A 57671-nucleotide genomic window follows, 5' to 3' on the forward strand; every position below is an offset into this window, starting at 1 on the left:
CCTGAATGCCCTTACGACCCAGAGTGTCCTTCCATGAGTACTGCACCTAAACGCGTGGCCATCATCGGGCTTGATCAGTTCGGCAAGCAAATTGCCCGTACGCTGTCCGGACACGGCTTCGAAGTGGCCGGGCTGGACCCGCTTCGCAGCAATCTGCTCTCTCCCTGCGAGGGCGTTCGCCTGGTGCGCAACCTGGAGCAGGCCGTGGACAGCAGCGACGTGATCATCACCTGCTTCCCCGATCAACTGTTGATGAGCGCCCGCCTGTGCAGCCCGGAAACCACCTTCGGCCTGCACGGCAAGGCACTGATCAGCTTCAACACCTCGCAGACCCGCCCGGCGTCTTCGGCGCGCTCGATGGGCGAATGGGCCCGCAGTGAGCACATCGACTACCTGGAAATCAGCCTGACCGGGGAAGCGCACAGCATCGGCCAGATCGGCTGCGAATTGGTCTGCGCCGGGCCCCGGCGGGTGTACGATCGGCTCAAGCCACTGTGTCACTCCCTCGGCGCCTCTCTGACCTACCTGGGGACCGACTGCGGCGCCACTCTGGAATACTGCTGACGCCCACGCGTCCACGATCAAGCGATCCTGGACGCGCCCTGCCCGCGCTCGGCCATGCAACCCTTCCCGTCCGCCCTTCCTTCCAGTGTGTTTTCATCAGCAAATACAGGTCCGCCTCTTGACCTAGGTCACTCGACCGTATCTAATCGGTCACACGACCTAGTTATCGCCCTGCGACTTTCCAGGTCACGCGCATCAGCGCGATCCCTACCTGATAGACCAACAAAAACAGGCTCGCGCACGCCGCGGCCACAAGGTCAGGAGATAAAACATGAGGTCGAAGACCCGTTGTTCCGCCGTTGCCTGGCAACGTCGCACGCTCGATTTTTTCTTCGCTGCACCGCAGTACCCCGGCCTGCCCAAGCCATTGCGTCGCTCCCTTGAAGAGCAACGCGGATACCCCTGGTGATTGCGTATTTCTGCGCGATCAATAAGTGTGTTATCGCAGTGAGGGCGGCATGATGGGACTGATCGACACCACTCCAATTACGTTCGACGACAAGATTTTTTCCACCGCAGAAATCCTCGCGGCCGTCAGCATCAGCGCCTGTGGTGATGAGCAGATCGGTGCCTGCCTGGCCGCTGGCGGGCTGACGCCGAACGACCTGCAAAACCCTGCGTGCCGGATCTCGCTCAACCAGCATGGGCTGATTCAGGCCGCGTTCACTCAAGGCGCCGACGACCCCCTGCTGGGCCTGGAAGTCGGCAAGCGCCTGCACTTGACGTCCTATGGCATTGTCGGTTTCGCCCTGCTGAGCAGCCCCACCCTGCGTGACGCGCTGGCGGTGGCGGCGCAGTTCGGGCTATTGATGAATCTAAAGCTTGCCCTGCAGGTGAGCGACGATGGCGAGACGGCCCAGCTTGAGCTCAGCGACCAGTACGGGCTGAGCAACCACCAGGAAGGGCTGTGGTACTACCTGGAAATCTCCAAACTCATGACCTTGCTCAAGGACATTCTGGGCCTGGATTTCCAGTGCCAGGGCGTCGAGCTGAGCATGGGGGCCAGCGACGCCGAACAGCAGCGCGCGGCGCTGTGCCTGGGGTTGCCGGTGCGTTTCGATTGCGAGCGTACTGCCATCCGCTTCTCCGCCCACTGGCTCGACAGCCGGCTGGCCCAGGCCAACAGCATCACCCATGCCAGTTGCAAGACCACCTGCCAGACGCAAGTGCGCGACATCCTGCAGAAATATGACCTCAGCTATCAAGTGCAGAACCTGCTGCTCAGCTCTGGGCAGTGCATTGCCTCGCTGTCGGAGATTGCCGGGCGCCTGCACCTGTCGCCGCGCACCCTGCGCCGGCGCCTCGACGCCTTGGGCACCTCCTACAACGCCTTGCTGGTGGAAGTGCGCAAGAAATTGGCAATCCGCTACTTGCTCAACACGCCGATGACCACTGAAGCCATCTCCGAACAATTGAACTACAGCGATGCCGCGAACTTTCGCCACGCCTTCAAGCGCTGGACCGGCCGCTCTCCACGCGAGTATCGCGTGCTCAACAACGGTGGCCAGCACGCATCGCGTTTTGGCCACGGCAACAGCAGCAGCTCAGGCGCCTATGGCTCGGCCGCCTGGGCCGACCCTGGCATGGCGGCGATCGGTTGACGATCAAGGCCCCGCACCGTCGCACGGACCTCCACGACCCGGTTCGTTGCGACGGCCTTTTTCGTAACATCACCCTCTGCAATGAAACCCCTGATGGACATGAATCTGGCGGGAAAGGTGGTTGTGATTACCGGGGCCAGCACTGGCCTTGGCCGCGGCATCGCGGTGAAACTGGCGCAGGAAGGCGCGCGCCTGGTGATCGGCGATATCAGCGAAGCCAGACACCCCAGAGGTTTTGACGAACACCCAAACTGACCACCGTACAACTGATCGAGCAGCGGGGTGGCCAGGCGCTTTTCAGCCCCTGCCGGCGCCCTGGTGCGCATCGACGGCGGCGAAACCCTCTCGCGCTATTCGGTGTAGATCCCACTCATGCCAGCCACCCCACGTTCCTGGCTTTAAGCAGCGCTTGATCGCGATCGTTTACGTCCAGCTTGCGAAAGATATTGTTGATGTGGGTCTTGACCGTGCTCAGGCTGACGAACAGCGACTCGGCGATCTGCGCATTGGCCTGCCCCCGGGCCATGCGCTGCAGCACTTCGCGTTCGCGCCGGGTGATCGGCTCGACCAGGCGGATGGCCGGCACCAATGCTTTGAGCGTCGGCCACAGGGCATAGAGGCGCTGGCTATCCGGCAACTCTCGCTGCAGGCCATATTGCCGCCGCGCCGGCGCTGACAACAGGGTTTGCAGCAGATCCCCGAGGGCGGCACCTTCGCCATGGAGCAACTGCCCCAGCGAGTGTTCACAGGCCAGCGCCAGCCCCTCGTCCAGGTAGTGCAGCGCCATCTGGAGTTCACCGCGGTCCAGGGCCAGGGTGCTTTGCAAGATCGACAGATCAAGCTGCAAGCGCCGGTGCCGTTGCTCCAGCGCCAGCTCCCCCAGCGTGCGTACACACACGAGCACCGGCTCGAGGTGCCCCAAGTGACGCTGAACCCAGGCGTAGGCCATGACTTCGTCGGGCTGGACATCATCCCCATAGTGCGCCTGGCACCACTGCCATTGTTCCAGCCATGCCAGCACGAACGCTCGATCACCCTGGCGCACCGCATGCCTAACGCGCCAGGCACCCGCCAGCCGATAGATCCGCCACTGGCCAAAGCCCCGCGCCAGGCGTCGTGACTCGTCCCATTGCGCCACCGCCCGGGGCGAATCGCCCAAGGCCTCGAACAGGCAGCCCTGGTGCAGAAAGATCAGCGCCAGGCCGGCGCTGTGGGGAAAATCCAGGGCAATTTTCTCGGCCCTGGCGAAGCTGGCGCGGGCGCTGTCCAACTGGTTTCGCTGCATCAGCACCAAGGCCCGGCCCAGGTGCAGGAAGGCGTCATAGAAACTGGTGGTCCTGCGCGACTGGGGCGGTTGCAGGTCGGCCTCGAAGAAACGCTCCCAGGCCTGATCCGTGTTGCCTTCGGCCAGCTCGATCTGCGCCGCCTGCAAATGCAGGCGGTAGGCGTAGCCGCGAAAGCCCAGTTGCGTCAGCTGCAACAAGGCCTCGTCATTCTGCCGCCGGGCATCGCGGAGCCGGCCGAGAGCCGCCAGGCAGCTGGCGCTGTCGGCCAGCAGGATCGCGGCCGCCCCCGTGCGCGCCGGGTGGCGCTCGCGCAAGGTGCGGACGATATCGATGCCATGGCGCAGGTTGCCGCCCTGCCAGGCCAGGTGACTGCGCAGGTAGCCGATGGTCTGCATCACCCGGTCGGTGTGCTCGCGGGCATCGCAGGTGGCCAGCCGCCTGAGCCGACGCATGCAGTCGCGGATGCGCTCGACGTCGTTGGTGACAATCAGCGCCGAGGCCTCGGTCAGCGCCAGGTTCAAGTGTTCCGAACCGTTGTCACGCAGGGCATGACCGAGGAAGTCGACGATGGCATTGATCTCGCCCTCGCGCAGCAGGTCGAAGGCATGCTGCTCGACCGTTGCCAGGAGCGCCGAGGCGTTCTTGGCCCGGCCGTACTGATACACCGCCTGGGCATAGAATTGCTCGGCCAGCAGCCAGTCCGCCGCCTGTTGGTGCAGCTGCAACAGGGCCGTGGGATCACGGCGGCGCAGGCGCTGCTGAGCGCTCAGGCGCAACGCTGGGTGGTACTGCCAGGGCAACGGCTGGTCGGCCCGGTGCTCGATGAACAGGTCCATAGCCTGAAGCTGGCCGAGGTACCGCTGCGCCTCGGCGGTCTGGCCCAGCGCCGCCGCCAGGGGCAGATCGAACGCATTGACCACGCAGGTCCGTTCGATGAAGCGCACCAACGCTGCGGGCAGCTGGCGCAGCAGCTCTTCTTCGATGAACTGGGCAATACGCTGGTAGGACAGCTGCACAGCAGCCTCCACCCGCTCGTGGGCCACCTGGCCCTGGGAGTCGCGATAGGCAGAGCACCAGAACAGCACGCCGCTGATCCAGCCCTCGCTGCCAGCCTGCAGGCGGTAGGTAAATGCCGAGTCCAGGGACGGGTCGTGAGCCAGGAGCAGTTGCTGGGTCTGTTCGCCGTCCAGGGCCAGTTGCGCCGACGTCAGCTCCAGCAGGCGATTGTCACGGCGCAGATGACTGACTTTCAGGCGCGGCCGACCTTCACAGGCGGCAACGATACGCAGGTGCGGCAGCGGCTGGTGCAGCAAACTCTCCAGGTAGCCCAGGACCCTTGGCGAGTGCAGCCACTGCAGATCATCCAGGCACAGGGTGAAGGTCTGGGTCAGCCCGTCCAGGTGACTGCGGATCGCTGCCCAGGCCTGATCGGCCGGGACCTGCGCGGCCAGGGGGATCTTGAGCAACAACTGATGCCAGTGCGCGAGGAAGACCCCGGGGTCGTTGTCGCGGGCATCGACGCGGTAAAACCCCCTGGGGGTCTTCAGCGAGTCCAGCAGTTGCGCCATCAACACTGACTTGCCGTAGCCCAGAGGGGCACGCAGCACAGTCAGGAGCGGCGCGCCTTCGGCGCCGAGCTGGGCCAACAGCCGTGGCCGGGCAATACCCCCGCGCGGCAACAGCGCACTGCGAAACTTGCTGGTGTCTAGCGCTCTACTCACAACCACAACCCTGGACCATGATTCACGGCGTTCAAATCTGAGCGCGAATGGGCCGTTTGTCCAGTCTGCCGAGACCGGGTGGAGAGGCGTCTGCTTGCGGCCGGCACCCAGACCCATTTCTCCACCCGCCAGCGTCCTGAACTCCACCCTGAGGTTGACGCCAAGGCGTCCACCTTGGCTTTAAATACAGCCAACAACAACCGTGACCCGGCCGCTTTCAGTACCGGCGTCCACCAGAGGGCAACCCCGTGAGTATTTTCAAGGCATTCACCTTCGACACTGTGGCTTCGATCAACTGCGAGTGGGGCGCTGCGCGGCGCCTGGGCGAAATTCTCGGCGCCTGGACCGAGCGGCGCCGGCTGCTGATCGTCACCGACAAATTCCTCCATCAGGCCGGCCTGCTCGATGCGGCCAAAGCCTCGCTGTTGCAGGCAGGCTTCACCCTCAGTGTCTTCGATGACGTGGTCGCCGACCCCCCCGAGGCGGTGCTCCATCAGTGCGTTGCCCAGGCCCGCGAGGTCCAGGCCGACCTCGTCCTGGGACTCGGGGGCGGCTCGTCGATGGACATCGCCAAGCTCGCCGCCGTATTGATCCCCTCCAGCCAGCCCCTGTCCGAGCTCTACGGCATCGGCAAAGTCAAGGGTAGCCGCCTGCCACTGGTGCAGATCCCGACCACGGCAGGTACCGGTTCGGAGGTGACCAATATCACCATCCTCACCACCGGCGAAACCACCAAGATGGGCGTGGTCGCCTCGCAACTCTATGCCGACAAGGTCATCCTCGACGCCGAGCTGACCACCGGCCTCCCGGCGCTGATCACCGCCGCCACCGGTATCGACGCCATGGTTCACGCCATCGAGGCCTACACCAGCCTTCATCGCAAGAATCCGCTGTCCGACGCTCTGGCCCGGGAGGCCCTGCGCTTGCTCTCCGGCCACTTGATCAGCGCCTGTGAAAACGGCCAAAACCGTATCGCCCGCGAAGCCATGCTGTTGGGTGCCACCCTCGCCGGCCAGGCCTTCGCCAATGCTCCGGTGGCGGCAGTGCATGCGCTGGCCTACCCGCTGGGCGGCCACTATCACATTCCCCACGGCCTCTCCAACGCCTTGATGCTGGGCCCGGTGCTGCGCTTTAACCTGACTGCCGCCGCACCGCTGTACGCCGAGCTTGGCGACGTGCTGCTGGGGCCCAGCGACACGACCGTGACTACCCGTGCGAGCCGCTTCGTGGCGTTCATGGATGACCTGATGGACCGCTCCGGCGCGCCGCGCCGCCTGCGCGATGTCAAGGTCCGCGAAGACAGCCTGCCCCTGCTGGCCAGCGACGCCATGAAACAGGGGCGTCTGCTGCAGAACAACCCGGTCGAGCTGCGCGAGGCCGATGCCTTGGCGCTGTATCGCCAGGCGTACTGAGCCCTTTCATCGTCTGCTATCAAAAACAATAAGGAACCGACCATGACATCCTCTCCACAGACCTACGACATCGTCATCCTCGGCGCCGGCTTCGGCGGCCTGGGCATGGCCGCGCAACTGAAAATGCAAGGCATCGACAACTTCGTCATCCTTGAGCGCGGCCAAGGCATTGGCGGCGTCTGGCGTGACAACGCCTACCCGGGCGCGGCCTGCGACACCGAGTCCCACCTGTACTGCTACAGCTTCTACCCGCACCTGCGGGTCAGCCGCCTGTATGCCGACCGCCAGGAACTGCTGGCTTACATGGTCCATCTGGCAGAGCATTACGCGCTGATGCCGCACGTCCAACTGAACAGCGAAGTCAGCCAGGCGCGCTGGGAGGAATCCACGCAACAGTGGGCCATCGAGCTGGCCGACGGGCGCCGCGTGCAGGGGCGTTTCTTCGTCCCGGCCTGGGGCCAGCTGAACACGCCGGCGATTCCTGCCTTCAAGGGCCTGGAGCAGTTTGCCGGCCAGCACTTTCACTCGGCCCGATGGCCTGCCGACGCACAGCTGGCGGGCAAGCGTGTGGCCAGCATCGGCGCGGCCGCCAGTGCCGTGCAGTACGTGCCCGAGGTGGCCAGGCAAGCGGCACACTTGACCGTGTTCCAGCGCAGCGCCAACTGGATCATGCCGCGCAACCAGGTGGTGTTCAGCACCGAGCAGTTGGACGCCTACAGCGCGCAGCCCGAGCTGTTCGAGCAGAGCCGTCGCGACCTGCACGCCTTTCGTGAAAACGGCTTTGCCCGCACCCGCCACGGCACCGAGGCCCAGCAGGAAGGTATCAAGATGGCCAGCGGACACCTGGCAGCGCAGGTGGCCGACCCGGTGCTGCGGGCCAAGCTCACCCCCGACTACGAGTTCGCCTGCAAGCGCATCCTGCGCTCGGACGAGTACTATCCAGCCCTGACCCGCGCCAACGTCAGCCTGGAGACGGCGGCCGTCGATCACTTCGTGGCCACCGGGGTTGTAGACCGCGACGGCACCCTGCACGAGTTTGATGTGGTGATCTTCGGCACCGGCTTCGAAAGCCAGGCGTTCCAGGGCGACCTGCAAGTCATCGGCCTGAGCGGCCAGACCCTGCACCAACGCTGGCAAGAAGGCGCCGAAGCTTACCTGGGCATGACAGTGCCGGGCTTCCCCAACCTGTTCATGATCTACGGCCCCAACACCAACCTGAACCATAACTCGATCATCAGCATGCTGGAGATCCAGCAGCGCTACATCATTCAGGCGGTGCAAGGGCTCAGGGATCACCCCCACGCCGCCATCGACATCAAGCCCGAACCCTTCAACGCCTACAACGACGCCCTGCAGACCAACATGCAGTCCTCGGCTTTTTCCTCGGACTGTTCAAGCTGGTACAAGAACGCTGCCGGCAAGGTCATCAACAACTGGTCAGGCACCGTGGATGAATACCGCCACCTGGCGGCGGACTGGAAGGTCACCGATTACCACTTGCTACTGGCCCGGGGAGCGGCACGCTCATGAACGAGGCCATCGCGCTCGATGACATCGCCACGGATGCCGTCGCCCTGGTGCAAGCGTTTCGGGCCAATGGCGAGGTGTCCTTTCAGGATGTGCCGCTGACCGAGGCCCGTGCCAACTACGTCAAGGCCTGCGCCGTCAACGGCCTGCCGCCTGAGGAAGTGGCCGGCGTCGACACCCGCGACTATCCGGTGGCCGGTGGTCATGCCCGACTGCGCCGCTATCGCCCCCTGGGCGTCCCGGCTCAGGCGGTCACCCCGGTGCTGCTGTTCATCCATGGCGGTGGCTGGGTGGTCGGCGATCTGGACAGCCACGACGGCATCTGCCGGACGCTGGCCAACCAGACGGCCGCCACGGTGATTGCCGTGGACTATCGCCGGGCACCGGAGCACCCGTTTCCGGTGCCGCTGGACGACTGCCAGGCCGCCTTGCAGTTCATCGGCACAGAGGCAACGGCGCTGCTGGTCGATCCTGATCGCCTGCTGGTGGTGGGGGATAGCGCCGGGGCCAACATGGCCACGCTGCTGGCCAACCTCGATGGCTCGACCGTCAAGGGCCAGGTGCTGTTCTATCCGGTGACCGATCTGGGCGCCCGCCACCCGTCCTACCAGCGGATCACCCGTGGATTCCCGCTGACCGCGCGGACCATGCACTGGTTTCGCGACCAGTACACGCCGGGGCGCCAGGACTGGGACGACCCGCGCCTCTCGCCGCTGTTACATGCCAAGGGGCGTCGTCAGCCACCCCTGTTCATCCTCACCGCAGGCCTGGACCCGCTGGCCGATGAAGGCATCGCCTACGCCAGTGCGGCGGCGCAAGCCGGCACAGCGGTGCTGCATCGCCACCTGCCCCGGCATGCCCATGGCGTGCTGACCAGTGCAGGCAAGGTCGATACCGGCCGCCAGGTGCTGGCCGAGGCAGCGCGGTTCATTGTCGAGGTGCTGATCAGCGCCGGTTTAAAGCCCTCCTCCGACACTGTCCCTTTCGCACCTGTTTGTGCCCACCCCAGCTTTCTAAACTCGGGTGCGCAACCACCCGCAAGGGATGGGAAATACCCCTGATTGCGACATGACCTGCCGAGGGAAACGATCAATGCGATTCAACAACAAAATAGCCATTGTCACCGGTTCAAGTTCCGGCAACGGCCGCGCCATCGCGCTGGCCCTCGCCGCTGGAGGCGCCCGCCTCGTCTGCTCGGACCTCACCTCCCGCGCGCGCCCGGAAGGCTTCGAGACCGACCTGCACATCGATACCGATCAACTGATCCGCGACAACGGTGGCGAAGCGATTTTCGTGCGCGCCGACGTGTCCCGCCATGGCGACATGCAAGCCTTGGTCGAGGCCGCCGTCGAGCGCTTCGGGCGCCTGGACATCATGATCAACAATGCCGGCGTGGCGGTCGAGTTGAAAACCATCGTCGAGGAGACCGAAGCCGACTACGACCTGACCATGAACGTCAATACCAAGGGCACCTGGCTGGGCTGCAAGTTCGCCATTACCCAGATGATGAAACAACCGGTCAGCGACAGCGGCACACGCGGCAAGATCGTCAACATCTCTTCCATCGGCGGCTTGGTGGGGCTGGCTCAGGAAGCGTCCTACTGCGCCTCCAAAGGCGCGGTCAATAACCTCACCCGGCAGTTGGCGGTTGATTTTGCGGCGCATAAGATCAACGTCAACGCGGTCTGCCCCGGCTTCCTCGCCACGGCCATGGTGCGCCAGGAACTGGACAACCCCGAGATCAAGACCCTATTGGAAGACCTGACGCCCTGGCCGCGCATTGGCAACGTCGATGACGTGGCCAAGGCAGTCGCATTTCTGGCCTCTGAAGAGGCGCAGTGGATGACCGGGTCGTTGTTGACGGTGGATGGCGCATATACCGCGCAGTGATTCAGGCGCTTTCATGTGGCGCGGTGGCACTGATGCACCGCGCCGCTTGCATCGCGGGCAACCGCTACGGCGGCCGACCCTGCTCCCATGGATCGAACCTCAAGGCCGAGGCCAATCCTGTCTGCCCCAAAATCATCTGCCTAATAGGGCTCAGGCCGGCTGGGCGGCTTCTTTCACCGCTGCGCGGGCCGCGCGCTCGGTGGCGGCGATGAAGCCGTCGACATCGGCCTGCGTCATTACGGTAGACAGGAACGCTTTGCCAGTCTTGGCGATGTGATAACCCTCCAGCACCAGATTGCGCTGCAGGCGGGTGACCCACTTGGCCTCTTCCTTGCTGGCATAGCCACTGCGGTAATCACGGATCTCGCGCTGGTGGCCGAAGACCATGAACATCGACGAGAAGCCGGTGACCTGGCCCGGGAAACCGGCCTTGGCGAAGGCCTCGGTGACGCCAGCGCGCAAACGGTCGCCCAGCACGTCAAGGCGATCGGACGCTTCCTGGGTGTAAAGGTCCAGGGCGATCTTGCCGGCCGTCATGGTGATCGGGTTAGCGGTGAAGGTGCCGCTCCACGGCAGCAGCGGCTTGCCCTCGCGGTGGTCGAACACCTGCATGAACTTGCGCAGCCCGGCCACGGCGCCCACCGGGAAACCACCGCCGATGATCTTCGCCAGCACGGTCAGGTCAGGCTGGATGTTGAACCGCGTCTGCGCGCCGCCGCGGTGAACGCGAAAGGTGATGACTTCGTCGAGAATGAACACGGCACCGATTTCGGTACAGACACGGCGGATCATCTGGATGAATGGCGGCGTGACCGGGACGAAACCAAAGTAGCTGGGGGCCGGGTCAATGAGGATGGCGGCGATGGCGTCACGGTTGGCGAGGATGATGCGTTCGGCTGCGTCCACGTCGTTGAACGGGATCACCACCACGTCATTCTTGACGCCTTCCGGTACGCCCTTGGAGTAGCCGATGGATTTCGGGTCATCGCCCCAGTTGTCGGGCGACGAATCAAGGCTGACTTCGGCGTAGTCGTAGGAGCCGTGGTACACGCCTTCGCATTTGACGATCTTCGAGCGGCCGGTAATGGCCCGGGCAGCCTTGATCGCGCACATCACCGCTTCGGACCCCGAGTTGGAGAAACGAATCCATTCAAATCCCTCGGCCCGCGCGCAGACCGTTTCGGCCAGTGCCACTTCCGGTTCGGTGGGCAAGGTGAACGCGGTGCCCTTGGTCACCTGCTCCTGGATCGCCGCGACGATGGCCGGGTGCGCATGGCCGTGGATCAGCGAGGCGAAGTTGTTCAGCAGGTCCAGGCGCCGGGTGCCGTCGACGTCGGTGACGTAGGCGCCGGAACCGCTGCCGGCATACACCGGAAACGGCTCCTGCCACGGCAGGATACGGGTGATACCGCCGGGCATGACTTGAGTCGCGCGGTCATACAAAGCTTTGGATTGACTATGGGCGTCAGGCCATTTGGCGTCAGACATCAAAGGTTCCTCGAGGGTGGGCAGGCCGGGGTGGCGTTGAAAAAATCAGAGATGGCGTTTGAACCATTCGACGGCCGCACTGCTGGAGGCCTGGAACTGGCTCAGGTACGGGTCGAAGTGGCCACAGTCGAGCAGCACCAGGTGCTTGGGTTGCAGTGCCTGCTCGTAGGCTTTGAGGGCGGCGTCGGGCACGGTGACCGTGTCCTTGAGCGCCACGATCATCTGCAACGGCGTGGGGCTGATGCGGTCGATGGCATAGCCAGGCTCGTATTCGTTAAGCAATTCGATGCTCTTGAGCGTGACCTCGTTACGCCAGGCCGGTGCCACGCGGGCATGGCTCTGGGTGAAAAAGTCAAAGCAGTCCTGGCCTGGCAGAGCGCAATCCGCCTTGGGGTCTTCGGCCACCACCTCCATCAGCAGCGCCGGCTCGCCGGCATAGCGGGCGGTCCGGTCGGCCTCGAAGGCTTCGATCAGGCCCGGCATCAGGTCGGGACGCACGGCCATGCGCACGTCCGCCGAACCACTGATGGCCGGCACTTGGGACGACACGCACTTGACCCGGCGATCGAAGGCGGCCACTTGCAGCACATGACCGCCGCTGTAGCTCGAACCCCAGACTCCAATGCGGGCCCCATCAATGCCGTCCAGGCCGCAGACATAGGTGATCGCATCGCGGTAGTCGCGCACCTGCAGCGCCGGGTCCGCTTCCTGGCGCGGCTGGCCTTCGCTGGCGCCGAAGTTGCGGTTGTCATACACCAGCACGGCGAAACCGTTCTCGGCGAACACCTCGGCGTAGCGGTCCAGGTACTGCTCCTTGACCGCCGTGAAACCGTGGGCCATGACGATGGCCGGGAGCGCTGCCGTGGCGTCGGCCGGACGGTAGAGCCAACCGGCGAGGGTCAGGCCATCGGTGGTCTTGAAGCGGATATCGCTGCGCATGGGCATCTCCAGGCATGGGCTAGCCGGTCATCACGCCGGCCCTCTGGCGACCGATAGTGCGACCCGCCGCCCGCCCTGCACAGGTGCGCGCAGGCCAAAGTCCTGTGAACGGCAGCCAGCGCCACGACTGGCCACAAAGCGCAGATATTTGGCCTGCATCCACCTGTTTGCCGCTCTGTGTCGGCCCTAACATCGGTCCATGCCTCGCCTCGACCGCAGGCCGCACAACCTCGACCGCCTGGAGAACCTCATGCCCGCCACTCAACTGCAAACCCACAACGAACCCATGCTCAAGCTGCGTGAAGTGCCTGCCGGCACTGCGCCGCACATCGTCAAGCAGATCATCGACGAGGACGGCGGGGTCATCATCAAAGGGCTGTTCGCCGCCCAGGTCGAGCGCTTCAACGCCGAGATGGACCCGATCGTCGCCGACTGGGCCTCGGGCAACAGCACGTGCCCGGAGTGGATGCAGGAGTTCACCGGCAAGAAAACCAAGCGCGTGACCCAGTTGATCCGCCGCAGCACTACCTTTCGCGAAGAGATGCTCGACCACGACATCCTGCTGTCGTACATCGACACCATGATGCTGGAAACCAGCGACGCATACTGGATGAACGCGGCGCAGATCATCGAGATCCAGCCCGGCGAAAAGCTGCAATACCTGCACCGCGACCTGGAAAACTACCCGGTGTTTCGCAGCCTCGGCCCGAAAGGCCCGGAAGTGATGTGCAACTGCCTGGTGGCACTGTCCGACTACACCGAAGAGATGGGCGCCACGCGCATCATTCCCGGCAGCCAGAGCTGGGCTGACTTCGACGACCGTGCACGCATCGAGAACACCCCGACCATCCCGGTGGTCATGGAAAAAGGCGATGCTTTCCTGTACTCCGGCAAAGTGGTCCACGGTGGCGGCGCCAACGTCTCCAACCGCCCGCGTCGCGCCCTGGCCCTGGCCTTCTGCCCAGGCTGGCTGGTGCCGGAAGAAGCCTACCCGTTCACCGTTACCCTGGACATGGCCCGTACCCTGAGCAAGCGCGCCCAGCAAATGATCGGCTTCCGCTCGCAGCATAACGAAAAGCTCGGCGGTGGCAGCCTGTGGAGCCTGGACTATGTTGAACTGGGCCGCGTTTTGGGCCTGGATAACTGAACCACGCCTCTCTGACGCAGGAGCACGCGCAGCCCGCGATGGATTCACCCACGTTTTGCGGGTGAGGCCATCGCGGGCTGCGCGCGCTCCTGCGGGCGCTGCCTGTACGACGCCAACAGCGTGTTGATCCGAGTGTCAATGGCAAGATCACCCACGATCACCTGCGCTCGATCGCCATCACCTGCCGCCCACGACTCAAGTACTGGGCCGCCGTGCCGACAGGGTATGAGCAAGGATTCAGCGATCTGGACATGGGCAAGGTCGACTGACAAGCCGCATGGAGCGGCCAACAAGGCCGTAGAACAATAAAACCATTCCACCGGCGAACACCTTCGCCATTGACGCGGACGAGGTGTTTGACCTCGTCAGGAGTTTCACATGATCAATCGCAGACGTTTCCTGGCCAGTTCCAGCGTTTTGCTGGCCGGTGCCTCGATTGGCGCGGGGAGCAATTGGGCGCAAGCCGCTGACCGGCGCATGCTCTTCGGCTATCCCCCGGGAGCCATGGGCACGGATCTGGGCAAGGGCGCCCTGCAGGTCCTTGCCGGCGTGGGCGGGCCCGGCTACCGGTTCGACAATATCGAAGGCCGCAATACCCGCCTGGCCTGCGAAACGTTCAAGGCCTCCCCAGCCGACGGCCTGACCTTGCTGCAGGCACAGTCCACCACCCTCTGCCTGCTGCCCAACGTTTTCAAAACCAAGACCTACGACGCCAGCGCCGACTTCATGCCCCTGGCCTGCATCGGCGAAATGTCCCTGTCCCTGACCGTGGGCCCGGCGGTACCGAACTCGGTGACCACGCTGGATCACTACGTCAGCTGGCTGGCCGACAACCCCGACTACCGCAACGTGGGGTTCTCGATCTACGGCTCCGACGGGCACCTGGCGACCCTGATACTGGCGCGCGCCACCGGCACGACCATCAAGCCACAGCCCTACAAGGGCTCGCTGATGATGATCAACGACCTGCTCGACAAAAATCTCTCGGCGGGCATCACGGCATCGGGCAACGGCGGGCTCGATCTGTGGACCAGCGGCAAGCTGCGCTCCCTCGGCGTGACCACCGCCCAGCGCCTGTCGTATTGGCCGAACGTCCCGACCCTGGCCGAACAAGGCGTCAAGGCCATGGACCTGACCACCTGGTTCGGCTGGTTTGCACAGGGCCAGACTCCGTCCTCCATCACCGCGCCGCTGCTGGAGAAAATCGCCGCTATGCAGGCCTCGCCGGCCTATGCCGAGCTGCACAAGCGCCTGCTGCTGAACCAGCCCATGCTTTCACCTCAACAGGTGACCGAGCGCATTCGCAAAGACAGCGCCCGCTATGCGGACCTGGTGGCGACCTACGGGCCAGCGAAAATCGATTAGGGGTGCGCTGACCTGTTGTGGGCGTTTGTTTGGCCACGTTTGACTGGTGAGCTCATGCGATTGCGGGGGGACCGCCGTTCTGCGCGGGACTGAGGTCTGCAATCACTACGAGGTCCCGTTGATCCATACTGCTGCCGAGGGCCCTATAGCTCGGTGGCTTCCACTGATCGATCCAGTACGCGCTGAAGATCATCCTCGGTAAAGGGCTTCTGAATCACGAACAGGCCGTCGAGTCCCAACACTTCAGTGTCGGCATAGCCGGTCATGAAGATGACGGGTATGGATAACCCTCGAGCGTTCAGACGTTCGGCAAGGGCTTTGCCGTTCATTTCCGGCATGGCAAAGTCCGTCAGAACCACATTGACCTCAGCCGTAACCACTTCCAGGGCGCGTGCACCGCTGTTTGCCTGTATAACTCGGTGGCCAAGCGACTCCAGCATGTTGGCTGCTACTTCTCGAACGGCGTCCTCGTCGTCGACCAACAGTACCAGGTCAGTCCGCCTGACCTGCCCATCGAGCGTCTCGGCGTTCAGGATCAGAGTGTCCAGCGGTCGCTCTTCTGTTTGCGGAAGGTAAACGGACACCGTTGTCCCTTTGCGAGGTGCGGTCTTTATGTGTACCCCGCCGCCCGACTGCTTCGCAAATCCGAACGCCTGAGCCAGCCCCAGCCCTGAGCCTTTACCCACATCCTTGGTGGTGAAAAAAGGCTCGAAGGCTCGCTTCAGAATTTCCGGTTCCATGCCGGTACCAGAGTCGGCGATCTGGATGACGACATAGTCACCAGGCTCGGGGTCAGCCTGTGTCGGTGATCGCATTTCAACGGTGCTGTTAAGCGTACGCACATGCAACCGCCCGCCTTCCGGCATCGCATCCCGGGCGTTGATGGCCAGGTTCAAAATGACCATTTCCGTTTGCGTTGGGTCTGCTGATGCCATCCAGAGGTGATCGGCCAGCGACAGCTCAAGATCGATGTTCGCGCCGATTGCTTTGCGCAGCAGGCCGTCCATGCCAGCAATCATTGCATTCAAATCGATGGGTTGAGGGTCGAGTCGCTGCCGGCGCGAAAATGACAGCAGCTGTCCGGTCAATTTTGCACCCCTTTCCCCTGACGCCTTGATATGGCCAAGACGCATGAGAATCCTGTCCATCTTCCCACGCTCGAACTCTTTGATCGCAAAAGTGGAGCTGGTCAGGATAACGGTGAGCAGGTTGTTGAAATCATGGGCCACCCCGGCAGTCAGTTGTCCCACCACCTCCAGCCTTTGCATCTGCTGCAAAGTAGCCTCGGCACCTTCTCGCCTTTTCACTTGCTCCAGCAGCTTCTGGTTCGTTGTAGCCAATTCCTCCAGAACCGCGCGTTCCTCGGTGATGTCCCGAACCGCGGCGTACATCAGCTCGCCGTCCGGTACGATCGTCCAGGACAGCCATCGGTAACTGCCGTCCGCGTGACGCATCCGGTTCACAAACCGCTTTGAAACATTGCCCTTGGCCAGGCTCTGCGCTTCCTTGATCGTGGCTTCCATGTCATCAGGATGCATCAACTCCCAGAGCCTTAACCCTGTCAGATGCTCGCGCGTCCAGCCCAAGGCGTCCTCCCAGGCCGGGTTGAAACTCACTGCGGATAGATTGAAATGCAGAACCCCCAGCATTTCATGGGACATTTCCCAGGTGCGATCACGCTCACGCGTTCGCTGTTCGACTTCCTCGCCCAAGGTCTCAGTCAATTGCACGAGCGCCTGAGTGGCTCGTTTGCGCTCAGTGATGTCCTGAACGACACCGGTGAAGCGCACACACACGCCGCCCTCAAAAAAGGATCGGCCATCGGAGGCCATCCAACGGACTCTGCCATCTGGCAAGATGATTCGGTAGTCAGCATGGAACATGCTCTCCTGGCGCATTGATCGGGTGACCTCGTCGCGCAGGCCAGCGATGTCCTCAGGGTGAGATTGAGCCAAGGCGCTCTCAAGGGTAATGGGTACATCGGCGGCCAGGCCGTAAAGGGCTTTGCAGCGCTCGTCCCAGATCATCACATTGGTAACAGGGTCAAGCTCCCAAACCCCCATCTCGGCAGCCTTGATGGCAATGCGAGCCCGCGCCTCGACCTCGACAAGCGCTTGCTCAACCTCTTTGCGTTTTTTTCGCTCTTGAACTTCTTCCACCGCCCGGGAGACGGCTCGGGGGATGTAATCGAGGTTCTGTTTCAGGACGTAGTCCACAGCACCCAGCCGAATCGTGGCCACGGCCTGTTGCTCACCCAGAACCCCAGATAAAAAAATGAAGGGGGTTTTGGGGGCGGCTATTCTCGCTGACTCGAGAACTTCGGTACCGGGCGCGCCGGGCAGTGCATAGTCGCAGACGACGACGTCGAAGGTGTCCCGCTCAAGGGCAAGCTGTGCACCTTCATGGTCATAAACCACGGTCGGTATGATCTCAAGGCCCGCTTTTTCCAGCATCACGAGCGTCAGCTCGATGTCTTCATTGCTGTCCTCGACCAATAAAAGCTTTATTGGGCCGAGGGTTTTTGAAACCTGGGGATCATTGCGCATGTCTGAAAATCAGGCCTTAGGTCGTCGAACCATTCGAGTAGAGCCAGGTGGAGGCTCGTTGAGTACGGCCCAGAAAACCCCAAGGTCGGAGATAGCCGATACAAATTCCTTGAAATTGACCGGTTTGACCACGTAAGCGTTCACGCCTAATTGATATGCTCGATCCAGATCAGGTTCTTCCCTCGAAGACGTCAGCATGACCACCGGAATACTGCGCAATGGTTCTGCCTGGCGGACTTGCTCCAGAACCTCGAGTCCATCGACTTTTGGCAACTTCAGGTCCAGCAACAGCAAGGCGGGATTCCCTTCGTCTCGATCAGCATACCGGTGACGACGAAACAGGAAATCCAGCGCCTCTGCACCGTCGCGCACGACGATGACTTCGTTGGCCAGGTTGCTGCGCTCCAATGCCATCAACGACAGCTCGAGGTCGTTGGGATTGTCTTCGACTAAAAGGATCGGCTTCAACATGTGTGGTCCTAGGTCGCGCTCTGACGACCGGTGTCTGATTGCTTGGGTAATGTGAACGTCACGGTGGCGCCTTTATCGAGCTCGCCATGCGCCCGAATGGTGCCCCCGTGGCGTTCGATGATCCGCTTCACGTTGGCCAGGCCGATACCGGTTCCTTCAAATTCGTCTTGGCGGTGCAGCCGCTGAAATACGCCGAACAGCTTGTCGGCATATTTCATGTCGAAGCCGACGCCGTTGTCAGAAACGCTGACAACAAATTCTTTATCGTGCTCCTCGGCCGAAATCTTGATGACGGCTATCTCCCGATCACGGGAGTATTTGATGGCATTGGAAATGAGATTGCGCAGCGCCAGGTGGAGAAAGGCTGGATCGCCCTGCACTTTGGGCGTTGCATCGATGTGCCAGTCGATCTCTCGGCCCTCGTAGTCAGGGCGCATCTCATGGCGTATCGAGTCGATCACGGCTGCGAGGTTGACCTCGGATGGCCTCATGGTCGAACGACCCATTTGCGAAAAGCTGAGCAGATTGTCGACCAGGGTTCCGGCGAACTTTGCGGATTGGGCGATCGTTCCTAAAAAACGATGGCCACGCTCGGTCATATTTCCGCTTTCAAGATCTTCCAGCAGGTCTACGTACCCGGCAATATGCCGCAGCGGTGCTCTGAGGTCATGCGAGACGCTGTAGGAGAACGACTCCAGCTCCTTGTTGGATCGCTTCAACTCCTCGGCCAGCTGCGCCAGCTCTTCAGCTTTGCGCAAAACAATGCCCAGCACTGCCAGGCGCAGTTCACTGACGCCTTCTATTTCGCTTGCTGTCCAGGGTGTAGAAAAGCCTTCCACGATTTCCTGCCAATGCTCGAAGCTCTGGCGAGGATTCAGTGATCCGGTCGTGTTGATGGATTTCTCTGGACGACCGGCCCAATGAACCACATGCGTCTGCTCCGGCCTGAACCAGAGGAGGTAATTGGAGTGGATTTCCGAGATAGCCACCGCCAGGACACCGCTCACCGAATTGCCTAGCGCTGGCAATTGCGCAATGTCACGACCCACATTGTCGGTGTGGAAGACCTCCATGCCACCTTTGTCACTGAGCCAGTCGGCCAAGGCAATCACCTCGGCTTGCGAGGGAGCATTCCCGTACACGGTGCACCCCGCGCCGCTCACCACGGCAGCGCCGCTTGCCCCCACAAAATCCACGAAGACATCCGATAATGCGCGCAGCCCTTCCAGAACGCTGTCGTGATCGGCCATCGCAGAAAGCATTTGGACGATCCGCTGACGCAGCTCGAGCATTCGAGCGCTCTGGATGTGTGCTTCTTTCGTTTCCACCTGCAGTGACAACACGCGGCCCAACAGTTCACAGGCCGTCCGGGTCTGAAAGCTCACAGGAAAGGCACGGTCATGGTGGCAAGAGATCAGCCCCCAGAGCTTGCCCTCGACGACAATCGAGATCGACATGGACGCTCGGGTAGCCATATTGCGCATGTACTGCAAATGGACGGGTGAAACACTGCGCAACGTTGCATAACTCATGTCCAGCGACGCCCCTGTCAGGGGGTTGAGTGCCGGGATCAGTGCTGAGGGTATGTAGTCGACGTCCTCGATGATCCGAATTCGGTTGGCGCAGTACAACTCGCGTGCCTGCTGCGGAATGTCAGAGGCAGGGAAGCACAGTCCCAGGTAGCTTGGGTAGCCGGCATCGGCAAGCTCTGCATTGACGAGCCCGTTGCCTTCTTCATCGAAGCGATAGGATTTGACGCGACCGAACCCAGTCAGCCGCTTGATCACCCGTACGGCACGTGCGCAGATATCATCGACGCTTTCGATATCCTTGGATTGGCTGATAAACGCTCGAACCAGTGGGTACAGCCGACTGTGTGCTGTGGGGGTATCACCGGGCCGTTCGAACTCAGCAATCAGGACGCCCCCATGACGATGGAGCATCATCGCGATCGGCACTGCCTGGTGGGCGCCCAGCGCAAAGTGGATATCGGCCACGTGGTAAGGCTGCGCCTCATCTTCATCCAGCTCACCCAGATGGCTCACCAAGGACGAGCCGCCTACAACAAGCCCGTCCAGGTGCAGACCCAGTAGCTCACTCGCGCTCACCCCAAGCCATTGAGCCAGGTTCTCGCTCACCTGGATGACAGTCATTGCCGGCTCTTGAACCACGACAAGAAAGCCCTGCGGCTGAATACTGCCAGGCGTACGAATGGCCTCCCGGGCACAATTGGCCAAAGCTGTCTGGAATGCGTCGTCTGCGGGTGAAGTCATCAAATCCAGCCTATGGGTGAGCGCCGTTGCCGGTTCACTGGCAAGCTGCCAGTAAACTCCGCGATACATTACCAAAATACCGAGATTGGAGCCGTGAAAAATCCCTGAACGGCGCGTTTACGGGCCTCCGAGTCTGATTGGGTAGCGCAGCCGCAAAACTGGCGGGGCGTCATGTGAACTTCGAGTCAGAGCGCGAAGTCGGAAATACTGACGATACAGTGATCCCCGTTATTTCCAGGCCCTCTAAATTTCCAGGCCCTCTAAAATTTTTCTGAAGTGAAGCGGTCGATAATCATTGATGACCCGTACGTGTATGCCGCGACGGTCGCTTACTTTTCGAGGGTGGTTTGCAGCTGATGCGGGCTCGAACCTCCCGCCCAGATTTTCCTTTTTTGTCAGGCAGGTCCGATGTTGAAACAGCTCAAGCGCTTTGAAACCGGCATCGCCGGCCTGGATGTCCTTTTGAAGGGCGGACTCATTGCAGGCGCTTCTTACATTGTTCAAGGTCGACCGGGGTCCGGCAAGACGATCCTGGCCAACCATTTAGCGTTCAATCACATCAAGGCGGGCGGCCGCGCGTTGGTGGCCAGTCTATTGGCAGAGTCGCACGAGCGGCTGTTTCAGTACCTGTCGACGATGAGCTTCTTTGACAAGCAGAAGGTCGGTAACGAGATCCAGTTTGTCAGTGCCTTTGACACGTTGGAAAGCGAAGGGCTGGACGAAGTTGTCAAACTGTTGCGGCGCGAGATTGTGCGGCAGAAAGCCACGGTCCTGATCGTCGATGGCTTACTGAACGCCCGCTCACAGGCAGGTTCAGCAATCGATACGAAAAAATTCATCGCCGAGCTCCAGGGCCATGCTGCTTTCTCGGGCTGTACCGTGCTGTTTCTCACCAGCTCCCGGCTTGATGATGGTAGTCCTGAACACACGATGGTCGATGGGGTCATCGAATTGGGTGAGGCGTTGTTCGGCACTCGCTCGGTACGCCGCATTCAACTGCGCAAGACGCGCGGAAGTGGCGCATTGTCTGGCCTGCATGAATGTCTGATAGGTGATCACGGGGTGGAAGTGTACCCACGGCTGGAATCTATTTTCAGCGCTCCTTCGCGGATCGAATTGACTGACATGGCTCCACTCACCACCGGCATCAAATCCTTGGACACCCTGATGGGTGGCGGGCTTCCCAGGGCTTCTGTGACATTGGCCCTGGGTCCCTCAGGGGTAGGCAAGACCTCGCTGGGCATCAATTTTCTTGGCGCCTGTACGCCCGCCGAACCGGGCCTGCACTTCGGTTTCTATGAAACACCTGACCGGTTGAAGCACAAGGCCAAGGCATTGGGTTACGATTTCCAGGCTAAAGAAGATCAAGGCGCCTTGCATATCGCCTGGCAGCCCACCACTGAGGGGCTGCTTGACGGCCTGGGCGCCCGGCTGCTCGGTCTGGTAGACCAGCACCAAATCAAGCGTGTCGTCATCGACAGCTTCGGTGGTATGGCCATTACCGGCAACAACCCACCTCGGTTGACCTCGTTCTTCAGTGCGCTGATGGGGGAAATGCGAGCACGGGGCGTACTCGTCTTTGCGAGCTGGGAAATTCGCGGCCTTTTTGGGCCAGAAATCGATGCGCCGACGCCTGATCTTTCCAACATCGTGGACAACATTCTACTGCTGCGATTTGTCGAGCATGAAGCTGAACTCAAAAGGCTGCTGACCGTTCTGAAAATGAGAGACAGTGTCTACGATACCTCGCTGATGGAGGTCGTCATCAATGCGCAGGGCGTAGACCTGAAGAAAGCATTCAAACAGGTTGAATCGGTTTTGTCGGGTAGTGCCGCCTCGACCTTGCGACCGTGATGCACCGGAGTCACTTTAAGATGGGCACAGTTCTAATCGTTGACGATGAGTACGTGGTGGCGGATATCTTGGGGTTTGCGCTTGAAGATGAGGGCTACACGGTTTTGAAGGCGAGCAATGCGCGTAAGGGGTTGGATATCCTGGAGCGAGACCGACCCTCGCTGGTGATCACTGATTTCATGATGCCAGGCATGAACGGGGCCGAGTTCGCTCGCGCGATCCGAGCTAAATCGGCATTTGCACATATCCCGATCATCTTGATGACCGGTGCTCAAGGTCGCGAAGGCCGTTCGGCTCCGGAATTGTTTACGCGCGTCTATGACAAGCCTTTTGACATGGATATCATGATTGCCGCTGTTGCTGATCTGATTCCCCATGGGGATGAGACCCCATAACAACAGGTGTATCCACTCTGCCTTGTGCGGGTCTCTGGTAAAAATGCGCTCTCCAACGCAGGGCGAAGCTTTGATTGGCGTTGGATACACTGGCCTTGCCCCACGCCTGCGATCCGTATTCAGGAACCACCCGATGTCCGTCAAGATCCGAAACAACGTAACCCTCGCAGGGGATGGTCCTGCGACGGTGGTATTTGCGCATGGCTTCGGTTGTGACCAGAACATGTGGCGATATGTAGAGCCTGCCTTCCGGACCCGGTATCGCACCGTCCTGTTTGACCTGGTGGGCTGTGGGCGATCGGACCTGTCCGCCTATGACGTCCAAAAGTACTCGTCCCTGGACGGCTACGCGCACGATATCATTGAAATAATCGAGCGTTTTGGCGAGGGCCCAGTCCTCTTTGTAGGTCATTCTGTCAGCAGCATGGCCGGGGTCCTCGCATCCAATAGGCGGTCGGGTTTGATCGACGCACACATAATGATCGGACCTTCCCCCTGCTATATCAACGATGACTCGTACTGCGGCGGGTTCAGCGCGCAAGACATCGACTCACTCTTGGAGACGTTGGAAAGCAACTATCTGGGATGGTCGAGCGCGATGGCTCCCGTGATCATGGGGGCGCCCGAGCACCCTGAATATGCCGCTGAGCTCACCAACAGTTTCTGCAAGACCGACCCTGACATTGCCAAACGTTTTGCCAGAGTGACCTTCCTGTCTGATCTGCGCAAGGACGTGGCCAGGCTGCGCGAGCCCACGCTGGTGGTGCAGTCTTCTGAGGATTTCATCGCGCCGATGGAAGTGGGTCAGTACCTGGTACAGGTCATTCCAGAGGCCCACCTGGCAGTCGTGGAAAATGTCGGCCACTGTCCCCACCTGAGTGCCCCTGAGGCTTGTATCGAGGCCATGAGCGGCTTTCTGGCCGGTCTGGGCAGGCCATTCGATGTCCAGTAAGAACATCAGCATACCAGACGCCGAAACGCTCTATCGCAACGCCTCGTGTGCGCTGCTGCTGACCGACAAGGCCGGCCTGATTCTCAAGGTCAATGAAACCTTCTGCCAATGGACGGGCTGCGCTGCCGGTGACCTGGTCGAGCAGCGGCGAATCCAGGAACTGCTGACCGTTGGAAGCCGGATGTTTTACCAAACACACTGGATTCCGCTGCTGGAGATGCAACGATCGGTGGCCGAGGTGCAGTTCGAGTTTCGGTCAACCGATGGTCGTACCGTTCCCATGGTGGTTAACGCGACTCGCCGGGAGCACGAGGGGTTTCTATATGATGAGATCTCTGCGGTGGTCATCGCCCAAAGGGCGCTCTTCGAACAGGAACTCAAGAACTCAAAGCGAATGGCAGAGGCTGCCTTGCGCGAGCATCTCGAGATGCAGCACGCGCTATCCGTCACCGATACCCGGCTGCGTATTGCACTGGAGTCCGCGCAGCTTTACGTATGGGACGTCGACCTTCGGACCAACGAGCGTCGTTACGACCCTCAAGTCGCGCTCCTGTTGGGGTTCAGCAATCCCTTGGCCGTCTCCGCCAGCGCCTATGACAGTTTCATCGACCCTGCAGATGCCACGATTGAAGCCAGGCTGTTCCAGAGCGCTATGGACTCTCCTGCCCAACCTTACCGCTGCGTGTACAGGCTCAATGGGGTAGACGGTGTTCAGCGCACGGTTGTGGCGACAGGTCGAGGCATTACAGACAGCGATAACCGGTTTTTGCATTTTGTCGGGGTGTTGCATGACATCACGCAGGTCAGCCGTCAGCAGGCCTTGGCGGAGGACCGTGCGCTTTTTGCTGAGCAAATGATCGGGATCGTGAGTCACGACTTGCGCAATCCCCTGCAGATCATCTCGATGGCCACCCACCGAATCGCCCTCAGTACTCGACCTGCCGAACAGGTCGCCATGCTTGGCCACTTGCGGACCGCTACCCATCGGGCCCAGAAGCTGATCAACGAACTTCTCGACTTCACCCAGGCCCGTATAGGGCAAGGGCTGGCGGTCAGCCCTGTGATGATTGATCTCAGAGACACCCTGAACACTGCAGTGGAGGCCATGCGTTTCGGCAATCCTGGCTGGCAGATCGATCTGGAGCTCGATGGACTGGAGCACTACCACGTGGACGCGGACAGGCTTGTGCAGCTGCTGGGCAACCTGGTTGCGAATGCGGTTGCCTACGGAGAGCCTACATCTCCGATCAGAGTCACTGCAGACGCGAAACGCTACGAACTGACCGTTGCAGTTCACAATCTAGGCGTGCCAATTCCCGCCGAGTCATTGCACAACCTGTTCGAACCCATGACCCGTGGTGCCGGCGAAGATCGAAGCCTGCGAAGCGTAGGATTGGGGTTGTATATCGTGAGTGAGATTGCGAAAGCTCACGGGGGCACGGTGCATGTCGATTCTTCAGAGACGGCGGGTACCACGTTCACTGTCAAGTTTCCGGCCTGGGGATCGGACCTAAGCGGTGTCGCTGGCCTGAGGGACTGAACCGGTAATTGCTTGAGGACTCCCGGTGACGCTTGCTGATACCCAGTGTTGTGAGAGCGACCGCAGATAATCCCCAAAGCCGTCTGACCGGCAGCGACCAGTGGTGGGTGAACCATTTGCCGCTCGTGTTCCTGCTAACTCCCGTGCTCGGGACGTCAGGCTTTGCTTGCGCGACCACAAGCCCTGTAGCAGAGACGCAATAGGTGGCAGCCGACTGCCTTTGCCTTTTGACCCTCGTGCTGTTTCACATTACCCGTACCTTACGTCAGAAGAGGACTATCTTAATTGTCCTGCGCAGCGATAGCGCAGTCCCGGCTCACATGGCCGGGACCTTGGAGACGTCGATGCTTTGCGCTCTGGAAATGCAGCGTGTAATAGAAACAGCCTTCCTTCCCGCCACGTGCCGATGCGTCATCGGTCCCAACGGCAACATCACTATCCATGTAGGCAGGCAGGCGCCGACGGTTCTGGACGCCCACCTGATCGGTAACGCCTTTGCGCCGCCAACTGGCGAAGCACTTGGCATGCTCGTTAAAGATTTGAACGGGCACTACCGTCTGCAGAGAATCGAGCACCGACGACGTTTCTTTACCGAGGTGTAGCTGACGAGGGCTACGGTGTCGATATCTTGCTCAACAATGCCGGCGTGGCGGAAGGCGGGTCGATGGTGGGTATACCTGCCAGCCACCGGCGTCATCAATGTGAGGTGAACGTTATCGGTTCGGTGCCGCTGACTACGCTCGGGTAAACCCATCCAGTCAGATCGCAATGGATATAGCCCCATCCCGAACCTGTCAGACCCGGCCGAGATCGTGCAACACGATGCCCAACGCAAATGCCGCCTTCAACGCCTCCCGGCAGGCGTGAGGTTGGCCGCCAGGTAGGCGACCAACGCGCTCACCTTGGGTAGCGCCTCGCGGCTTTTGAGCCACATCAGGTTCATCGGCAGCCCTTCGGTTGCGAGATCAGGCAGCACCTCGACCAGCCTGGCGCTGTTCAAATGCACCTGGGCCAACCACGTCGGCAGCTGGGCGATGCCAAGCCCCGCCAGCACGGCCATTACCTCGCCCTCCCCGTCCCCCACGGCAATGTGCGGATGCATGATCCTGCGCTCCATGTCACCCGGTTGGCGGCCCTTGAAATACCACGGGATCGCCATGCCGTCGTTCTGCCCGTAGCCAATGCACTGGTGGCTTTCAAGGTCCGCCACCACACGGGGCTCGCCGTGTCGCTCCACGTAGTCAGGCGCGGCGCAGAAGATAAGTTTCTGCGTCCCAAAAAACTGATGCCCTACCGATGCAGGCCAGGCGTCCGATCCACCGATCCTGACCACAATGTCGATGCCCTCATGCACCGGGTCGACATAGCGATCAGAAAATGACACGTGAGGCTGCAGCCGCGGGTGCTGTTTCATGAACTCCAGAATCAGCGGCAGGACATGCAACCGCCCATAGGAAGCAGGTAGATCGATGCGCACTTTGCCTTGGGGTTCGGTCTGGGTGGACGTCAAGGCAAGCTCGACCTCCTCCAGGTCCGAAAGCACCGTGGTACAGGTCCGATAGAAGGTTTCCCCGGCCTCGGTGAGTGACAACCGGCGCGTGGTTCGGTGGAACAGGCGAGTGTTCAACCGCCCTTCCAGGCGAGCGATGCTCTTGCTGATCGCCGAATTGGTCAGGTTCAGGCGTTCAGCGGCGGCCGTGAAGCTGCCCAGGTCGGCAACGATGACGAACACATCAATGCCTTTGAGGCGCTCTGAAGAAAACATGACAGCTCCAATTGATGAATTCCATTCCACACACTAGGTAAAAAGCGGCCAAGATCAAACACCATTTCTTCAATAGACTATGCCAAAATCTGTCGAGAGTTTACGTATCATGCAGTCCTCACCTACGGCCGGCGCCTCCATGGCCCCGGCCGACACCTCACGTTCAGGGCTTTCAGTCCTGATCATGGCGATCGCGGCCTTTATCATCGTCACCACCGAGTTCTTGATCGTCGGCCTGTTGCCGGCACTGTCGCGCGAGCTGCACATCTCGATCGCATTGGCCGGCCAGGTCGTCACCCTGTTCGCGTTCACCGTCATGCTGTTCGGGCCGGTGCTCACTGCCAGGCTGGCGCACGTGGAACGCAAGAAGCTGTTTACCCTGATCCTCATGGTGTTCGCCGCGTCCAACGTGCTGGCTGCGGTCTCCACCAATATCTGGGTGCTGGCGCTGGCGCGCTTTATCCCGGCCCTGGCCCTGCCGGTATTCTGGGGCACAGCCAGCGAGACCGCCGGGCAACTGGCTGCCCCAGGGCAATCAGGCAAGGCCGTGGGCCGCGTTTACCTGGGCATCACCGCTGCGCTGGTATTCGGCGTGCCGCTGGGCACCCTGGCGGCAGATTCGGTGGGCTGGCGTGGAAGCTTCTGGATTCTGGCCGGCATTTCCCTGTTCATCGGCGTACTGATGCACCGGGTGATGCCGAAGCTGCCAGTGTCAGCCAGTGCGCACCCCGATCAGAAGCAGACCGCGATCCTTCGCCAACCGCGCTTTCTCGCCCATCTGCTGCTGTCGGTCCTGACCTTCACTTCGCTGTTCACCGCCTACACCTACCTGGCCGATATGCTCGAACGCTTGGCGGACATCCCTGCCAGCCAGGTGGGCTGGTGGCTGATGGGCTTCGGTGCGATGGGCATGATCGGCAACCACCTGGGCGGCAGCATGGTCGACCGCAAACCCCTGCTGGCCATGGTGGTGTTCCTGTTGTTGGCCGGTGCCGGCATGCTCGCCGCGGTGCCGTTGGCGCCTCATCACGTCGCGTTGACTGTTGCACTGATGGCCTGGGGTATCGGTTACACCGCACTGTTCGTCGTCTGTCAGGTACGGGTCATGCAGGCCGGTGCACAGGCTCAGGCGCTGGCTGCGACCCTGAACATTTCCGCGGCCAATGCGGGCATCGGCCTGGGCGCCATCATCGGCGGCGTCGGCATCGGCCACTTCGGCATCACCTCGATCGGCATCATCGCCACCCTCATTGCGGCGTCAGCCGTGATCGTCGCGCTGCTGCTGATGCGTCGCCGGTAACCATTGCGCAGTGGCGCCCTCAACGGCCGCTGTCGTCTTTTTTATTAACCTGCAGCGGCGCAAGCGCAGCCCTGCGCAAAATACTCAGGGGCCACGAGGTCTATCGCGGGAGCAAGGCGGCAATGGATTTGGCAGCCCACCGTTTACGCTGAGGCTGGCGGATTGAAATACACCGCATCGGGCAACGACAACGTCGATTTGATGTACCGGGTTTTCTCATCGACCAGCACTTCGAGTTCGCCCGCCTCCACGCCTGCGTACACGGTACGTGCCACATCGAGAGGGTCCGATTTCTGCACATCAAAACCGCGTACCAGATCGGTGTCTATAAAGCCCACATGCACGCCAACGACCTGAGTATTGCTGCCCTTCACGCCCAGGCGCAAGGCATTGGTCACGCTCCATGCTGCCGACTTGGAAGCCGCATAGGCGGCCAGCATCGGCACGCTCAGCCAGGCGACGTCCGACAGGACGTTGACGATCGCCCCTCCTCCATTCGCAGCCAGGATTGGCGCAAAAGCCTGGCTGGCGCGAACGATGCCATAGCAGTTGGTTTCCATCATTCGCCGCGTGAGATCAATCATTCCTTTATCCAACGCGCCCTCATGTACCTCTCCAATGCCGGCATTGTTGACCAGCAGTGTGGTGTCTGCACATTTCGACGCGGCGCTCGCCACCGAAACATCATCGGTCACGTCGATGTGCACGGGGATCAATCCCGGGACGTCGAAGCCTGCGGGATTACGCATCCCCGCGTACACCTTGGAAGCACCCAGCGCCAAAGCGACCTTGGCGAAGGCCAGCCCCAGACCGCGGCTCGCGCCGGTAACGAATACGACGGATCCTGAGATATTCATGAAGTTTTCCTGTTGGCGTTGAGAACGCCGAGGCCATTGCCCCGGCCCCATGCACTCTACGCCATTAGATTACGACCGACATACCTAAAAGCAAAAAATCTCGCTTATGAGTCAGGCAACCTCCTGGGCCGGTTTCAGGAACACCCTTTTGGTACGGATGGATCGCCCCATGAAAGCGGCCAGGCCCACGTTGCGATCAAGCAGGGGTTTTCACGCTAAGGCGCTCGGCAATCCTGCCCTGCTTTGCTGCCAATGCGACGCACTCTTCAGGCACGTCGATGCTCGCAAGACCGGCGAAGACCAGCCCGGCAAATACCGTAATGTCAGCCATGGAAAACTGCTCGCCGGCCACATAGGGCTGCTTCTGGAGAACCTGATCGAAGTACTTCATGCCCGCCACAGCCTTGGCCCTTTGACGGTTACCCCACTCCACCCGCCCTTCTCATTCGGGACAGGGGGCATTGGGCATCCGCTTCGGTTAATCGCATGCCCGTTTGGACACTGTCTCAGGCAAAAGTGTCTCCGTCTCGATGGCGCCCGTCATAGACGTCCGGAGACACTAAAAGCGACCTGCAGGCGCCGATCTAGCTAGAAGTCAGACTGGCGAATAAAGGTAGGCGGCACGAAGGCTCTGGCACTTGGATTGGCGCCGGCGTCGGGCCCGGCAGCACCCGCTGAATGCTTTCGCGCGGGGTCAAAATCTAAACACGACCTATGCTTGGAAAGAACAAGTAAACAGCGAGGCTGCACATTTCATCTAAACGGCACGTACCAGGGTTGAACCCCCTCCAGCGTGCACAGTCCATGCCCTACATCCCAAGGGGTAACATCGATGCATGATTTATCAAAAGCCTCAGGGCTGAGGCGTTTTACTGCCATCATTGCAGGCATCATTGCCTTGCTGATGTTGGCAGGCGGTATCTGGCTGGCCACGTTGGGCGGCTCTTTGTATTACCTGATTCTGGGCGTTGCGCTGCTGGTATTCGCCGTCCTGTTGTGGCGACGCTCCGCTGCATCGCTATGGCTGTACGGTGCGCTGATGTTGGTCACCGTAGTCTGGGGGTTGTGGGAAGCAGGCTCGGACTTCTGGGCCCTGGTGCCACGTCTGGACATCCTCGGGGTGCTGGGTCTGTGGTTGCTGATCCCCGCAGTTACCCGTGATATTCCGGAGCGCCTCAAGCCAGGCAAAACCTTCTTGTCCGCGACACTGGCGTTGGCGATTGTGGTGATGGTCTATTCCATCTTCAACGACCCGCAGGAAATCAACGGCTCCATCGCGACGGCACAACCTGCGCAGCACCAGCCGGTGGAGGGCATCGCCAACGGCGACTGGCCTGCTTATGGCCGCACGCAGTCGGGCACGCGCTATTCGCCGCTGACCCAGATCAACGAAGGCAATGTCAAAGACCTTCAGGTGGCCTGGACCTTCCACAGCGGGGAATCGAAAACCGCCAATGACTCGGGCGAAACCACCAACGAGCTGACCCCGATCAAGGTCGGCGACAACATGTACATCTGCACCACGCACCAGACCCTGGTAGCGCTCGACCCGGCCACCGGTAAAGAGAAGTGGAGATTCGATCCCAAGCTCAAATCCGACCCGTCGTATCAGCACTTGACCTGCCGCGGCGTCGCGTACTTCGATCAGGCCGATACCGCGCAGTTCGCGAAAAGCCTGGAAGGCACGCAGCCGGTCGCCACCAGCTGCCCGCGCAAGGTCTTCCTGCCGGTCAACGACGGTCGCCTGTTCGCCATCAACGCCGACAACGGCAAGCCTTGCGACGACTTCGCCAAAAACGGTGAGCTCGACCTGCTTCACTTGCAGCCTTACCCTTATCCGGGCGGTCTTGAACCCACCTCCCCGCCTATCGTGACCGGTACTACCGTGATCATCGGCGGTTCGGTGACCGACAACCAGTCGGTGCATGAACCTTCCGGCGCGATCCGTGGCTACGACGTCAACACCGGCGCTCTGAAGTGGATCTTCGACACCGGTGCGGAGAACCCGAACGCGGTCCCGAGCGATGGCCATACCTTGGTCAACAACTCGCCGAACGCCTGGGCGCCGCTCGCCTACGACGCCAAGACCGATGTGGTCTACGTACCAACGGGCGTTGAGACACCCGACATCTGGGGCGGCAACCGTACGCCGGTGATGGAGCGTTACGCCAGCTCGATCGTCGCGATGAACGCCTCTACCGGCAAGCTGGTGTGGAGCTTCCAGACCACTCACCACGACTTGTGGGACATGGACGTGCCTTCCCAGCCAACGCTGGCCGACGTGAAGACCGCTACCGGTGACTCAGTCCCTGCGGTCTATGTGCCGACCAAGGCCGGCAACCTGTTCGTGCTGGACCGTCGTGACGGCAAGCCGATCGTGCCCCTGCACGAGATACCGGTGCCGAGCGGTGATGCCGCGCCAGGCGATCATGTGAGCCCGACCCAGCCACGCTCGGACCTCAACCTGACGTCGATTCAAACGCTGTCGGACAAGGAAATGTGGGGCGCCACCATGTTCGACCAATTGGCCTGCCGGGTGATCTTCAAGCGCCTGTCGTACCGCGGCCAGTACACCCCGCCGTCCGAGCAAGGGACGCTGGTGTTCCCGGGTAATCTGGGGGTGTTTGAATGGGGCGGCATTTCGGTGAACGCCGACCGTCAAGTCGCAGTGATGAACCCGATGGCACTGCCGTTCGTGTCCAAGCTGATACCCCGGGGCCCGAACAACCCTATGTGGCCTAAAGAAGGCGCCGCGGCAGGGACCGGTACCGAAGCGGGCATTCAACCGCAGTACGGCGTGCCTTATGGCGTGGAGATCAACGCCTTCCTGTCGCCGCTGGGTCTGCCGTGCAAAGAGCCGGCGTGGGGCTATGTGGCGGGCGTCGACATGAAGACCCACAACGTGGTCTGGCGCAAACGCATCGGCACCGTGCGCGACAGCCTGAAAGGCATCCAGCTGCCGCCAATGAAAATCGGCGTGCCGATGCTGGGTGGGCCGATGTCCACCGCAGGTAACCTGATGTTCATCGCCGGTACCCAGGACGACTACCTGCGCGCCTACAACGTCACCAACGGTGACCTGCTCTGGGAAGCGCGCTTGCCAGCCGGCGGTCAGGCCACCCCGATGACCTATGAAAGCAACGGCAAGCAGTACGTTGTAATCATGGCGGGCGGGCATGGCTCGTTTGGCACGAAGATGGGCGACTCGCTGATCGCCTACGCCCTGCCGTCGAAGTAAAAAGCGGCTGAGCGGTGAAAAAAGAGCCCGAGCGATCGGGCTCTTTTTTTTTGGCCGTGGTGCCCGGCGTGGCGGCGAACGGTAATGTTCAACACAACGACCGGAAGCGCCGAAACAGTGGCGCCAATAAATAACTAAATTAATTTTAATTGAAAGGTAGTCACCGCAGGCTTTTTGTAAATAGAATGTATCCGGTTAGTTACCTGCGTGGCCCCGGCATGGAAGGCATGAACAATTTAAGGACAGCAGGACTTTATCTTTGCCTCGTGCCAGTTGCGTTCGCGCAGCCCACGGTGAGCACTTCGCCAGCACTTTCGGAACACCGCGCGCTTAACCGTGATGACGCCGGGGGATTGGTGGTGGGTCAAACCGTCACGATGAACGGCCGTGCTTTTTATGACGGTTTTGCCAGTGCCTGGAGCGAGAAAGATGAAGCCGGGCGTTTCACTGTATCGGTCACCGAGCGTCCTACCGCAAGGCTCGGCAGCCTGATCTATGTTGATTACGGCAATCGCCGGATGCTGCAAGTGTCTTTGCCGACCAACCGTAGCCAGATTCCCGCCCTGAGCGCGGCCGTCGCCGCGCAGGTCTTCGAAGGCATATTAAACTATCAAGTGGCGCAGTTCTTTGGCGACCCTGACCTGGCTCGAGATGAACTTTGAAAAGGACTTTTCATGACGCATCAACATTGGGCTACCCGCGTTCTGTCTGTCACGCTGTTACCGTTGTGGCTATCAGGAATATCAAGTCTGCACGCCAGCGAGTTGGCCTACGTTCCCGTCAACCCCTCGTTCGGCGGGAACCCACTGAATGGGCCGGTCCTGCTCAATCAGGCCACGGCGCAGAATCATTTTACCGAACATTCATCTTCCGCCTCCTCTTCCGCACAAAGCACGCTGACGCAATTCAACAGCATGTTGCAAAGTGCCATTCTAAGCCGGGTATCGTCCGCGGTGACCTCTAGTATTGTCGGTGCAGACGGCAAGTTATCACCGGGCACGGTGGAAACGACGGACTTCAGCATCGCCATTGTCAATCTGTCTCCCGGGTTGTTGCAAATCACCACCACCGACAAGACCACCGGACAACAAACTTCATTCCAGATAAACCAGTAGCGCGCCGCCCCCCCCCAGCGCGCATGGGCTGTGAGCCCGCCCTTGGTTTGACCCACTGTAGAGCGTCTTTGCACCCGTGCAGTTCTACCGGCGGATATGTTCGTCCGCAAAAACCCACTGAAACCCGAATGGAAAAGGAATGTGTCCATGAAAATGCGTAAATCACTGTTATCTGTTGCGGTGTTGCTGGCGCTGTCCGGCGCCGCCTTAGCCGACAGCAGCTCGGTCAAGACGGTTCAGAACGGGAGCTATAACCAGCTCACGGCGACGCAGACGGCTGCCACGGGCTCAACCTTGTCGATCGAGCAGCGCGGCGACCGTAACCGGGCGGGGCTGGCCAGCTTCGAGGTGCTGCAAACGGCGCAGGCGAGCCAACTGAGCATCCTTCAGAACGGTGACGACAACTACGTCCAGGCTCGCCAAAGTGGCCGCAACAACACCGCCGGCATCCAACAGACCGGCAATAACTTTAGTGGCTCCATTGAACAGCAAGGGTCATCCAACACGGCCAAAATCACTCAGGACACCAGCACCGGCTACCTGTCGGCCGATATTCTGCAATTTGGCATTGATGGTGACCCCAGCGTTGTACATGACAACGCCGCCCGTGTGACCCAAAGCCACTCCATGAACGCCTCGGCGTCCGCCGGGCAGTTCGGTAGCAACAGCACGGCCACTGTCCAGCAGCAGTACGCCGTGGGCTCAACCGCCCACGCCACGCAGAGCGGCAACCAGAACCTGGCCAGTGTCAGCCAGACCCACGTCGATGCCACTGACGCGAGCGTCTCGCAGACAGGCAATAACTTGACTGCAACGGGTGGTCAGACCTGGGTCCAAAGCAGCAGGCAGGCCATCAGCCAGACAGGGGATTTCGATACCGCTACCGCGCGTCAGCATGATGGCCACGACCTGAAAATCGACATCCGCCAGCAAGGCGTCAACAACGACGTCGCGGTGACCCAGACCGGTGCCTACAACGAAGAATCCCTGTTGCAGACCGGCGCGAACAACCGCGCGACCGTCAACCAGAGTGGCCAGGGCACCGGCTCCGGTACCGACCGCAATCAGGTCTACCTGACCCAGGCCGGCAACGGGCTGACTGCCAACATCACTCAGGCCGGCGGCGCGGGCAACTTCGCTACGGTCACTCAGCAATAACCTTCACGCAGTATCCCGCCGCCCAGGCGGCGGGTTTTCGGAGCCATACCATGGGTGCCCGTACCATCGCTCTTCTACTCACCATGCTGATGCTCGGTGGCTGTGCCACCTCGCAGCCAGCGGGTACTCAATCGGCGGCGACACTGTCACCGCCCACCCATTCGACGCGCGATCTGGTCAGCCTGCCACCGCCGGCCGGCGTCATATCCGTTGCGGTATACGGCATGCGCGACCAGACCGGTCAGTACAAACCTTCGCCAGACAGCTCGTTTTCAACCTCGGTGACCCAAGGTGCGGCCTCCTTGCTGGTCACCGCGCTACGCGATTCCCACTGGTTCAAACCCGTGGAGCGGGAAAACCTGCAGGACTTGTTGACCGAGCGCAAGATCATCCGCGCCCTGGAGCAGCCTCAGGATCAGGCGCAAGTACAACTGCCGCCACTGCGACCTGCCAACCTCATCATCGAGGGGGCGATCGTGGCCTATGAGAGCAACGTCCGTACCGGCGGCATCGGAGTGCGCTACCTCGGAGTCGGGCCGTCCGATCTGTACCGCCAGGATCAAGTCACCATCAACTTGCGGGCGGTGGACATTCGCAGTGGTGAGGTGATCCAGAGCGTGACAACGACCAAGACAGTGTTTTCGATCCAGCTGGATTTCGGCGTTTTCAAGTTCGTTTCCCTCAAGCACCTGCTGGAAATCGAGACCGGACTGTCGCGCAACGAACCGGTGCAGCAATGCGTTCGCGAGGCCATCGAAGCGGGATTGATTCATTTGATCGCCCAAGGTGCGCGCGATGGCAGTTGGCAGTTGAAAAACCCTCAGGACCTCAACAAGCCGCTGCTCCAGGGCTATCTACAGGCCTATGACGAACAGACTCAAAACCTGCCGATCAGCACCTCCGATCAGCGCACACTTTCTGGAGGCAACCATGCGGTCAACTAAGTCGTGGCTCGCTCGACAGCTATTGGCGGTAGCGAGTGTGCTGGTCGTCACCGCGACGCAGGCGGCGGACCTCGTGCCTGAAGCGCGCTACGCCAACCTGCAACCCTCGGGCAGCCGGGTCGAGTTGTCCCAGCTGGGCTCGAGCAACCAGGCCACGGTCGAGCAAAACGGCCTACGCCAGCAACTGATCCAGGCCCAGACTGGCGCGCGCAACCAAGCCCTGGTGCAACAGAGCGGCGCGTACAATGCGGCCGACGTTCAGCAACTGGGCTCGGGTAATAACATTGCACTGGAGCAGAGTGGACGCTACAACGCCGCAGCGATGAGTCAAGTGGGCAGCGCAAACCAGGCCAACGTGGTACAGAGTGGCGCCTACAACCAGGCTTACGTCGGACAGTACGGGCAAGGCAACCAGGCCAATGTGAACCAGAACGGCTTCGGCGGCACCGTGACGGTTCAGCAATACGGCAACAACATGAACGCCACCGTCAACCAGCGGTAGACAGGATGATCGACATCTCGCAACTGGTGATCAGCCTCGGCATGCAGCGTCATGGCGACATGGTGCTCATTCGCCCGCAACTGCAGAACCCGACGCCCATGTCGTTGCGCTATCGCCTGGCGGTCCGGCAGCAAAGTGCTGCGGGCACGTCCAGCATCGGCCAGCAAGGTGAGCTGCGAACAGGGCAAGACCCCGTTCTGGTGCGGTTGAGCGTGCCGGCAGGGGCTCGGTGCACGGTGCACCTCGAGGTCTTCGAGCAGGACCTGTTGATCAGGACGATTGATGAGGCGTGTGCGCCGGCGCCTGACTAATTACACAAGGGGCTCGCCGAGTAATGGATATCGTCGTGCACATCGGTGGGTTGTCCGGCACCCGCAGACGTTCACCTTCCACAATTCGCTGCTGGGCCGCCCGAGCCTCGGTGCCGGAGTCCGCTACACCGGCGTGCTCTATGGCGACAACGCCAATGCCTGCCCCATAAATTAGCAAGCTCACCAACTATTTGAATCCTGAGTTTATGTTTAAAAAATACTGGCGCGCGTGAAAAAGTCAGCTAGTTTGTTACTCACTCCTCTACCCCGCCCTCGCAGCCGAGCATTGGCAGGCGACCTCAACAGCCTTTCGTTGACCTGATGAGTTCACGCAGTGGTTGTCAGTCTTTCCGGATGCCCATCCCGTCTTTCCGGCGAACGTGCAGTAAAAATTTCCGCCGCGTTGAACGCCCGACAGGGCGCTCATTCAACCTGTCCGTTGGTGCTCGCGTGCGCACGCCGTATGGCGGCGACCTGCGCCTTTTGGGAGTGCCAATGAACAAACACCACCCCTACCACCCGATTATTTATATTCGCGGTTTTGCCGCCACCGCCGATGAAATCGAAGACACGGTGGCAGACCCTTACATGGGGTTCAATCTAGGCTCTTCAACATCCCGCCAACTGTGGAATGGAAAAATTCAAAAGTTCTTCTTTGAATCGCCCATGGTCCGTTTAAAGGATGAAATCGTCTGGCTGAATCAATGCGCGCAAAAGAGTGAGCGGCGCTACGATGACACGTACGTCAACGGCCGTGATCTCACGGACCCTGACCCTAAAGACCCCACCCAACCGTTGATGAAGACGTTGACCCTGCCGTATCAGTCAATGATCATCTTTCGTTATTACGACGAAGCGTCGGACACTTTTGGCAGCGGTAACACGCCGCCCATCGAGCATTTCGCGCAAGGCTTGAGCGACTTGATACTGCGCGTTCGTGCGCTGGTGTGCCAGGCCGGCGTCGATCCGATCACCGGCGACCCGCTGGATAACCAGGTGACCCCGCAAGACTTTCGCTGTTACCTGGTTGCCCATTCCATGGGCGGTCTGGTGGCCAGGGCGTTTCTGCAAAACCCTGCCTTGGGCGCCCCCGAGGCGAGAAGTGCAGTCGACAAACTGTTTACCTATGCCACGCCACACAACGGCATCGATTTGAGGGTCGTGCGCAATGTACCGGCCTGGGCCACTTTTGGCGACGCGGCCAATTTCAATCGACAACGCATGGCGGGGTATTTTGACCTCCCCCCTGCGCAAGGCCATGACGATGTCTCACTACTGACCCACTTCCCGGCGGCGCGGGTATTCAACCTTGTGGGCACTAACCCCAGTGATTACACCGTCATGAAAGGCATGAGCGCATGGGCAGTGGGCGATGCCAGTGATGGATTGGTCCGAATCGAGAACGCGACAACCTTTTCCCGGGTCGGCGACCAGGTCGTGCACTCGCCGGCGGCTTTTGCCCATCGCAGTCATTCCGGGCATTACGGGATCGTCAACTGTGAAGAGGGCTACCAAAACCTGACGCGCTTTCTGTTTGGAAGTTTGCGTATTGATGGAATTCTCGACATCGATGAACTGACACTGCCCGTTGACGTTCAGGCTGAAAAAGACGCGGGCCAGGAAGTCAGGGCCTCGTACCAATTTGAAATTGTTGCCAGCGTGCGCGGTAGCCAATGGCAAATCCACCGGCGTGCCGTGCGCGAGAACTCGGCCATTCATCGCACCTTCGCCGAGCTATTCCCGCTGTCCGGTGGCGTGCCGACACCGGACAGAAACAGCAGCCCCTCGCTGTTCTCTGTCTTCCTCGATCAACGTAAAAGCGTCAGCGAAGACAAGTCTGTGGCCTTTTCGTTTGACCTGGCCGTTTTGGTGCCCGATTACAACGTCAACGACAGGTTCTGGGACAAACAGCATTATGAAGGCAGTTACCTGTATCGGGAGTTGATTCTGGTGGAGGCCATCCCCGATCCCGCAGCGCCATCGGGATACCGGGTTTTCCACGGTTACCAAAGCCAGACCCCCAACAAGGCGTCCGTGGTGTCGACCACAACCGATTTGCCGGATGGGCAGGGCGTGAGTTTCAGTATTCCGGTAAAGACCCCTCCTGACACGCGGCCCGGGATCAATGCCACATTGCGCATCGAGATTCGCTTGTGGAACCAGGACACGGTGTAGCACCCCGACCTGAGCGCCGCAAATTGCCCGTTCGTGCAACCTCAGCCTGTGGCCTGAAAGGCTTGAGGCAAGGAGTGAGTCATGGAAAACAACAAGGAAAGCGGACCAGACTTATCCTTCTGGCTACCCGGTGGCGCCGTCCTGATCAGCCTGATGATCTCGACCTTCGTGCTGCACAAGGAACCCTTTATCAATGCGCGGCCGGCCAGCCCGCCATCAATGACTCAACCCCCTATCGATGCCCGGCTTTGGCAGGATCCTTTCGATGCCCTTGCCCGCTATCGCGACCTCCACAAGGAGAGTCGCCCCCCGGCTGTCGGGGAGAACGCCAACAGTGACCCCTGTGAATCCAGGCTCGATCGGACCGACGAGGCGGCACCTCAGGTCATGGTTGCATTGGTGCGCACCTCCGATTACGCCGACCAGGTCGAGATGAGGCGGCGTATTCGCTATGCAATCCTGGCAGGTCTTAAGACCAGCAGGCGGGTGCCGGTGGATGAAGGCCATATCCAGTGCGTGCGGCCGATGATCAACGGCAAACCGGTCGACGTGCCCTATGAAACGTTCGCAGCAGACCCCTTCGACCCTCCCCTTGATAACGACAGGATCACCGAACCGACGGCGCGGCTGCTGTTGTTGTGGGTAGACGAGGCCAGCCTGGGTAAATCACCGCTCAAGGTGTTGGACGGTCTGCGAATCAGCATCAATGATCAACTGAATATTTCGCAGTCCGCAGCCAACCTCAATCCAATGAAAGTCATCGGCCCGGCGAGCTCCAAGGTGCTGCGTGACCTGTATCACGAAGAGGCATTGCTGCGCGCCAGCAACGTGACGAACGAGCCATCACCACTCGTGGAGATTTACTCGCCCTTGGCCACCGCCGAGCGTTCACGGTTGATGGAAGGCACTACGCCCCCTGGCGCCCAAGCCTTGCGCGAACACCCCGGCGCCATGAAGCTGTTACGCACGGTCAGCGACGACGGCACGATGGCCGCCCTCTTGCTTGATGAGCTTGTCCTGCGGCATGTAAACCCGGCCCTTGGCATCCTCTGTGCCCGTCCCCCGGCGCAAAACGCCACACTCGATTGCCCCCAGGGTCGCTGGGAAAAAAGCAACCGCGTGGCCATCGTCGCGGAATGGGACAGTTTCTACAGCCGGGCCCTGATCGAAAGTTTTACCGACAAGGTCGCGGTCGCTGCGGGGCTGGTTCAACAGACCGGCAGTGGCCCTGAGACCTTGACATCGGCGTTGACCATCGCCCAACGCCAGGAACTCGACCCATGGGTCATGCAATTCGGCTACCTGCGCGGTATCGACGGTCGAATTCCCGACAAAAACCCGTCGACGGCCAAAATCATTCCCGGTGACAAGTCAGCCTCCGAGGCGCTCTCGCAGGAAACTGCGGACGGCAATGGCCAACTCGATTACATGCGACGCCTGGCCGATCACATCGCTGACCTGGACAAGGCACAGAGAGACTCGGGAGGTAACGGCATTGGAGCTATCGGCATCTTTGGTCAGGACACCTACGACAAACTGATGGTGCTGCAGGCTCTGAAAAGTCGTATGCCCACCAAGGTGTATTTCTCGACCGACCTGGATGCACGGATGCTACAGCCCGGCCAAGCGAAGATAACCCGCAATCTGGTGCTCGCTGCCCCCTATGGCCTGAGCCTCACGCGAGCGCTGCAACAGGATGTTCCGCCTTTTCGCGAAAGCCTGCAGAGTTCGGTCTACGTCGCGGTACTGGCGGCCCTCGCGCCCCAGCCATTCGACGCCAAACGCTGGAAGTTCGACTACGCCACATCGTCTCTGCACGCCCCCTCCATCTATGAGGTCGGGGCCAGCGGGTTCATCCCCTTGGCTAGCCAACTGACCGAGCGGCGTCCAGAGGACTGCTCGGCCGGCAGCCTGACCGACAACAGCAAACGGGTCCGCCCCCAAGACATCATGGCCCTGCAATGCCTGCAGGACCGCTCGCCCCCACCCTACGCACAAGTGTCGCCACGCATACAAGAATGGCTGGCCCAGGCGCAGTCATTCTTTTTTGCCGGCCCCCTGTGTGTGCTGCTGGTATTTCTGGCACTCGCCTTGGCCTGCTGGCGCAAGCGGCAAAGTCAGAAGCACGGGGGCGAGAAGCGGGCTGGATGGGCGCAACGGCTACCGCTGGTGCTGTATGCCAGTGCGATCTTCAGCACGTGGTTGGCCATGCGCTATTGGCAAGTGGAGTGGCTCTGGTGCGCTGGCGTACTGGTGGCGCTGGGGGCGCTGTGCGCCGGGCTGACCCGCCTCCAGCTTCACCGTCAGGCCGTAGACGACGGCGCTACCGACCTTCAGGCCGCCAAGGCCGCCGAAGTGCACGGCAGCAGCTGGCATGTCATCGTCCCTCTGTTGCTTTTCGCGATCGTGTTGCTGTGGGGTTATGCCCAGCGTGCTTCGCTGACCGCCGACGGCCTGGGTGAGCCCATGTTTCTGTTCGAAGGCATCAGTTCGTGGCCAACGGCGGCGTTGCGGTTATTGGCCTCTATTATCTCAGTGGCGGCATTGTCGTGGGCGTGGCGAAAGCTCGACCACAATCGCCGGGAAATCGAGTTCGAATACTGCCTGACGTTCCCCAAGTGGCCCACAAGATTCACGCTTTACCGCCAATGGCGCTTGCAGCGGGGTCAACGCCGCCGTGGGTGGCCGGGCGTCTGGACAACGTTCAGCAGCATGGCCTATCGAATTCTGCTGCCGCTGTCGCAATTGCCTCCCGAGTTCAAACTCGCTGCTCGCCGCTCCAGCGGCGCGCCGGGTGAACTCGAAATCCGCCGGCTCAGATTGGTGGCCAATTTCTGGCGCGAGCACCGAATCGCTGGCAGCCTCGGCGCACGCATGATCAGGGTACTGTTGAGCAGCTGGATGTTTTTAGTCGTCACCAGCGCGTTCTATGTGATCATGCCTGTCGAGGACATTCCGGTGCGGGGGAGTGCCAACGGTATCTGGTTATGGAGCTGGGTGCTGGCGACCGTGACCTTTCAAATCCTGGCCTTTTTCGTGGTGGATACCAATCTGCTTCTTACCCGGTTCATACGTCAGCTGAAAGACCATCAGCTGATCTGGCCCAAAAAGCTGCGCGCCCAGTGGATGACCAGGCCGGTGGGCCCCCTGCACCCCTGCTTCGACGATTACATGGGCATCAACCTGATTGCCAAACGGACTTCGGCGGTCAACCGACTGATCTATGCGCCCACGCTGGTGATGCTGGTGCTGATCGCTTCGCGCAGTGCGGTGTTCGACAACTGGCCGGCGCCGCTCAGTACAACCCTGATCCTGATACTGAACGTGGCGATCCTGTTGGGCTCTGCCCTGTATTTGCGTCGTTGCGCCGAAAACGCACGCCGCCAAGCCCTCGCAAACATCGACCTGCAGGTGCTCAAACTTACCGACATAAAAGCGCCTACCCGGTTGAGCGCGGACGGTTGGGAGATAGCGGTCGACCGCGCGGAGGTCGAAAAACAGCTGGGCATGCTCCGCCAGCGCATAAAGGATCTTCGAACCGGGGCTTTTTCCCCCTATTCCGAGGAGCCGCTGATTCGCGCTGTGATGGTTTCGTTGACCGGGCTTGGGGGCTCCGCGGTGCTTGAGGCCCTCAACGCCCTACCCTTGTGAACGCCATGTTGTTTGGTAACCCACTGGGCCCGGTTGGTCCAGTTGGCTTGGGCCAGCGCTGTTTGGGCCAGGCGACAATCTCTCTGAACTTTCAAAATCGCCCGGCCCTCCCATTTGCATGGCGTCAGATAAATCATCTGGCGTTGTTGCCATTTCCCTGGTTAACGAAGACGGAGTGACCCCCATGAGTCATCAACTCAGCGGCAAGAAAATATTGATCATTACCTCCAACACGGGGATCGAGCGGGACGAACTGGTCAAACCTCTGGAAGCCCTCAAGAGCCAGGGTGCGCACGTCACCTACGGCTCAAGCCAGGGCGGCACGACCCAGACGTTCGTCCAGGACACCGAGAAGGATCGTACGGTCGAATCTCAGGCTGCACTGGCTGGCATCAAAGCGTCGGATTTCGACGCGCTGGTGATTCCGGGCGGCACGGTGAATGCCGACACCCTGCGACAAGATGAAAACGCCCAGCGCCTGGTCAAGGAGTTCGCCGATGCGGGCAAAGTCATCGCGGCCATTTGTCATGGCCCGTGGCTGCTGATCAATGCGGGCGTTATCGCCGGCAAGACCCTCACGTCCTATTCGAGCGTCAAACTCGATCTTGAAAACGCCGGTGCGGCCGGTTGGGTCGATGCCGAGGTCAAGCAGTGCCCGGCCAATGGGTGGACCCTGATTACCTCGCGCACCCCCAAAGACCTTCCGGCCTTCAACGAGGCGATCGCAACGGCGCTTGCGGCGGCGTAAGACAGGCGCCGAAGGCCCGGCCGGTTTCAAAGGAAGCGCGCCCCTCATACATGTGCAAATCCTAGCCACAGATAGTGGACCGTGGTCACTCTGACCACGGTCCACTCGGTGTACCGACTGCGCCGTTCGTCCCTGCACATGAACATCGCTTCAGCGGGTGGGTTCCATTGATCAGCCTCGCCAGGAAGATAGAAATGCCCACCCTCCAGGAAAATCTGCTGAACTGCCTGCGCGACGCCCACGCCATGGAGTGCCACGCCGAAAAGATGCTCAAGGCGCTGGCGGACCAATTGAGTGATTGCACTGAGATCAAGGCTCGGCTTGATGAACACCTGTTGGAGACGATGGATCAGCAAGTTCTGCTGGAAACCGGCATGAAGCGCTACGCCGACTGTGCGCCGACTCAGGTCGTGCTCAAAGACCCACCCATGATATTTGCTCACGCAGTTGAAAGGATGAGCCTGGGCCACGAAGCCTTGAAACGCGCGATGACGGGTTATGTCCTGGAGACCATCGAAATTGCCCTGTACACCGTGCTCAATAACGCCGCCCAGGCTGCCGGGGATACTGAACTGCAAGCGGCATCCGAGCGAATCCTGCTTGAAGAAGTGGCGATGGCCCAGTGGTTCAAGGAGCACTTGCAGGAGATCACCCAGGCGTTCATTAAGACTGCCACGCCGCCGGATGCTTAGGCTCTTTCGCATTCCACGCACGAATCATGCGCAGGGCTCCTGTTAGTGCGCGACGGCCTGCAGAATCCGTGCAAAACCGACCGGATCTTCGGCACAGGAGGTATGACCCGTGTCCATGACATGCAGCGTGGCCCCGGCAATGCCGCTGACCATTTCATGGGCATGCGCGAGCGTGCGCGCAGGGTCGTGCTGCCCATGGACGATGGCGGTGGGCACGCGCGGCAGCGCCTGCAACATCGGGGCAAAATCCATCGTCTGCTGGCTGAGAATGGCCTCGATGACAGCGTACCGGTCCAACCGCTGCGGATAAGCGCGCAGTTCATCGAGCAACGGTCCTGCCGGCAAGGTTCTGAAACAACGGGCGATGAAGGCCTCCCAAAAAGCCTCGGACCAGTCATGGCGGATCCGCTCGACCAGCTTTGCGCTGTCACCATGCCCACGGGTATTGGCTCCGCTGTTCGCCAGCACCAGGCCTTGCACTCGCGTGGAGCCTGCGCGGGCTTCCTGCAGCGCCACCAGCATGGCAATGGGCGTGCCCAGCGAGTGCCCGACCAGGATGACCGAGGGCAGACCGACAATCGCGCTGCGAACGCGGGCCGCGATCGACTCAAGGTCGTGGCCCCCCTCGTCTTCCAGCCACCCAAGACCGATCGCTGCCAGTCCGCTGAGGTGTGCGGCACGCTCGAATACCTGTGGAGGGCACATCGCCCCCGGCAGGCAGACGAGCTCAGGGCCGCTACCGTCTCCTTCGCTTAACCGTGTAATGCGCATACTGCCTACTCTGAACCGTTGATTGTGGTGAAAAAAATCATGGGCACGCCGCTGCCCATCTACTGCCTGCACAGCCCGTGCATCGCCCCTCGCTATAGACCAGGCCCCGCGGTTGGCCCCTCTGCCAATCGTTTGCCAGCTTGGCAAATCATTGGAACCAAACCATCCCAAAGGCTCTCCACCGCCCTATACAGCGCTTTTTTCACGTCTATCGGAGGGTCCCACCCATGAACCTGAAACACCGCCCCGAGCAAGAAATCATCGCCGTCGACAAGCAAGGCCAGCAGGTGCTGTTCCTCGACCCCGCCAACCTCAACGTCCGCGCAGCCATCACCGGATTGCCCTCGCGCCCCCATGAGTTGCTGGTGATCGAGTCCTTGCGCAAGGCCTACGTGCCGATCTATGGCGACGGCGTCCATGGCGACAACCCCCACCCGAACCATCAGGTGGCGGTGATCGACCTCGACAGTCGTCGCCTGACCGGCTTCATCGATACCCTGCCCTATGTCTCTCCCCACACCGGACGGCTGGGCCGTGATGGGCGGGTATACCTGTGCTGTGAGAACAGCGCAACCCTGCTCATCATAGATCCTCGACTGGACAAGGTGGTCGGGCACATCGACGTGGCGTCGGACAACGTCCACCGGCTCATCCCATTGCCCCATGCCGACCAGCTGTGGGCCGAAAGCGAAGAGGATCGCCAACTGTATGCCATCGACCTGCAAGGTGACGGGGGCGAGGTCGTGGCCACGCTCCAGATGCCCGGCCCATTGAATGGCATCGATGCCTCGCCGCTGCAACCCTGGGTCCTGGCCACGGACGCCGATCGCCCGCTGCTCTATGTGGTCGACACGGATCAACGCAGCCTGTTGCGCACCCTCGAACTCCCCGGCCACCAGCACCCGGGGCAAGTGGTGCGCTTCAGCCCCGACGGGCGCCTGATCGCAGTGATCGGCGACTTCGAGCCGATCGTGAGTTTTTTCGACGAGAACCTGCAGTGGCTGTTCAACGCGCAACTGGGTGACAAGCCGCTGGACGGCTGCTTCAGTCCCGCGCAGGACTACCTGTTGGTGGCCAATGAAAACGACGCCACGGTCAGCGTGATCGACATCATCGCCCGCAAGACCCTCGGCCACGTGCCCGTCGGGAAGGGCTGCGAAATCCTGGCGTACTTTAACCGCTGAGCGCATGCCCTTCCCGACCCGCGGCCGCCAAAGTCGTGGCTTGGCGCCTCAATCCACGGTTTTGGCCCACACTGCCTGCGCATTGGTGAACTCGCGCAGGCCGAAGTGCGACAGCTCGCGCCCGTAGCCGCTTTTCTTCACGCCGCCCACCGGAATGCGGGCATTGGTGGCGGGATAGCCGTTGATAAAAACGCCACCGGTTTCCAGGCGCCGGGCGATGCGTTGTGCACGACTGCTGTCCTGGGTCCACAGGCTGCCGCCCAGGCCGTAGTCACTGCTGTTGGCCAGCAGGATGGCGTGCTCGACATTGTCCGCCACGGTGAGCGCCGCGACCGGCCCGAAGGTCTCTTCATCGAACGCGGCCATGCCAGGCTGGACATCCGCCAGCACCGTCGGCTCATAGAAATTACCCGGCCCCTCGATTTTCTTGCCACCCAGCAGCAGGGTCGCGCCAGCGGCCAGGGTGCGCTGTACTTGGGCATCAAGCTCGTCACGCAGATCGCCTCGAGCCATCGGTCCGATGCGGTTGGCGCTGTCCAGCGGGTTGCCGACTTTCAGTTGCTTGACCGCCGCAACAAACTGGCGGGTGAATGCTTCGGCGATCGGTTGCTCGAGAATGAAGCGCTTGGCTGCCAGGCACACCTGGCCGGCGTTTTGAAATCGGGCTTCGACGGCGGCGCTGACAGCCCGATCGAGATTGGCGTCGGCCAGTACGATAAAGGCGTCGGAGCCGCCCAGCTCGAGCAGGCTCTTCTTCAGGGCCTTGGCGGCAGTAGCGGCCACGGCCGAACCGGCACGCATGCTGCCGGTGAGGGTCACGGCGGCGATGCGCGGGTCTTCGATGGTGCGGGCCACGGTGTCGTTATCGGCCACCAGGTTGATGAACAGCCCCTGGGGAAAGCCGGCGGCCTCGTGGGCATCCTGCAAGGCATAGGCCGAGCCCATGACGTTGGGCGCATGCTTGAGCATGAAGCCATTGCCGGAAAGCATGATCGGCGCCGAGGCCCGAATCACCTGCCACAGCGGGAAATTCCAGGGCATCACGGCCAGCACAGTGCCGATCGGCAGGAAGGACACATGCACCTGATCATCACCCTCCACCTCGACCGGCTCATCGGCCAGGATCGCCGGGCCATGCTCGGCTACCCATTCGATGGTCGCGGCGCACTTCTCCACTTCCGCCCGCGCCGAGACCAGGGTCTTGCCCATCTCGGCCGTGATCAAGGCCGCAATGTTCTCCGAGCGCTCGCGCAGGATGGCGGCCAGACGGCGGTACGCGGCCACCCGTTCACCCATCGGCGTGGCCCGCCACAGGCGCGAAGCGGCGGCGTTCAGGTCCAGCCGTTGTTCGACTTCACTCGGGGTCTGGAACGCATAGGTGGCGATCAGCTCACCTGTGGCCGGGTTGCGCGACGTGGCGACGGCGAGGGGGTTTACTGGGGGATTGAACTGGGTCATCGGGAGCACCTCGTTGGCGGCAGGGCAGCACCGTTTGCGCTGCGATGACTGCCACTCTAGGCAGCCCCGAGGGGACCGGTAAGGCGTGCTGTTATCCTATGACTGCGAGTCATAGGCAGACTGGCGCGGTATGTAGGTGACCAGCGACAGGTCCGGCCGCCCCTCCGGGGTCAACGCCACATAGGTGAAATCGATGTAACCGCTGATGGGGTGCAGCAAGCGCTTGCGGCCCTCGTCGAAGCCCTTGACCTCGGTGTCTTGCCACCATTCGCAAAACTCAAGGCTCTGCGCCGACAGCTCTTCGACCAGGCTGTCGAAGGGCGCCTTGTCCTGCGCCATCGCCCGGGACGCCCGAAAGGCGCTGATCATGCCCCGTGCCATCTGTTCCCAGTCGAGGATCACCGTCCTGTAGGACGGGTACAAGAACAGCAGCCGCAAGGTGTTGCGCTCGTGAGGTTGCAAGGCGCCGTAATCGACGAACAGATCGGCGATGGCGTCGTTCCAGACCAGAATGTCCAGGCGGGCGTTGCGCACATAGGCCGGGATCGGGTCGAGGGCTTTGACCAGCATCTCCAGCCCCGCACTGATGCCCCCGCCCGCCGGGGCCGCCGGCGCTTCCAGGGCCGACAGGGCGTAAAGATGGGCGGACTCTACACGGTCCAGCTTGAGCACCTTGGCGATGCGTCGCAACGCATCGGGCGACGGTTGGATGTCCCGCCCTTGCTCCAGCCAGGTGTACCAGCTGACACTGACCCCGGCCAGCACCGCCACTTCTTCGCGGCGCAGCCCCGGCGTGCGCCGAGGCCCTTCGGGCAAGCCGAAATCCTTGGGGTCGAGACGGGCGCGGCGGCTGGTCAGGAACTTGCCGAACTCCCGCCGTTGTTCTACAGAAGGCCTGGTTGCCATGACGCTCACGTGTGCTTAGGGGTTTCGCCGATGCGGCGCGGGGAGGCGCCCGGAACGGATGTCGAGAAATGTTAACCCATTATGGGGCCTGTGCAGTGGACGCGAGTTGTCCTGGGTCATCACATGCGCCCTCCCCGCCGGCATGTCCTTGTGAGCAATGAATGCAGATCAATGACAGAATATGCATGCCACGCACCCACTAAAACACCTTCCCCGGCCCTGCATAATCGCGCTGACTGCCCTCCACTCATCAAGGGCACGTATTGGTTTTCACCAGCCACTTCGACAGCACCGGCCATTGCGGCCGTGCAACACCATTGATCGGCTCGATGGCCACCCGATCTTTCCCCCACAGCGGCCCCGCCGCCCAATAAGCCAAGGGCACGCAATGGTCGTGCAAGTACGCCAGCAAATTGTCCATCCCGGTCAACCAGCGCGGGTCATCATCGGGGACGCCAAACTCACCTATCTGACCTCGCTTGTGGTTGAGGGCCAGCCATTCGACGAAGGGCTTGGCCCGGTTGACGCCGATCATCGGGTCAAAGGTACCCGTGATCGGTTTGTTGTACTGACCACTGCTCCCGGGGTCCAGGTACATATGGCCTGAATAGACCAGGTTATTGGACGGGTCGGTCAGGGTTAACAGGTCGGCGTTCAACGTCGGGTAACTGGTGGTGTTGGAAAACGCGCGACCTTCCACGTAAATCGGATGGACTTTGTCGAAGGCCCGCACACCATTGATACCGGCCTGCGCGTTGGCCTTCCAGTAGGTGTCCGCGTCGCCGTAAGGCTCGTTCATCAGGTCATAACCATGCAGCCCGGGGTTGTTGCCCCAACGCTGGGCCACACGCCTGCTCAAGTCTTGAAATGCGGAGGTCGGCGCGGCACTGGTGCCGATGACACTGTTGCCGTTCCAACGGCCGAAGTTATGCACATCGAAGATGACACCCATATTGTGCGCAGCGGCCTGGGCGAAGAAGGTATCGAGCCGCTGCGCGTACACAGGGGCGAAATCGCCATTGAGTGTGGGTTGCAAGCGCTCCCAGACAATGCCGAAACGGATGACCCGGATCCCGGCCTTCTGCCATTTATCCAGGTAAGTAGCGTCGGGAAAAGCATAGTCACGGCCTTCGACCCCAGGCAACGTGCTGCCATTCCAGCCCGCCGCAGCGACGTTCAAATGAACCAGCGGGGCACCCTTGCCATCGGTCAAGGGCTGCCCTGCGTATGCGAGGGGCAGCAAGGCCAATGCGGCTACCGCCATCATTCCCTGAACAAGGCTTTTCATAGGTTTCTCTTATTGGAGGGTGCGCTCACTTTCGAAACGACTGGTGAGCATCCTAGTTCAGAGGATCAAGGTGTGCCGGTTTTCGCACCACCATGCGACGGGCAGTCCTCAACATCCTCGATGAGCTTGTCAGACGTCCTGAAGCCGTTGGTAGCGGCGCTGGCGCCTCAGCGTCGAGTTCGGCATTGCGAGCCAGCGAGTGGGCATCACCGTCAAGGCTTGCCTGGAGGGTTGAACTCGGCAGGTCAGTGCCGGACTGAGGGGAAGGGGCTGCCCGGCTGTCGCATGCTGCACCGATGAAATGCCCTCACAACGCTGCCCGAAAGTCTTCCAGATAGGCCTCGCCGCCCCGTGTCAGCCGAACCTGGGTATAGGTCAATACCCCGGCCTCTACGCGGCGTTGCGCGCTGATCAAGTTCGCCGACATCAACGCCAGGATGCTGTCGGCGCGCCCGCCCTGGACGACCGACAGGCCCTCCGCCACTTCGCGAAGCATGACGCGATCGGTACCGAAAAGGTGCATAGAAAATCAACTCGAATAATCAGAGTGCTAGCAATACGACACCACTGAGGTGCGCGGGTTCCTTAACGTTACGACTTCTTCGTCCGCTGGTCCGGCAACACGGCGATCGGAAAATAAAGATTGAATCCTCACAGATTATGTTATTTAAATAACACAAAATAAAAAGCCGCCGATGCTCCCGTCGGCGCTGGCGAGGTCACAACAACAATGAGCAAGATTGCAGTCATCGGCAGCAACATGGTCGACCTGATCACCTACATCGAACGCATGCCCGCCCAGGGTGAAACCCTCGAAGCGCCCCGCTTTGCCATGGGCTGCGGCGGCAAGGGCGCCAACCAGGCGGCGGCTGCCGCGCTGCTGGGCGCCGAGGTGCTGATGCTCAGCAAGGTCGGCGACGATGCCTTCGCCGACACCACTTTGGCCAATTTCCAGCGGCTGGGCATCGACACGCGTTTTGTCGAACGGGTGGCGGGCGTGTCCAGTGGCGTGGCGCCGATCTTCGTCCAGGCGGATTCGCACAACAGCATCCTCATCGTCAAGGGCGCCAATGCCCACCTGAGCCCGGCCGACATCGACCGTGCCCAAGCGCAACTGCGCGATTGCGCATTGATCGTGCTGCAACTGGAGATCGATCTGGTGACGGTGTATCACGCCATCGCGTTCGCTCGCCGGCACGCCATCCCGGTGTTGCTCAACCCGGCCCCGGCCCTGCCGGGCCTGAGCCGCGAGCACCTCGCGCAGCTGGACTTTCTGATCCCCAACGAGAGCGAACTGGCCCTCCTCAGCGGCCGCCCGGTGACCTCTGCCGAAGAAGCGGCCCAGGCCGCACGGCAGTTGGTGGCCGAGGGCATACGCCACGTCATCGTCACCCTCGGTGAGCACGGTGCACTGTACGTCGGCGCCGAAGGCGAGTGGCAGGTACCCGGCGTGAAGGTCGAGGCCCGCGACACCACCGGTGCCGGTGACGCTTTCATTGGCTGCTTCGCCCGGCACTGGAGTCAGGACGGCAACATCCGCCAGGCCATGCAGCAAGCGGTGGCCTATTCAGCCTGCTCGGTCACCGGACTCGGCACACAATCTTCCTACCCCGATGCGCAAACCTTTGCGCGCTTCCTCGATGCTTCGGCCAGCGCACGCTGACACCTGTATTTTCGCGGAGAACAACAATGAACAAGCCTGCGCTGCAACAAACCCCTGACGGGTTCTACCTCAACCGTACCCCTTGGTTCGCCTTCCTCCTGCTCTGCAGCATCTTTGCCTTGTGGGCCGCCGCGGCGAGCATGAACGATGTGCTGATCGCCCACTTCAAGAAGGCCTTCCTGCTCAGCGACTTCCAGACCGCCTTCGTCCAGTCGGCGTTCTACCTGGGCTACTTCTTCGTGGCCATTCCGGCGGCGCTGGTGGTGCGGCGTTTCAGCTACAAGACCACCATCCTGATCGGGCTGATGCTCTACCTGTTCGGCTGTGCGCTGTTCTTCCCGGCGGCTTCCACGGCTAAATACGGCATGTTCCTGATGGCACTGTTTGTCATCGCCGCCGGCCTGTCGTTTCTCGAGACCGCCTGCAACACCTATTCGACCCTGATGGGGCCTCGGGAGACCGGCACCCGACGCTTGAACATCTCGCAGACGTTCCACCCGTTCGGCGCCATGACCGGGGTGTATGTCGGCAGCTTCGTGATGTTCAAGGACACCGACGCCACCCGCGAGCAGTTGACCCATATGAGCGCCAGCGATGCGGCGGTGCAGCAACTGCAGATGATCCAGTCGACCCTGCTGCCGTACAAGTGGATGATCGCGGTGTTGATCCTGATGTTCATCCTGATCGCCATCACCCGCTTCCCGGCGTGCAAAGGCAACCGCACCGCCAGCCAACCGCGGGCCAGCATCGGCCAGAGCCTCGGCCGCCTGCGGCGCAATCCGCGGTTCTGCTTCGGCGTATTGGCCCAGTTCCTGTATGTGGGTGCACAGGTCGGTGTGTGGAGCTTTACCATTCGCCTGGCCATGCAAATGGGTGGCATGAACGAGCGCAGTGCCTCGTGGTTCCTGCTGACCACCTTCGCCGCGTATTTCGTCGGCAAGATGATCGCCAACCTGCTGATGCGCAAGCTGCACCCGGCCAAGGTGCTGGCCCTGTACGGTGTGCTGTGCATCGTGCTGCTGGCTTACACCATTCTGGTGCCGAACATCACGGCGGTGTATGCGGCCGTGGGCGTCAGCGTATTTCTCGGGCCCTGCTGGCCGACCATCTATGGCCTGACCATCGACGGGCTGGGTGAAGACACCGGCGTCGGTGGCTCGCTGCTGGTGATGAGCATTGTCGGCGGCGGCGTGATGCCGATCTTCCAGGGCCTGCTCAGCGATGCCAATGGCGGCAACATGCAGATCGCCTACAGCGTGCCGCTGCTGTGCTTCGTGGCCATCGTGCTGTACGCAGTGCGCTGCATGCGTCAACCACAACCTGTTCTGACCGGCTCGGCCACGGCGGTGGCGCAATGAGTGCCGAACAGATGCGTCTGCCGCTGTACGCGCAGCTCTGGGATCAAAGCAGCCGCCCCCTGCTCGAGTCGCAGCATTTCAGCGTCCGCGCCTGGACTTACCCCAGTGGGGTCAAGGCGCTGTCGCTGGAAAACAGTCGCGGCAAGCTGGTGATCCTGCCCTGGCAGGGGCAGATGATCTGGTCGGCCGAGTTCGATGGCGTCGATCTGACCATGCGCAACCTGTTCACTCAGCCCAGGCCCAGTGCCAATGTGATCGGCACCTATGGCTGCTTCATGTTCCACAGCGGCCTGCTGCGCAACGGTTGCCCGGGTCCTGAGGATGATCATGCGCTGCACGGCGAAATGCCCTGCGCGCCCATGGACCAGGCCTGGCTGCAGGTGGGCGAGGACGAGCGCGGCGCCTACCTGCGCCTGGGCGGCGAGTACGAGTACGTGCAAGGGTTCGGCGACCACTACCGCGCCTGCCCAAGCGTGACCCTGCGCCCGGCCAGCGGCCTGTTCGAGATCGGTCTGCAGGTGGTCAACCTGGCAGGCAAGCCCATGGAATTGATGTACATGGCGCACATGAACTACGCCTACGTCGAAGGCGCCCGCCTGACTCAGCCGCTGGGCTGCGCGCGCACGCGAGTGCGTGAAAGCGTGCCGGCCCACGTCCGGCCGACGCCGGCCTGGACGGCCTACATCGCCGAACTCGGCCAGGACCCGACCCGCCTCAAGGTGCTCGACTCGCCCGAGTTGTACGACCCGGAGATTGTCTGCTTCTTCGATGACGTGCGCAGCGATGCCCAGGGGCAAGCGCACTTCTTTCTCGATCATCCTACCGGCGCGGCGTTCTACACGCGCTACAGCCCTCGGCAATTCGACCATGCCGCGCGCTGGATCCTGCACAACGCCGACCAGCAAGTGGCCGCCTTTGTGCTGCCGGCCACCTGCGAACCGGAGGGCTACCGCGCCGAACTGGCCAAGGGCAACGTCCGTCGCCTCGGGCCCGGTGCCCGTGCCGAATTCAGCCTGACCACCGGCTACCTCAGCGCGGCGGAACGGCGGGCGCTGTAGCTGTAGCTGTAGCTGTAGCTGTAGCTGTAGCTGTAGCTGTAGCTGTAGCTGTAGCGGCCTGGCCGTATTCCGGACTTTCAATCAGTTGCACACGGCGCAGATCACCAAGCTCATCGCCATCGGTACGGTCACCCCGGCCAAGATGCCGCTGGACCGCGCCGGGTTGATCTCTTTCGAATTCATTCCCGTGGGACCCTTGTCTCCCCCTCTCGGTGCTGCTGGCACCAGCGAGTCACTGAAGACCCTCCCGTTGTCGGTGGGTTCGAGGTTTTCAGGTCGGCGCGGTTTCGGCGGCCCGTATCAAATTCCAGGCGAGCACTGCGGCGAGTGCGGCAAAGGCGGCCCCGCCCAACAGTACGGCTCGATAAGCCGCGCCGTAACTGGCAACGGCCAAAGCGTGCAGTGCGGGCGAGCCGTTACCGGACAGATCCCCGGCGCCAATCGCTTTCACAAGGGCATCGGCCTCCCCGGCCGAGCCCATGGGCAAGCCAGCGGTGACAGCCGCCCTGAGTTGCATGAACAGCACGGCGCCCAGCACCGCAAAGCCGATGACGATGCCGGCAAAGCGGATGGTGCCGGATATCCCGGAGGCCATCCCAGCGCGCTCCGGGGGGATGACCGACATGCTGACCTTGGCCGTTTCACCATTGAGCGTGCCGGCACCGATGCCCATCAATAACAAACCCGGCAGCAACGCGACATAGTGCAATTGGGGCAGCGCCACGGCAACGCTGACCAGCCCAACCGCGATGAGTGCCAGGCCGCCGGTGAGCAGCACTCGACCGCTCAGGCGATGGGTCAGGTAGGTGGCCACCAGCCGCGGTACCACGAACAGCGGCACCGCAATGGGCACTTTCGAAGTCGCCAATATCATGGCCGAGCGTCAGGTCTATCAGGTCACGCTGCTGTCCGAACAGGGCGGTGTGGTGCAGTCCTCAGGCGGCTTCGGGGTAGAGAAAGCCCCATGACCATCGTCAAAGCCGCCGCCGTACAAATCGCACCCGTGCTCTACAGCCGTAAAGGCACCGTCGAGAAAGTCGTGCAGAAAATCCTTGAACTCGGTGACAAGGGCGTGCAGTTCGCCGTGTTCCCGGAAACCATCGTCCCCTACTACCCCTATTTTTCCTTCGTGCAGACCCCTTTTGAAATGGGCGCCGAGCACTACAAGCTGCTCGATCAGGCCGTCACCGTCCCCTCCGCCGCCACCGACGCCATCGGCAAGGCCGCCAAGCAGGCCAACATGGTGGTCTCCATCGGCGTCAACGAACGCGACGGCAGCACGCTGTACAATACCCAGTTGCTGTTTGATGCCGACGGCACCTTGATCCAGGCCCGTCGCAAGATCTCGCCCACTTATCACGAACGCATGATCTGGGGCATGGGCGATGGCTCCGGCCTGCGCGCCGTGGACAGCGCGGTAGGCCGCATCGGCCAACTCGCCTGCTGGGAGCACTACAACCCGCTGGCCCGCTACGCCCTGATCGAAGACGGAGAACAGATCCATGCCGCCATGTACCCCGGCTCGTTCGCGGGCGAGTTGTTCACCCGCCAGATGGAAGTCAGCATTCGCATGCATGCCCTGGAGTCTGCCTGCTTCGTGGTCAACTCCACGGCCTGGCTGTACCCGGAACAGCAGGCGCAGATCATGAAAGACACCGGCACCTCCATCGACCCCATCTCCGGCGGCTGCTTCACCGCGATCATCGACCCTCAAGGCGAAATCATCGGTTCACTGACCGAGGGCGAAGGCGAAGTGATCGCCAACCTCGACCTCTGGGAAATCGACAAGCGCAAACGCCAGATGGACGGCCGCGGGCACTATAGCCGCCCGGAACTGCTCAGTCTGGTCATTGACCGGACCGCCCACAGCCACGTGCATGAGCGCAGCGCTCACCCCAAGCTCATTGAGCTTGAGCAACGCGCTGCGGGCACCTTGGTGATGAACGAGGCTTTATCGGACCACAGCCACACGACGGCTTGATGGTTCGACCTCCTCAATAAACGCCGGGCGTCCCCCCGCCATCGACTGCGATGGCTGTCCCTTGAATGTGCCGAGCACGCTCTGAACAGAGAAACACCGCCAGCGCCGCGACATCCTCGGGCGTACCGAGCCTGCCGAGCCCTTCACGCTGGATCTGCTCGGCGCGCACCGCTTCGACGCTCTGGCCGCTGGCGGCAGCCCGCTGCTCGAACAACTGCTCGACCCGGCCGGTTTCCGTCAGGCCCGGCAGGATCGCGTTGACGTTCACGCCGTCGCGTTTGCCCTGGCCTGACAGGCCCTTGGTGAAGTTGTGCATCGCCCCGTTGACCGAACCACCGATCAAGAAGCCCGGATCCGGGGTGCGTGCCGCGCCGCCGATGACGTTGACCACATGCCCTTTCGCGGCCGTCAGCAACGGCCAGAACAACCGACACAGGTTCACGCAGCCGAAGAACTTGAGGGCAAAGCCGTCCTGCCACAGGGCATCGCTCAACTCCAGGAATGCCCCGGCCCGCGTCGCACCCGCCGAGTTGACCAGGATGTCGCAGCGCCCGAACTGCGCACTGACGCCTTCGAACAGCGACTTGCAACCGGCTTCGGTGCGCAGGTCGGCGGCATAGGTGGCGGGCCGCGGGCCGCCGCGGGCTACGATCGTGTCGGCCGCAGCCGTCAGATTGGCTTCGCTGGACGCCGCCAGTACCGTCTGCGCACCCTGGGCGGCGAAGGCCGCTGCGATGCCGAAGCCGATGCCACGGCTCCCGCCTGAAACCACGACCACTTTGCCGGCAAATTCCTGGGACATGTCACTGATCCTGTAGGGAGGGAGGCATTTCGTACAGAGCCTAGTCGACAGACTGCGCCTCGGGGACACGACGGCGGTGCGTCACTTCACTCATCGGTAACACTTGAACGCCCCACCGGCGTCCGATCCGCTTGACGTGGTATTCAAGTGGTATTACTTTCTAACGTCATAAGCACACCAATAAAGCACCACTTCGGAAGCTGACGATGAATTCGATCATCCCCTTGCGCCCCGACGAGCACCAGCCAACGCCCCTGTACCTGCAACTGGCGCGTAACCTCGAAGCGGCAATCCATGCCGGGCAGTGGAAATCCGATCAGGCGTTGCCCTCGGAACGCAGCCTCAGCGAAGACCTGAACATCTCCCGCGTCACCGCCCGCAAAGCCCTCGATGTCCTTGAACAACAGGGCCTGATCCGACGTAACCAAGGTTCCGGCACCTTCATCACCCCACGTCTGGAACAGCCACTGTCACGGCTGTCGAGCTTCAGCGAAATGCTCCGCAGCAAGGGCTTCACCCCCAGCTCGCAGTGGCTGCAGCGGGAAATCGCCCTGCCCACCCATGAAGAATTGATCCGCCTGGGCCTGTCGCCGTCCGACCAGGTCGCCCGGCTGGAGCGCTTGCGCAAGGCCGACGGGATTGTCATGGCCGTGGAAGTCAGCACCCTGCCCGCTTCGCTGCTGCCCGACCCACAAGCCGTCGGCGATTCGTTGTATGCCCACCTCGACGTTATCGGCTGTCCCGTGGTGCGTGCGCTGCAGCATATCCGGGCAATCAACGCGTCGATACAGATGGCCGCGCAAGTGGGTGTCGAGCCGGGCACCGCGATGTTGCGCATGACCCGGATCGGCTTTGGCGCCGACAACACGGCTATCGAACTGACCGACACCTATTGCCGCGATGACTACTACGATTTCGTCGCCGAACTGCGCCGCTGACCGCTGGCACGGGTCAAGCTGCGCCTCTTTGCAAACGGTATCGCCCACTGGAGTCTGTATGCCTGATTTCAACATACTCACGCCCGACGGCTGGGTCCGTGGCCAGTTGCATCACCGCGACGGGCGCGTGCTCGAGGTCGTCGGCCCGCCCTGTGACCCCCTGCACAACAACCTGCCCTACCTGCTGCCAGGCTTCATCGACCTGCACGTGCATGGCGGCGGTGGCCGCGACATCATGGAGGGCGACAACGCCTTCGCCACCATCGCCCGCACCCACCTGCGCTTCGGCACCACCAGCCTGTTGGCGACTACCATGACCGCGCCGTCAGCGCAGATCCGGCAGATCCTCGAACAGTTGGGGCACTACAGCCAGCGCCGACCCGCCGCCACCGCCCGAGTGCTCGGTGTGCACCTGGAAGGCCCCTATATCAACCCGGGCAAACTCGGCGCCCAGCCCAATCATGCCCATGGCGCGGTGCTCGAGGAGGTGGACCAACTGCTGGGCCTGGCACCGATCAAGGTGATCACCCTGGCGCCGGAAATCGCCGGGCATGTCGAGCTGATCCGGGCGCTGGTGCAGCGCGGCGTCTGTGTACAGATCGGCCACACCCTGGGCAGTTATGAAGACGGCGTGCAAGCCCTGGCGGCAGGCGCCACCAGTTTCACCCACCTGTATAACGCCATGAGCCCGCTGCACCATCGCGAACCCGGCATCGTCGGCGCAGCGCTGGCCCATGCGCGCTTCGCCGAAATCATCCCCGACCTGTTGCACGTGCACCCCGGCGCGATTCGCGTGGCGTTGCGGGCCATTCCCTGCCTGTACTGCGTTACCGACTC

Annotated in this window: 51 protein-coding genes and 1 pseudogene (1 of these 52 running past the window's edge); 34 read left to right on the top strand and 18 right to left on the bottom strand. The window is 61.4% G+C overall.

Going from position 1 to position 57671, the window contains the following annotated elements; translation table 11 throughout:
- The first annotated feature begins 33 nt into the window (after positions 1–33).
- The 4 genes from HB675_RS14055 (at position 34) to HB675_RS14070 (ending at position 2420) form a co-directional block, all read left to right on the top strand.
- Positions 34–564: an NAD(P)-binding domain-containing protein gene (locus HB675_RS14055; protein ID WP_213878933.1), complete on the top strand. Its 531-nt coding sequence runs from the start codon at positions 34–36 to the stop codon at positions 562–564.
- A gap of 271 nt (positions 565–835) precedes the next feature.
- On the top strand, positions 836–973 hold the full coding sequence (locus HB675_RS14060; RefSeq protein WP_213878934.1) for a hypothetical protein: 138 nt from the start codon (positions 836–838) through the stop codon (positions 971–973).
- Positions 974–1022: 49 nt separating this feature from the next.
- On the top strand, positions 1023–2165 hold the full coding sequence (locus HB675_RS14065) for an AraC family transcriptional regulator (protein ID WP_213878935.1): 1143 nt from the start codon (positions 1023–1025) through the stop codon (positions 2163–2165).
- Positions 2166–2258: 93 nt separating this feature from the next.
- Entirely contained in the window at positions 2259–2420 is a 162-nt protein-coding gene (locus HB675_RS14070) for an SDR family NAD(P)-dependent oxidoreductase (RefSeq protein ID WP_213878936.1), read from the top strand.
- A 115-nt stretch (positions 2421–2535) separates the two neighbouring features.
- Here HB675_RS14070 and HB675_RS26120 read toward each other — a convergent pair whose 3' ends face one another.
- Complete coding sequence (locus tag HB675_RS26120) at positions 2536–5172, bottom strand: LuxR C-terminal-related transcriptional regulator (RefSeq protein WP_213878937.1); 2637 nt, start codon at positions 5170–5172, stop codon at positions 2536–2538.
- 248 nt (positions 5173–5420) lie between these two features.
- Between HB675_RS26120 and HB675_RS14080 the strand changes: the two genes are divergently transcribed.
- Genes HB675_RS14080 through HB675_RS14095 form a run of 4 tightly spaced genes read left to right on the top strand, consistent with a single transcriptional unit; the run spans position 5421 to position 10001 of the window.
- Complete coding sequence (locus HB675_RS14080; RefSeq protein WP_345945770.1) at positions 5421–6584, top strand: iron-containing alcohol dehydrogenase; 1164 nt, start codon at positions 5421–5423, stop codon at positions 6582–6584.
- Between the two features lie 42 nt (positions 6585–6626).
- Entirely contained in the window at positions 6627–8114 is a 1488-nt protein-coding gene (locus HB675_RS14085) for an NAD(P)/FAD-dependent oxidoreductase (RefSeq protein WP_213878938.1), read from the top strand.
- Positions 8111–9172: an alpha/beta hydrolase gene (locus HB675_RS14090; protein ID WP_213878939.1), complete on the top strand. Its 1062-nt coding sequence runs from the start codon at positions 8111–8113 to the stop codon at positions 9170–9172. The genes HB675_RS14085 and HB675_RS14090 overlap by 4 nt, the downstream gene beginning before the upstream one ends.
- Before the next feature lie 31 nt (positions 9173–9203).
- Positions 9204–10001, top strand: a complete 798-nt coding sequence (locus HB675_RS14095) for a glucose 1-dehydrogenase (RefSeq protein ID WP_213878940.1) — start codon at positions 9204–9206, stop codon at positions 9999–10001.
- Positions 10002–10151: 150 nt separating this feature from the next.
- On the opposite strand, the gene HB675_RS14100 is transcribed toward HB675_RS14095, so the two are convergent.
- Positions 10152–11489 (bottom strand): aspartate aminotransferase family protein, encoded by a 1338-nt coding sequence (locus HB675_RS14100; RefSeq protein WP_213878941.1) that lies wholly within the window; start codon positions 11487–11489, stop codon positions 10152–10154.
- Between the two features lie 45 nt (positions 11490–11534).
- Entirely contained in the window at positions 11535–12428 is an 894-nt protein-coding gene (locus HB675_RS14105) for an alpha/beta hydrolase (RefSeq protein WP_213878942.1), read from the bottom strand.
- A 250-nt stretch (positions 12429–12678) separates the two neighbouring features.
- On the opposite strand from HB675_RS14105, the gene HB675_RS14110 reads away from it, so the two are divergent.
- Positions 12679–13575 (top strand): phytanoyl-CoA dioxygenase family protein, encoded by an 897-nt coding sequence (locus HB675_RS14110; protein ID WP_213878943.1) that lies wholly within the window; start codon positions 12679–12681, stop codon positions 13573–13575.
- Between the two features lie 378 nt (positions 13576–13953).
- On the top strand, positions 13954–14940 hold the full coding sequence (locus HB675_RS14115; protein ID WP_213878944.1) for a tripartite tricarboxylate transporter substrate-binding protein: 987 nt from the start codon (positions 13954–13956) through the stop codon (positions 14938–14940).
- Positions 14941–15083: 143 nt separating this feature from the next.
- Here HB675_RS14115 and HB675_RS14120 read toward each other — a convergent pair whose 3' ends face one another.
- The 3 genes from HB675_RS14120 to HB675_RS14130 are packed head-to-tail and all read right to left on the bottom strand — an operon-like array spanning position 15084 to position 20230.
- Positions 15084–17486, bottom strand: coding sequence for a hybrid sensor histidine kinase/response regulator (locus HB675_RS14120; protein ID WP_213878945.1), 2403 nt, complete (start codon positions 17484–17486; stop codon positions 15084–15086).
- Positions 17487–17495: 9 nt separating this feature from the next.
- Complete coding sequence (locus HB675_RS14125) at positions 17496–17957, bottom strand: response regulator (protein WP_213878946.1); 462 nt, start codon at positions 17955–17957, stop codon at positions 17496–17498.
- An 8-nt stretch (positions 17958–17965) separates the two neighbouring features.
- Positions 17966–20230, bottom strand: a complete 2265-nt coding sequence (locus tag HB675_RS14130) for an ATP-binding protein (protein ID WP_213879041.1) — start codon at positions 20228–20230, stop codon at positions 17966–17968.
- 408 nt (positions 20231–20638) lie between these two features.
- On the opposite strand from HB675_RS14130, the gene HB675_RS14135 reads away from it, so the two are divergent.
- From HB675_RS14135 to HB675_RS14150, 4 genes are all read left to right on the top strand, one after another.
- Positions 20639–22084: an ATPase domain-containing protein gene (locus HB675_RS14135; protein WP_213878947.1), complete on the top strand. Its 1446-nt coding sequence runs from the start codon at positions 20639–20641 to the stop codon at positions 22082–22084.
- Positions 22085–22104: 20 nt separating this feature from the next.
- Positions 22105–22479 carry a response regulator gene (locus HB675_RS14140; RefSeq protein WP_213878948.1) on the top strand — a complete coding sequence of 125 codons (375 nt, stop codon included), beginning with the start codon at positions 22105–22107 and terminating at the stop codon, positions 22477–22479.
- Positions 22480–22612: 133 nt separating this feature from the next.
- Entirely contained in the window at positions 22613–23431 is an 819-nt protein-coding gene (locus HB675_RS14145) for an alpha/beta hydrolase (RefSeq protein ID WP_213878949.1), read from the top strand.
- Positions 23421–24971 carry a PAS domain-containing sensor histidine kinase gene (locus HB675_RS14150; protein ID WP_213878950.1) on the top strand — a complete coding sequence of 517 codons (1551 nt, stop codon included), beginning with the start codon at positions 23421–23423 and terminating at the stop codon, positions 24969–24971. Before HB675_RS14145 ends, HB675_RS14150 begins: the two co-directional genes overlap by 11 nt.
- A 281-nt stretch (positions 24972–25252) precedes the next feature.
- On the opposite strand, the gene HB675_RS25855 is transcribed toward HB675_RS14150, so the two are convergent.
- Both HB675_RS25855 and HB675_RS14160 read right to left on the bottom strand, forming a co-directional pair.
- Positions 25253–25546, bottom strand: coding sequence for a hypothetical protein (locus HB675_RS25855; protein ID WP_256737542.1), 294 nt, complete (start codon positions 25544–25546; stop codon positions 25253–25255).
- A gap of 269 nt (positions 25547–25815) precedes the next feature.
- Positions 25816–26736, bottom strand: a complete 921-nt coding sequence (locus HB675_RS14160; RefSeq protein ID WP_213878952.1) for a LysR family transcriptional regulator — start codon at positions 26734–26736, stop codon at positions 25816–25818.
- A gap of 109 nt (positions 26737–26845) precedes the next feature.
- Between HB675_RS14160 and HB675_RS14165 the strand changes: the two genes are divergently transcribed.
- The gene (locus tag HB675_RS14165; protein ID WP_213878953.1) at positions 26846–28036 is read left to right on the top strand and encodes an MFS transporter; all 1191 of its coding nucleotides are present in this window, start codon (positions 26846–26848) and stop codon (positions 28034–28036) included.
- 143 nt (positions 28037–28179) lie between these two features.
- Here HB675_RS14165 and HB675_RS14170 read toward each other — a convergent pair whose 3' ends face one another.
- Together HB675_RS14170 and HB675_RS14175 are read right to left on the bottom strand one after the other, a co-directional pair.
- Entirely contained in the window at positions 28180–28893 is a 714-nt protein-coding gene (locus HB675_RS14170) for an SDR family oxidoreductase (protein WP_213878954.1), read from the bottom strand.
- 196 nt (positions 28894–29089) lie between these two features.
- The gene (locus HB675_RS14175; protein WP_345945771.1) at positions 29090–29326 is read right to left on the bottom strand and encodes a glutathione S-transferase C-terminal domain-containing protein; all 237 of its coding nucleotides are present in this window, start codon (positions 29324–29326) and stop codon (positions 29090–29092) included.
- 399 nt (positions 29327–29725) lie between these two features.
- Between HB675_RS14175 and HB675_RS14180 the strand changes: the two genes are divergently transcribed.
- The 10 genes from HB675_RS14180 to HB675_RS14225 all read left to right on the top strand — a co-directional run bounded on the left by HB675_RS14180 (position 29726) and on the right by HB675_RS14225 (position 42735).
- Positions 29726–32131 carry a glucose/quinate/shikimate family membrane-bound PQQ-dependent dehydrogenase gene (locus HB675_RS14180; RefSeq protein ID WP_213878955.1) on the top strand — a complete coding sequence of 802 codons (2406 nt, stop codon included), beginning with the start codon at positions 29726–29728 and terminating at the stop codon, positions 32129–32131.
- Positions 32132–32349: 218 nt separating this feature from the next.
- Positions 32350–32793, top strand: coding sequence for a CsgE family curli-type amyloid fiber assembly protein (locus tag HB675_RS14185; protein WP_213878956.1), 444 nt, complete (start codon positions 32350–32352; stop codon positions 32791–32793).
- 12 nt (positions 32794–32805) lie between these two features.
- The gene (locus HB675_RS14190) at positions 32806–33246 is read left to right on the top strand and encodes a curli assembly protein CsgF (RefSeq protein WP_213878957.1); all 441 of its coding nucleotides are present in this window, start codon (positions 32806–32808) and stop codon (positions 33244–33246) included.
- 147 nt (positions 33247–33393) lie between these two features.
- Complete coding sequence (locus HB675_RS14195; protein ID WP_213878958.1) at positions 33394–34404, top strand: hypothetical protein; 1011 nt, start codon at positions 33394–33396, stop codon at positions 34402–34404.
- A gap of 50 nt (positions 34405–34454) precedes the next feature.
- Complete coding sequence (locus HB675_RS14200) at positions 34455–35348, top strand: CsgG/HfaB family protein (protein ID WP_213878959.1); 894 nt, start codon at positions 34455–34457, stop codon at positions 35346–35348.
- Positions 35335–35850: a curlin-associated protein gene (locus tag HB675_RS14205; protein ID WP_213878960.1), complete on the top strand. Its 516-nt coding sequence runs from the start codon at positions 35335–35337 to the stop codon at positions 35848–35850. Before HB675_RS14200 ends, HB675_RS14205 begins: the two co-directional genes overlap by 14 nt.
- Before the next feature lie 5 nt (positions 35851–35855).
- A complete protein-coding gene (gene csgH, locus HB675_RS14210; protein ID WP_213878961.1) occupies positions 35856–36161 on the top strand; it encodes a curli-like amyloid fiber formation chaperone CsgH in 306 nt (101 codons plus the stop codon).
- Positions 36162–36611: 450 nt separating this feature from the next.
- Positions 36612–38336 (top strand): hypothetical protein, encoded by a 1725-nt coding sequence (locus tag HB675_RS14215; protein WP_213878962.1) that lies wholly within the window; start codon positions 36612–36614, stop codon positions 38334–38336.
- 81 nt (positions 38337–38417) lie between these two features.
- A complete protein-coding gene (locus tag HB675_RS14220; RefSeq protein ID WP_213878963.1) occupies positions 38418–41987 on the top strand; it encodes a hypothetical protein in 3570 nt (1189 codons plus the stop codon).
- Positions 41988–42171: 184 nt separating this feature from the next.
- Entirely contained in the window at positions 42172–42735 is a 564-nt protein-coding gene (locus HB675_RS14225) for a type 1 glutamine amidotransferase domain-containing protein (RefSeq protein ID WP_213878964.1), read from the top strand.
- 7 nt (positions 42736–42742) lie between these two features.
- Here HB675_RS14225 and HB675_RS25860 read toward each other — a convergent pair.
- Positions 42743–42833: pseudogene (locus HB675_RS25860) on the bottom strand (alcohol dehydrogenase catalytic domain-containing protein); the annotation flags it as partial.
- Between the two features lie 96 nt (positions 42834–42929).
- Between HB675_RS25860 and HB675_RS14230 the strand changes: the two are divergent.
- On the top strand, positions 42930–43427 hold the full coding sequence (locus HB675_RS14230) for a DUF892 family protein (protein ID WP_213878965.1): 498 nt from the start codon (positions 42930–42932) through the stop codon (positions 43425–43427).
- A 42-nt stretch (positions 43428–43469) separates the two neighbouring features.
- Here HB675_RS14230 and HB675_RS14235 read toward each other — a convergent pair whose 3' ends face one another.
- Positions 43470–44198 (bottom strand): alpha/beta hydrolase, encoded by a 729-nt coding sequence (locus tag HB675_RS14235; RefSeq protein WP_213878966.1) that lies wholly within the window; start codon positions 44196–44198, stop codon positions 43470–43472.
- 227 nt (positions 44199–44425) lie between these two features.
- Here HB675_RS14235 and HB675_RS14240 point away from each other — a divergent pair, with 227 nt between their 5' ends.
- Complete coding sequence (locus tag HB675_RS14240) at positions 44426–45382, top strand: WD40 repeat domain-containing protein (protein WP_213878967.1); 957 nt, start codon at positions 44426–44428, stop codon at positions 45380–45382.
- Between the two features lie 48 nt (positions 45383–45430).
- On the opposite strand, the gene HB675_RS14245 is transcribed toward HB675_RS14240, so the two are convergent.
- From HB675_RS14245 to HB675_RS14260, 4 genes are all read right to left on the bottom strand, one after another.
- Positions 45431–46840, bottom strand: a complete 1410-nt coding sequence (locus HB675_RS14245) for an NAD-dependent succinate-semialdehyde dehydrogenase (protein WP_213878968.1) — start codon at positions 46838–46840, stop codon at positions 45431–45433.
- Between the two features lie 96 nt (positions 46841–46936).
- Positions 46937–47746, bottom strand: a complete 810-nt coding sequence (locus HB675_RS14250; RefSeq protein WP_213878969.1) for a helix-turn-helix transcriptional regulator — start codon at positions 47744–47746, stop codon at positions 46937–46939.
- A gap of 250 nt (positions 47747–47996) precedes the next feature.
- Positions 47997–49034, bottom strand: a complete 1038-nt coding sequence (locus tag HB675_RS14255) for a glycoside hydrolase family 5 protein (protein ID WP_213878970.1) — start codon at positions 49032–49034, stop codon at positions 47997–47999.
- Positions 49035–49341: 307 nt separating this feature from the next.
- Positions 49342–49530 carry a hypothetical protein gene (locus tag HB675_RS14260; protein ID WP_213878971.1) on the bottom strand — a complete coding sequence of 63 codons (189 nt, stop codon included), beginning with the start codon at positions 49528–49530 and terminating at the stop codon, positions 49342–49344.
- 234 nt (positions 49531–49764) lie between these two features.
- Between HB675_RS14260 and rbsK the strand changes: the two genes are divergently transcribed.
- From rbsK to HB675_RS14275, 3 genes are read left to right on the top strand one after another with little or no spacing between them, the layout of a single operon-like run.
- Positions 49765–50697: a ribokinase gene (gene rbsK / locus HB675_RS14265; RefSeq protein ID WP_213878972.1), complete on the top strand. Its 933-nt coding sequence runs from the start codon at positions 49765–49767 to the stop codon at positions 50695–50697.
- A 26-nt stretch (positions 50698–50723) separates the two neighbouring features.
- On the top strand, positions 50724–52055 hold the full coding sequence (fucP, locus tag HB675_RS14270) for an L-fucose:H+ symporter permease (protein WP_213878973.1): 1332 nt from the start codon (positions 50724–50726) through the stop codon (positions 52053–52055).
- Positions 52052–53113 (top strand): aldose 1-epimerase family protein, encoded by a 1062-nt coding sequence (locus HB675_RS14275; RefSeq protein ID WP_213878974.1) that lies wholly within the window; start codon positions 52052–52054, stop codon positions 53111–53113. Before fucP ends, HB675_RS14275 begins: the two co-directional genes overlap by 4 nt.
- Positions 53114–53384: 271 nt before the next feature.
- Here the strand turns inward: HB675_RS14275 and HB675_RS14280 are convergent, their stop codons facing one another.
- A complete protein-coding gene (locus tag HB675_RS14280; RefSeq protein ID WP_213878975.1) occupies positions 53385–53966 on the bottom strand; it encodes an MFS transporter in 582 nt (193 codons plus the stop codon).
- Between HB675_RS14280 and HB675_RS25865 the strand changes: the two genes are divergently transcribed.
- The gene (locus HB675_RS25865; protein ID WP_256737558.1) at positions 53959–54081 is read left to right on the top strand and encodes a hypothetical protein; all 123 of its coding nucleotides are present in this window, start codon (positions 53959–53961) and stop codon (positions 54079–54081) included. The two genes, HB675_RS14280 and HB675_RS25865, sit on opposite strands and share 8 nt — an antisense overlap.
- Positions 54078–55094, top strand: coding sequence for a nitrilase-related carbon-nitrogen hydrolase (locus tag HB675_RS14285; RefSeq protein WP_213878976.1), 1017 nt, complete (start codon positions 54078–54080; stop codon positions 55092–55094). Before HB675_RS25865 ends, HB675_RS14285 begins: the two co-directional genes overlap by 4 nt.
- Before the next feature lie 13 nt (positions 55095–55107).
- Here the strand turns inward: HB675_RS14285 and HB675_RS14290 are convergent, their stop codons facing one another.
- Entirely contained in the window at positions 55108–55896 is a 789-nt protein-coding gene (locus HB675_RS14290) for an SDR family oxidoreductase (protein ID WP_213878977.1), read from the bottom strand.
- A 206-nt stretch (positions 55897–56102) separates the two neighbouring features.
- Here HB675_RS14290 and HB675_RS14295 point away from each other — a divergent pair, with 206 nt between their 5' ends.
- Complete coding sequence (locus HB675_RS14295; RefSeq protein ID WP_213878978.1) at positions 56103–56834, top strand: GntR family transcriptional regulator; 732 nt, start codon at positions 56103–56105, stop codon at positions 56832–56834.
- 58 nt (positions 56835–56892) lie between these two features.
- On the top strand, positions 56893–57671 hold the 5' portion of the coding sequence (nagA, locus tag HB675_RS14300) for an N-acetylglucosamine-6-phosphate deacetylase (RefSeq protein WP_213878979.1). It continues 328 nt past the right edge of the window; the window shows 779 of its 1107 coding nt (coding positions 1–779); the start codon lies at positions 56893–56895; the stop codon falls past the right edge of the window.

It is taken from the genome of Pseudomonas sp. dw_358 (assembly GCF_018449655.1).
Lineage (GTDB): Bacteria > Pseudomonadota > Gammaproteobacteria > Pseudomonadales > Pseudomonadaceae > Aquipseudomonas.

Excerpts from the sequence above, each read along its gene's own strand:
- HB675_RS14200 (WP_213878959.1), top strand. The coding sequence starts at position 34,455 with ATGGGTGCCCGTACCATCGCTCTTCTACTCACCATGCTGATGCTCGGT.
- HB675_RS14150 (WP_213878950.1), top strand. The coding sequence starts at position 23,421 with ATGTCCAGTAAGAACATCAGCATACCAGACGCCGAAACGCTCTATCGC.
- HB675_RS25865 (WP_256737558.1), top strand. The coding sequence starts at position 53,959 with ATGGGCACTTTCGAAGTCGCCAATATCATGGCCGAGCGTCAGGTCTAT.
- HB675_RS14275 (WP_213878974.1), top strand. The coding sequence starts at position 52,052 with ATGAGTGCCGAACAGATGCGTCTGCCGCTGTACGCGCAGCTCTGGGAT.
- HB675_RS14230 (WP_213878965.1), top strand. The coding sequence starts at position 42,930 with ATGCCCACCCTCCAGGAAAATCTGCTGAACTGCCTGCGCGACGCCCAC.
- HB675_RS14115 (WP_213878944.1), top strand. The coding sequence starts at position 13,954 with ATGATCAATCGCAGACGTTTCCTGGCCAGTTCCAGCGTTTTGCTGGCC.
- HB675_RS14220 (WP_213878963.1), top strand. The coding sequence starts at position 38,418 with ATGGAAAACAACAAGGAAAGCGGACCAGACTTATCCTTCTGGCTACCC.
- HB675_RS14160 (WP_213878952.1), bottom strand. The coding sequence starts at position 26,736 with ATGTTTTCTTCAGAGCGCCTCAAAGGCATTGATGTGTTCGTCATCGTT.
- HB675_RS14095 (WP_213878940.1), top strand. The coding sequence starts at position 9,204 with ATGCGATTCAACAACAAAATAGCCATTGTCACCGGTTCAAGTTCCGGC.
- HB675_RS14240 (WP_213878967.1), top strand. The coding sequence starts at position 44,426 with ATGAACCTGAAACACCGCCCCGAGCAAGAAATCATCGCCGTCGACAAG.
- HB675_RS14180 (WP_213878955.1), top strand. The coding sequence starts at position 29,726 with ATGCATGATTTATCAAAAGCCTCAGGGCTGAGGCGTTTTACTGCCATC.
- HB675_RS14060 (WP_213878934.1), top strand. The coding sequence starts at position 836 with ATGAGGTCGAAGACCCGTTGTTCCGCCGTTGCCTGGCAACGTCGCACG.
- HB675_RS14140 (WP_213878948.1), top strand. The coding sequence starts at position 22,105 with ATGGGCACAGTTCTAATCGTTGACGATGAGTACGTGGTGGCGGATATC.
- HB675_RS14225 (WP_213878964.1), top strand. The coding sequence starts at position 42,172 with ATGAGTCATCAACTCAGCGGCAAGAAAATATTGATCATTACCTCCAAC.
- csgH (WP_213878961.1), top strand. The coding sequence starts at position 35,856 with ATGATCGACATCTCGCAACTGGTGATCAGCCTCGGCATGCAGCGTCAT.
- HB675_RS14195 (WP_213878958.1), top strand. The coding sequence starts at position 33,394 with ATGAAAATGCGTAAATCACTGTTATCTGTTGCGGTGTTGCTGGCGCTG.
- HB675_RS14260 (WP_213878971.1), bottom strand. The coding sequence starts at position 49,530 with ATGCTTCGCGAAGTGGCGGAGGGCCTGTCGGTCGTCCAGGGCGGGCGC.
- HB675_RS14105 (WP_213878942.1), bottom strand. The coding sequence starts at position 12,428 with ATGCGCAGCGATATCCGCTTCAAGACCACCGATGGCCTGACCCTCGCC.
- HB675_RS14165 (WP_213878953.1), top strand. The coding sequence starts at position 26,846 with ATGCAGTCCTCACCTACGGCCGGCGCCTCCATGGCCCCGGCCGACACC.
- HB675_RS14185 (WP_213878956.1), top strand. The coding sequence starts at position 32,350 with ATGGAAGGCATGAACAATTTAAGGACAGCAGGACTTTATCTTTGCCTC.
- HB675_RS14145 (WP_213878949.1), top strand. The coding sequence starts at position 22,613 with ATGTCCGTCAAGATCCGAAACAACGTAACCCTCGCAGGGGATGGTCCT.
- HB675_RS14255 (WP_213878970.1), bottom strand. The coding sequence starts at position 49,034 with ATGAAAAGCCTTGTTCAGGGAATGATGGCGGTAGCCGCATTGGCCTTG.
- HB675_RS14120 (WP_213878945.1), bottom strand. The coding sequence starts at position 17,486 with ATGCGCAATGATCCCCAGGTTTCAAAAACCCTCGGCCCAATAAAGCTT.
- HB675_RS14235 (WP_213878966.1), bottom strand. The coding sequence starts at position 44,198 with ATGCGCATTACACGGTTAAGCGAAGGAGACGGTAGCGGCCCTGAGCTC.
- HB675_RS14130 (WP_213879041.1), bottom strand. The coding sequence starts at position 20,230 with ATGACTTCACCCGCAGACGACGCATTCCAGACAGCTTTGGCCAATTGT.
- HB675_RS14245 (WP_213878968.1), bottom strand. The coding sequence starts at position 46,840 with ATGACCCAGTTCAATCCCCCAGTAAACCCCCTCGCCGTCGCCACGTCG.
- HB675_RS14110 (WP_213878943.1), top strand. The coding sequence starts at position 12,679 with ATGCCCGCCACTCAACTGCAAACCCACAACGAACCCATGCTCAAGCTG.
- HB675_RS14295 (WP_213878978.1), top strand. The coding sequence starts at position 56,103 with ATGAATTCGATCATCCCCTTGCGCCCCGACGAGCACCAGCCAACGCCC.
- HB675_RS14100 (WP_213878941.1), bottom strand. The coding sequence starts at position 11,489 with ATGTCTGACGCCAAATGGCCTGACGCCCATAGTCAATCCAAAGCTTTG.
- HB675_RS14170 (WP_213878954.1), bottom strand. The coding sequence starts at position 28,893 with ATGAATATCTCAGGATCCGTCGTATTCGTTACCGGCGCGAGCCGCGGT.
- HB675_RS14065 (WP_213878935.1), top strand. The coding sequence starts at position 1,023 with ATGATGGGACTGATCGACACCACTCCAATTACGTTCGACGACAAGATT.
- HB675_RS14090 (WP_213878939.1), top strand. The coding sequence starts at position 8,111 with ATGAACGAGGCCATCGCGCTCGATGACATCGCCACGGATGCCGTCGCC.
- fucP (WP_213878973.1), top strand. The coding sequence starts at position 50,724 with ATGAACAAGCCTGCGCTGCAACAAACCCCTGACGGGTTCTACCTCAAC.
- HB675_RS14285 (WP_213878976.1), top strand. The coding sequence starts at position 54,078 with ATGACCATCGTCAAAGCCGCCGCCGTACAAATCGCACCCGTGCTCTAC.
- HB675_RS14190 (WP_213878957.1), top strand. The coding sequence starts at position 32,806 with ATGACGCATCAACATTGGGCTACCCGCGTTCTGTCTGTCACGCTGTTA.
- HB675_RS14135 (WP_213878947.1), top strand. The coding sequence starts at position 20,639 with ATGTTGAAACAGCTCAAGCGCTTTGAAACCGGCATCGCCGGCCTGGAT.
- HB675_RS14125 (WP_213878946.1), bottom strand. The coding sequence starts at position 17,957 with ATGTTGAAGCCGATCCTTTTAGTCGAAGACAATCCCAACGACCTCGAG.
- HB675_RS14290 (WP_213878977.1), bottom strand. The coding sequence starts at position 55,896 with ATGTCCCAGGAATTTGCCGGCAAAGTGGTCGTGGTTTCAGGCGGGAGC.
- HB675_RS14250 (WP_213878969.1), bottom strand. The coding sequence starts at position 47,746 with ATGGCAACCAGGCCTTCTGTAGAACAACGGCGGGAGTTCGGCAAGTTC.
- HB675_RS14085 (WP_213878938.1), top strand. The coding sequence starts at position 6,627 with ATGACATCCTCTCCACAGACCTACGACATCGTCATCCTCGGCGCCGGC.
- HB675_RS14055 (WP_213878933.1), top strand. The coding sequence starts at position 34 with ATGAGTACTGCACCTAAACGCGTGGCCATCATCGGGCTTGATCAGTTC.
- HB675_RS14070 (WP_213878936.1), top strand. The coding sequence starts at position 2,259 with ATGGACATGAATCTGGCGGGAAAGGTGGTTGTGATTACCGGGGCCAGC.
- HB675_RS14205 (WP_213878960.1), top strand. The coding sequence starts at position 35,335 with ATGCGGTCAACTAAGTCGTGGCTCGCTCGACAGCTATTGGCGGTAGCG.
- rbsK (WP_213878972.1), top strand. The coding sequence starts at position 49,765 with ATGAGCAAGATTGCAGTCATCGGCAGCAACATGGTCGACCTGATCACC.